This window comes from Brevibacillus choshinensis, from assembly GCF_016811915.1.
GTDB lineage: Bacteria > Bacillota > Bacilli > Brevibacillales > Brevibacillaceae > Brevibacillus > Brevibacillus choshinensis_A.
Genome location: NZ_CP069127.1, coordinates 2,145,001 through 2,202,671 on the forward strand (window position 1 = coordinate 2,145,001; position 57,671 = coordinate 2,202,671).

At 51.3% G+C, this 57,671-nt stretch carries 50 protein-coding genes, 9 tRNA genes and 1 rRNA gene (2 of these 60 only partly in view); 33 read left to right on the forward strand and 27 right to left on the reverse strand.

From position 1 onward, the window contains the following. From JNE38_RS10955 to JNE38_RS10985, 7 genes are all read left to right on the forward strand, one after another. A 23S ribosomal RNA gene (locus JNE38_RS10955) occupies positions 1-2,253 on the forward strand; it begins 675 nt to the left of the window's first position. 49 nt (positions 2,254-2,302) lie between these two features. Next, positions 2,303-2,393: transfer RNA gene (locus JNE38_RS10960), tRNA-Ser, on the forward strand. Between the two features lie 10 nt (positions 2,394-2,403). Beyond that, positions 2,404-2,480 (forward strand) — tRNA-Met (locus JNE38_RS10965). Between the two features lies 1 nt (position 2,481). Continuing rightward, positions 2,482-2,555 (forward strand) — tRNA-Trp (locus JNE38_RS10970). A gap of 23 nt (positions 2,556-2,578) precedes the next feature. Continuing rightward, positions 2,579-2,654 (forward strand) — tRNA-His (locus JNE38_RS10975). A gap of 7 nt (positions 2,655-2,661) precedes the next feature. Beyond that, a tRNA-Cys gene (locus JNE38_RS10980) sits at positions 2,662-2,735 on the forward strand. A gap of 6 nt (positions 2,736-2,741) precedes the next feature. Further along, a tRNA-Arg gene (locus JNE38_RS10985) sits at positions 2,742-2,815 on the forward strand. 123 nt (positions 2,816-2,938) lie between these two features. Here JNE38_RS10985 and JNE38_RS10990 read toward each other — a convergent pair. Then, a complete protein-coding gene (locus tag JNE38_RS10990; protein WP_203356580.1) occupies positions 2,939-3,196 on the reverse strand; it encodes a hypothetical protein in 258 nt (85 codons plus the stop codon). 352 nt (positions 3,197-3,548) lie between these two features. Between JNE38_RS10990 and JNE38_RS10995 the strand changes: the two genes are divergently transcribed. The 4 genes from JNE38_RS10995 (at position 3,549) to JNE38_RS11010 (ending at position 6,389) form a co-directional block, all read left to right on the forward strand. Beyond that, positions 3,549-3,633: transfer RNA gene (locus tag JNE38_RS10995), tRNA-Leu, on the forward strand. Between the two features lie 13 nt (positions 3,634-3,646). Next, positions 3,647-3,723: transfer RNA gene (locus JNE38_RS11000), tRNA-Glu, on the forward strand. A 264-nt stretch (positions 3,724-3,987) separates the two neighbouring features. After that, positions 3,988-5,226: a glycosyltransferase family 2 protein gene (locus JNE38_RS11005; RefSeq protein WP_203356581.1), complete on the forward strand. Its 1,239-nt coding sequence runs from the start codon at positions 3,988-3,990 to the stop codon at positions 5,224-5,226. A 191-nt stretch (positions 5,227-5,417) separates the two neighbouring features. Further along, positions 5,418-6,389, forward strand: coding sequence for a tRNA modification radical SAM protein MnmL/YtqA (locus JNE38_RS11010; protein ID WP_203356582.1), 972 nt, complete (start codon positions 5,418-5,420; stop codon positions 6,387-6,389). 60 nt (positions 6,390-6,449) lie between these two features. Here JNE38_RS11010 and JNE38_RS11015 read toward each other — a convergent pair whose 3' ends face one another. Further along, positions 6,450-7,175: a glycerophosphodiester phosphodiesterase gene (locus JNE38_RS11015; protein ID WP_203356583.1), complete on the reverse strand. Its 726-nt coding sequence runs from the start codon at positions 7,173-7,175 to the stop codon at positions 6,450-6,452. Positions 7,176-7,268: 93 nt separating this feature from the next. Next, a complete protein-coding gene (gene yjcZ / locus JNE38_RS31135) occupies positions 7,269-7,379 on the reverse strand; it encodes a sporulation protein YjcZ (RefSeq protein WP_428993699.1) in 111 nt (36 codons plus the stop codon). Positions 7,380-7,552: 173 nt separating this feature from the next. Between yjcZ and ablB the strand changes: the two genes are divergently transcribed. After that, entirely contained in the window at positions 7,553-8,398 is an 846-nt protein-coding gene (ablB, locus tag JNE38_RS11025) for a putative beta-lysine N-acetyltransferase (RefSeq protein ID WP_203356585.1), read from the forward strand. A gap of 2 nt (positions 8,399-8,400) precedes the next feature. On the opposite strand, the gene JNE38_RS11030 is transcribed toward ablB, so the two are convergent. Further along, positions 8,401-9,945, reverse strand: a complete 1,545-nt coding sequence (locus JNE38_RS11030) for a PucR family transcriptional regulator (protein ID WP_203356586.1) — start codon at positions 9,943-9,945, stop codon at positions 8,401-8,403. A 141-nt stretch (positions 9,946-10,086) separates the two neighbouring features. Between JNE38_RS11030 and JNE38_RS11035 the strand changes: the two genes are divergently transcribed. The 8 genes from JNE38_RS11035 (at position 10,087) to JNE38_RS11070 (ending at position 19,342) form a co-directional block, all read left to right on the forward strand. Then, positions 10,087-11,439 carry an aspartate aminotransferase family protein gene (locus JNE38_RS11035; protein WP_203356587.1) on the forward strand — a complete coding sequence of 451 codons (1,353 nt, stop codon included), beginning with the start codon at positions 10,087-10,089 and terminating at the stop codon, positions 11,437-11,439. Between the two features lie 46 nt (positions 11,440-11,485). Further along, positions 11,486-12,148, forward strand: coding sequence for a 3-oxoacid CoA-transferase subunit A (locus JNE38_RS11040; protein WP_203357508.1), 663 nt, complete (start codon positions 11,486-11,488; stop codon positions 12,146-12,148). Further along, positions 12,130-12,807, forward strand: coding sequence for a 3-oxoacid CoA-transferase subunit B (locus JNE38_RS11045; RefSeq protein ID WP_203356588.1), 678 nt, complete (start codon positions 12,130-12,132; stop codon positions 12,805-12,807). Before JNE38_RS11040 ends, JNE38_RS11045 begins: the two co-directional genes overlap by 19 nt. Positions 12,808-12,848: 41 nt before the next feature. Further along, entirely contained in the window at positions 12,849-14,126 is a 1,278-nt protein-coding gene (locus tag JNE38_RS11050) for a peptidase (RefSeq protein ID WP_203356589.1), read from the forward strand. Positions 14,127-14,148: 22 nt separating this feature from the next. Next, complete coding sequence (gabT, locus tag JNE38_RS11055) at positions 14,149-15,507, forward strand: 4-aminobutyrate--2-oxoglutarate transaminase (protein ID WP_203356590.1); 1,359 nt, start codon at positions 14,149-14,151, stop codon at positions 15,505-15,507. 12 nt (positions 15,508-15,519) lie between these two features. Then, a complete protein-coding gene (locus JNE38_RS11060) occupies positions 15,520-16,944 on the forward strand; it encodes an aldehyde dehydrogenase family protein (RefSeq protein WP_343071600.1) in 1,425 nt (474 codons plus the stop codon). A gap of 119 nt (positions 16,945-17,063) precedes the next feature. After that, positions 17,064-17,152 (forward strand) — tRNA-Ser (locus tag JNE38_RS11065). Between the two features lie 621 nt (positions 17,153-17,773). Continuing rightward, positions 17,774-19,342 (forward strand): acyl-CoA synthetase, encoded by a 1,569-nt coding sequence (locus JNE38_RS11070; RefSeq protein ID WP_203356592.1) that lies wholly within the window; start codon positions 17,774-17,776, stop codon positions 19,340-19,342. Positions 19,343-19,405: 63 nt separating this feature from the next. Here the strand turns inward: JNE38_RS11070 and JNE38_RS11075 are convergent, their stop codons facing one another. Further along, entirely contained in the window at positions 19,406-21,505 is a 2,100-nt protein-coding gene (locus JNE38_RS11075; protein ID WP_203356593.1) for an exo-beta-N-acetylmuramidase NamZ domain-containing protein, read from the reverse strand. A 255-nt stretch (positions 21,506-21,760) separates the two neighbouring features. Between JNE38_RS11075 and JNE38_RS11080 the strand changes: the two genes are divergently transcribed. From JNE38_RS11080 to JNE38_RS11110, 7 genes are all read left to right on the forward strand, one after another. Then, positions 21,761-22,531: a copper amine oxidase N-terminal domain-containing protein gene (locus JNE38_RS11080; protein ID WP_203356594.1), complete on the forward strand. Its 771-nt coding sequence runs from the start codon at positions 21,761-21,763 to the stop codon at positions 22,529-22,531. A 64-nt stretch (positions 22,532-22,595) separates the two neighbouring features. After that, the gene (locus JNE38_RS11085) at positions 22,596-23,219 is read left to right on the forward strand and encodes a YhcN/YlaJ family sporulation lipoprotein (protein WP_203356595.1); all 624 of its coding nucleotides are present in this window, start codon (positions 22,596-22,598) and stop codon (positions 23,217-23,219) included. A 123-nt stretch (positions 23,220-23,342) separates the two neighbouring features. Continuing rightward, positions 23,343-26,543, forward strand: coding sequence for an AfsR/SARP family transcriptional regulator (locus JNE38_RS11090; RefSeq protein ID WP_203356596.1), 3,201 nt, complete (start codon positions 23,343-23,345; stop codon positions 26,541-26,543). 146 nt (positions 26,544-26,689) lie between these two features. Further along, positions 26,690-27,265, forward strand: coding sequence for a TetR/AcrR family transcriptional regulator (locus JNE38_RS11095; protein WP_203356597.1), 576 nt, complete (start codon positions 26,690-26,692; stop codon positions 27,263-27,265). Positions 27,266-27,310: 45 nt separating this feature from the next. Next, positions 27,311-28,501 (forward strand): HlyD family secretion protein, encoded by a 1,191-nt coding sequence (locus JNE38_RS11100; RefSeq protein ID WP_203356598.1) that lies wholly within the window; start codon positions 27,311-27,313, stop codon positions 28,499-28,501. Further along, the gene (locus JNE38_RS11105) at positions 28,494-29,669 is read left to right on the forward strand and encodes an ABC transporter permease (protein WP_203356599.1); all 1,176 of its coding nucleotides are present in this window, start codon (positions 28,494-28,496) and stop codon (positions 29,667-29,669) included. Before JNE38_RS11100 ends, JNE38_RS11105 begins: the two co-directional genes overlap by 8 nt. Before the next feature lie 95 nt (positions 29,670-29,764). Next, positions 29,765-30,277 (forward strand): DUF3907 family protein, encoded by a 513-nt coding sequence (locus JNE38_RS11110; RefSeq protein WP_203356600.1) that lies wholly within the window; start codon positions 29,765-29,767, stop codon positions 30,275-30,277. A 103-nt stretch (positions 30,278-30,380) separates the two neighbouring features. Here JNE38_RS11110 and JNE38_RS11115 read toward each other — a convergent pair whose 3' ends face one another. The 7 genes from JNE38_RS11115 to JNE38_RS11145 form a co-directional block, all read right to left on the reverse strand. After that, positions 30,381-30,974: an NAD(P)H-dependent oxidoreductase gene (locus JNE38_RS11115; protein ID WP_203356601.1), complete on the reverse strand. Its 594-nt coding sequence runs from the start codon at positions 30,972-30,974 to the stop codon at positions 30,381-30,383. Between the two features lie 24 nt (positions 30,975-30,998). Beyond that, positions 30,999-32,396, reverse strand: coding sequence for a S8 family peptidase (locus JNE38_RS11120; protein WP_203356602.1), 1,398 nt, complete (start codon positions 32,394-32,396; stop codon positions 30,999-31,001). A 69-nt stretch (positions 32,397-32,465) separates the two neighbouring features. Next, the gene (locus tag JNE38_RS11125) at positions 32,466-33,110 is read right to left on the reverse strand and encodes a trimeric intracellular cation channel family protein (RefSeq protein WP_203356603.1); all 645 of its coding nucleotides are present in this window, start codon (positions 33,108-33,110) and stop codon (positions 32,466-32,468) included. Between the two features lie 19 nt (positions 33,111-33,129). After that, positions 33,130-33,903: a Cof-type HAD-IIB family hydrolase gene (locus tag JNE38_RS11130; protein WP_203356604.1), complete on the reverse strand. Its 774-nt coding sequence runs from the start codon at positions 33,901-33,903 to the stop codon at positions 33,130-33,132. A 127-nt stretch (positions 33,904-34,030) separates the two neighbouring features. Beyond that, positions 34,031-35,146: an ABC transporter ATP-binding protein gene (locus JNE38_RS11135; protein ID WP_203356605.1), complete on the reverse strand. Its 1,116-nt coding sequence runs from the start codon at positions 35,144-35,146 to the stop codon at positions 34,031-34,033. 118 nt (positions 35,147-35,264) lie between these two features. Then, on the reverse strand, positions 35,265-36,278 hold the full coding sequence (locus JNE38_RS11140; protein WP_203356606.1) for a PucR family transcriptional regulator: 1,014 nt from the start codon (positions 36,276-36,278) through the stop codon (positions 35,265-35,267). Between the two features lie 44 nt (positions 36,279-36,322). Then, on the reverse strand, positions 36,323-37,225 hold the full coding sequence (locus tag JNE38_RS11145; protein ID WP_203357509.1) for a metallophosphoesterase: 903 nt from the start codon (positions 37,223-37,225) through the stop codon (positions 36,323-36,325). A gap of 164 nt (positions 37,226-37,389) precedes the next feature. On the opposite strand from JNE38_RS11145, the gene acsA reads away from it, so the two are divergent. Next, positions 37,390-39,105 (forward strand): acetate--CoA ligase, encoded by a 1,716-nt coding sequence (acsA, locus tag JNE38_RS11150; RefSeq protein ID WP_203356607.1) that lies wholly within the window; start codon positions 37,390-37,392, stop codon positions 39,103-39,105. Positions 39,106-39,167: 62 nt separating this feature from the next. Here acsA and JNE38_RS11155 read toward each other — a convergent pair whose 3' ends face one another. The 3 genes from JNE38_RS11155 to JNE38_RS11165 all read right to left on the reverse strand — a co-directional run bounded on the left by JNE38_RS11155 (position 39,168) and on the right by JNE38_RS11165 (position 42,824). Next, positions 39,168-40,166 (reverse strand): cation diffusion facilitator family transporter, encoded by a 999-nt coding sequence (locus JNE38_RS11155; protein WP_203356608.1) that lies wholly within the window; start codon positions 40,164-40,166, stop codon positions 39,168-39,170. A gap of 23 nt (positions 40,167-40,189) precedes the next feature. Next, positions 40,190-41,251 carry a flavin-containing monooxygenase gene (locus JNE38_RS11160; RefSeq protein WP_203356609.1) on the reverse strand — a complete coding sequence of 354 codons (1,062 nt, stop codon included), beginning with the start codon at positions 41,249-41,251 and terminating at the stop codon, positions 40,190-40,192. A 211-nt stretch (positions 41,252-41,462) separates the two neighbouring features. Further along, positions 41,463-42,824, reverse strand: coding sequence for an FAD-binding oxidoreductase (locus JNE38_RS11165; RefSeq protein ID WP_203357510.1), 1,362 nt, complete (start codon positions 42,822-42,824; stop codon positions 41,463-41,465). A 149-nt stretch (positions 42,825-42,973) separates the two neighbouring features. Between JNE38_RS11165 and JNE38_RS11170 the strand changes: the two genes are divergently transcribed. Beyond that, positions 42,974-44,452, forward strand: a complete 1,479-nt coding sequence (locus JNE38_RS11170; protein ID WP_203356610.1) for a multicopper oxidase family protein — start codon at positions 42,974-42,976, stop codon at positions 44,450-44,452. Positions 44,453-45,110: 658 nt separating this feature from the next. Here the strand turns inward: JNE38_RS11170 and JNE38_RS11175 are convergent. Further along, positions 45,111-45,209 (reverse strand): YjcZ family sporulation protein, encoded by a 99-nt coding sequence (locus JNE38_RS11175; RefSeq protein WP_203356611.1) that lies wholly within the window; start codon positions 45,207-45,209, stop codon positions 45,111-45,113. Between the two features lie 355 nt (positions 45,210-45,564). On the opposite strand from JNE38_RS11175, the gene JNE38_RS31140 reads away from it, so the two are divergent. Beyond that, a complete protein-coding gene (locus JNE38_RS31140) occupies positions 45,565-45,744 on the forward strand; it encodes a hypothetical protein (protein ID WP_203356612.1) in 180 nt (59 codons plus the stop codon). Between the two features lie 321 nt (positions 45,745-46,065). Here the strand turns inward: JNE38_RS31140 and JNE38_RS11185 are convergent, their stop codons facing one another. From JNE38_RS11185 to JNE38_RS30620, 5 genes are all read right to left on the reverse strand, one after another. Beyond that, entirely contained in the window at positions 46,066-46,665 is a 600-nt protein-coding gene (locus JNE38_RS11185) for a hypothetical protein (protein WP_203356613.1), read from the reverse strand. A 641-nt stretch (positions 46,666-47,306) separates the two neighbouring features. After that, the gene (locus JNE38_RS11190) at positions 47,307-47,465 is read right to left on the reverse strand and encodes a hypothetical protein (RefSeq protein ID WP_203356614.1); all 159 of its coding nucleotides are present in this window, start codon (positions 47,463-47,465) and stop codon (positions 47,307-47,309) included. A 247-nt stretch (positions 47,466-47,712) separates the two neighbouring features. Then, positions 47,713-48,195 (reverse strand): DinB family protein, encoded by a 483-nt coding sequence (locus tag JNE38_RS11195; RefSeq protein ID WP_203356615.1) that lies wholly within the window; start codon positions 48,193-48,195, stop codon positions 47,713-47,715. Positions 48,196-48,316: 121 nt separating this feature from the next. After that, positions 48,317-48,829 carry a hypothetical protein gene (locus JNE38_RS30615; RefSeq protein ID WP_238933623.1) on the reverse strand — a complete coding sequence of 171 codons (513 nt, stop codon included), beginning with the start codon at positions 48,827-48,829 and terminating at the stop codon, positions 48,317-48,319. Positions 48,830-48,958: 129 nt separating this feature from the next. Beyond that, positions 48,959-49,627 (reverse strand): hypothetical protein, encoded by a 669-nt coding sequence (locus JNE38_RS30620; protein ID WP_238933624.1) that lies wholly within the window; start codon positions 49,625-49,627, stop codon positions 48,959-48,961. Between the two features lie 264 nt (positions 49,628-49,891). On the opposite strand from JNE38_RS30620, the gene JNE38_RS11205 reads away from it, so the two are divergent. Genes JNE38_RS11205 through JNE38_RS11215 form a run of 3 tightly spaced genes read left to right on the forward strand, consistent with a single transcriptional unit; the run spans position 49,892 to position 52,365 of the window. Continuing rightward, a complete protein-coding gene (locus JNE38_RS11205) occupies positions 49,892-50,896 on the forward strand; it encodes a permease (protein WP_428993700.1) in 1,005 nt (334 codons plus the stop codon). A gap of 12 nt (positions 50,897-50,908) precedes the next feature. Next, positions 50,909-51,901: a TIGR03943 family putative permease subunit gene (locus tag JNE38_RS11210; RefSeq protein ID WP_203356617.1), complete on the forward strand. Its 993-nt coding sequence runs from the start codon at positions 50,909-50,911 to the stop codon at positions 51,899-51,901. Positions 51,902-51,912: 11 nt separating this feature from the next. Then, positions 51,913-52,365 (forward strand): GNAT family N-acetyltransferase, encoded by a 453-nt coding sequence (locus tag JNE38_RS11215; RefSeq protein WP_203356618.1) that lies wholly within the window; start codon positions 51,913-51,915, stop codon positions 52,363-52,365. Positions 52,366-52,508: 143 nt separating this feature from the next. Here JNE38_RS11215 and JNE38_RS11220 read toward each other — a convergent pair whose 3' ends face one another. From JNE38_RS11220 to JNE38_RS11245, 6 genes are all read right to left on the reverse strand, one after another. After that, complete coding sequence (locus JNE38_RS11220; RefSeq protein ID WP_203356619.1) at positions 52,509-53,390, reverse strand: metal ABC transporter permease; 882 nt, start codon at positions 53,388-53,390, stop codon at positions 52,509-52,511. Further along, a complete protein-coding gene (locus JNE38_RS11225) occupies positions 53,387-54,739 on the reverse strand; it encodes a metal ABC transporter permease (RefSeq protein ID WP_203356620.1) in 1,353 nt (450 codons plus the stop codon). Before JNE38_RS11225 ends, JNE38_RS11220 begins: the two co-directional genes overlap by 4 nt. Before the next feature lie 3 nt (positions 54,740-54,742). Further along, positions 54,743-55,528 carry a metal ABC transporter ATP-binding protein gene (locus tag JNE38_RS11230; protein WP_275296698.1) on the reverse strand — a complete coding sequence of 262 codons (786 nt, stop codon included), beginning with the start codon at positions 55,526-55,528 and terminating at the stop codon, positions 54,743-54,745. 27 nt (positions 55,529-55,555) lie between these two features. Continuing rightward, a complete protein-coding gene (locus JNE38_RS11235; protein ID WP_428993701.1) occupies positions 55,556-56,500 on the reverse strand; it encodes a metal ABC transporter solute-binding protein, Zn/Mn family in 945 nt (314 codons plus the stop codon). A 213-nt stretch (positions 56,501-56,713) separates the two neighbouring features. After that, positions 56,714-57,367, reverse strand: a complete 654-nt coding sequence (locus tag JNE38_RS11240; protein WP_203356622.1) for a response regulator — start codon at positions 57,365-57,367, stop codon at positions 56,714-56,716. Next, a protein-coding gene (locus tag JNE38_RS11245) for a sensor histidine kinase (RefSeq protein WP_203356623.1) crosses the window boundary here: on the reverse strand, positions 57,364-57,671 show its 3' end. It continues 499 nt past the right edge of the window; only the last 308 of its 807 coding nucleotides appear in the window; its start codon lies off the right edge, out of view; it ends in the stop codon at positions 57,364-57,366. Before JNE38_RS11245 ends, JNE38_RS11240 begins: the two co-directional genes overlap by 4 nt.

The following is a 57,671-nucleotide window of genomic DNA, read 5'->3' on the forward strand; positions in this document are numbered from 1 at the left end:
GAAAGCGAGTCTGAATAGGGCGATAGTACGCTGCCGTAGACCCGAAACCGTGTGATCTAGCCATGTCCAGGGTGAAGGTAGGGTAACACCTACTGGAGGCCCGAACCCACGCACGTTGAAAAGTGCGGGGATGAGGTGTGGCTAGCGGTGAAATTCCAATCGAACTCGGAGATAGCTGGTTCTCCCCGAAATAGCTTTAGGGCTAGCCTCGGAATTTAGAGTCTTGGAGGTAGAGCACTGATTGGGCTAGGGGCCCTCATCGGGTTACCGAACTCAGTCAAACTCCGAATGCCAATGACTTATGTCCGGGAGTCAGACGGTGAGTGCTAAGATCCATCGTCAAAAGGGAAACAGCCCAGACCATCAGCTAAGGTCCCCAAGTATACGTTAAGTGGGAAACGATGTGGAGTTGCCCAGACAACCAGGATGTTGGCTTAGAAGCAGCCACCATTTAAAGAGTGCGTAATAGCTCACTGGTCGAGTGACTCTGCGCGGAAAATGTAACGGGGCTAAACGTATCACCGAAGCTATGGCAGTCCAGACGGACTGGGTAGGGGAGCGTTCCAAGCAGCAGTGAAGCCGTACTGGAAAGAGCGGTGGAGCGCTTGGAAGTGAGAATGCCGGTGTAAGTAGCGAAAAGACAAGTGAGAATCTTGTCCACCGAAAGCCTAAGGGTTCCTGGGGAAGGCTCGTCCTCCCAGGGTTAGTCGGGACCTAAGCTGAGGCCGAAAGGCGTAGGCGATGGACAACAGGTTGATATTCCTGTACCACCTCTGTTCCGCTTGAGCAATGGCGTGACGCAGGAGGATAGGGTGAGCGGCCTACTGGATGGCCGTCCAAGCAGTAAGCCTGGTGTGTAGGCAAATCCGCACACCGTAAGGGCAAGCTGTGATGGCGAGGGAAATGTAAGTACCGAAGTCCCTGATTTCACACTGCCAAGAAAAGCGTCTAGCGAGGAATAAGGTGCCCGTACCGCAAACCGACACAGGTAGGCGAGGAGAGAATCCTAAGGTGCGCGGGATAACTCTTGCTAAGGAACTCGGCAAAATGGCCCCGTAACTTCGGGAGAAGGGGCGCCCCGGTAGGGTTTATAGCCCGAGGGGGCCGCAGTGAAAAGGCCCAAGCGACTGTTTAGCAAAAACACAGGTCTCTGCGAAGCCGCAAGGCGAAGTATAGGGGCTGACGCCTGCCCGGTGCTGGAAGGTTAAGGGGATGGGTTAGCGCAAGCGAAGCTTTGAACCGAAGCCCCAGTAAACGGCGGCCGTAACTATAACGGTCCTAAGGTAGCGAAATTCCTTGTCGGGTAAGTTCCGACCCGCACGAAAGGCGTAACGACTTGGGCGCTGTCTCGGCAAGAGACCCGGTGAAATCATAATACCTGTGAAGATGCAGGTTACCCGCGACAAGACGGAAAGACCCCATGGAGCTTTACTGTAGCCTGGTATTGGAACTTTGTGCATCATGTACAGGATAGGTGGGAAGCTGAGAAGCAGGGGCGCCAGCCTCTGTGGAGCTGTCGGTGGGATACCACCCTTGATGTACGGAGTTTCTAACTCGTCGCCCTTATCGGGCGAGAGGACCATGCCAGGTGGGCAGTTTGACTGGGGCGGTCGCCTCCCAAAAGGTAACGGAGGCGCCCAAAGGTTCCCTCAGAATGGTCGGAAATCATTCGTAGAGTGTAAAGGCAGAAGGGAGCTTGACTGCGAGACCTACAAGTCGAGCAGGGACGAAAGTCGGGCTTAGTGATCCGGTGGTTCCGCATGGAAGGGCCATCGCTCAACGGATAAAAGCTACCCTGGGGATAACAGGCTTATCTCCCCCAAGAGTCCACATCGACGGGGAGGTTTGGCACCTCGATGTCGGCTCATCGCATCCTGGGGCTGAAGTAGGTCCCAAGGGTTGGGCTGTTCGCCCATTAAAGCGGTACGCGAGCTGGGTTCAGAACGTCGTGAGACAGTTCGGTCCCTATCTGTCGCGGGCGTAGGAAGTTTGAGGAGAGCTGTCCTTAGTACGAGAGGACCGGGATGGACGCACCGCTGGTGCACCAGTTGTCACGCCAGTGGCACAGCTGGGTAGCTATGTGCGGACGGGATAAGCGCTGAAAGCATCTAAGCGTGAAGCCCCCTCCAAGATGAGACTTCCCACAGCGCAAGCTGGTAAGACCCCTCATAGACGATGAGGTTGATAGGTTCGGTGTGGAAGCGTGGTAACACGTGGAGCTGACGAATACTAATCGGTCGAGGACTTATCCACACACTCTTAGCAAACATGCAGATCCAGTTTTGAAGGTGCATAGCATCGCGGAGAGTTACCCAAGAGGCCGAAGGGGACGGTTTGCTAAACCGTTAGTATGCGCAAGCGTAGCGAGGGTTCGAATCCCTCACTCTCCGCCATTTTACATATGGCGGCGTAGCTCAGCTGGTTAGAGCGTTCGGTTCATACCCGAAAGGTCGGGGGTTCGATTCCCTCCACCGCTACCAAAGGGGCATAGTTTAAAGGTAGAACGAAGGTCTCCAAAACCTTTGGTGTGGGTTCAATTCCTACTGCCCCTGCCAAAAGGTGTATGGTTTCTACGATGGCGGTCGTGGCGAAGGGGTTAACGCACCGGATTGTGGCTCCGGCACTCGTGGGTTCAAGTCCCATCGATCGCCCCATTTATGTGGGAGTATAGCCAAGTGGTAAGGCACGGGTCTGCAAAACCTTCACCCCCGGTTCAAATCCGGGTACTCCCTCCATTCTGTGTCCCAGTAGCTCAGCTGGATAGAGCAACGGCCTTCTAAGCCGTCGGTCGGGAGTTCGAATCTCTCCTGGGACGCTCTGGTTCTGTAAAGATAAATGATAGCTGAATCCATGATTTGTGGATTCAGCTTTTTTTATTGCCCAAAATACCAAAAACCTCCTTCTGTTTCTTCTTGGAAAGAGTAGGAGGTTTCAGGGATTAGTTGAAGGGATTGGAATAGTAGAGACCATGCAAATAACGCTTCTCTGAACGCTCGAAAGCAGTTTGCTTGACCTCTGCCAGCGAATGACGGATTGAATCCCAAAACTCGGGAGTAGCGTCGCTCAAATCGACCTCTTGCTGATCCCCGAGGAGGTTGCGGATCAGCTGCCAGTCGTCAGGATGCTCATAGATCTTCATCCCGCCGCCGATCAACCGGATATCGTGCAAAAGGAGCTTAATGTCATCAGGGATCATTGTGGTTCGCCTCCTGAGTATTAGATGAAGGGTCGGCCTGAGGAAATGAGGGTACTCTTACTAAATTGTCTTGCGGCATGCGAAAATATGTATGGATTTCCCGCATGCATAAAATGGCGAATAGAGCCATTTTCGCAAAGAACGAGTCCCTGGAAGAAAGAATCGTGAGACAAAAATAGTCTCATATCGACAACCATATATTAATGAAGAAATTTGTTGAAAAATCGTCAGGAATGCTCAAAAAAATGGGTGATTTGGCGCAGAAAAATCGTATTGACTTGCGATTTTGTATTGTGTATACTCAAGAACGTGATTGCGAGGGAACTGGAAAAAAGTTTGTCTCAGCGCAAATGCGGTCGTGGTGGAATTGGCAGACACACCATCTTGAGGGGGTGGCGGGGCGACCCGTGCGAGTTCGAGTCTCGCCGACCGCACCAAAAAATGGAAATCGGCCCGTTGGTGAAGCGGTTTAACACAGCAGCCTTTCACGCTGTCATACAGGGGTTCGAATCCCCTACGGGTCACCAAAATTTTTTAGTGAAAATAAAAAATAGAAGCCTTTTGTAACGAAGGCTTTTTTTTCTGCTCACTGTCGTGGGATGTCGAATAGAAAGAAAGAAAGGTGGGAAAGGTGATAGCAGTGCCTTCTTTTTCCCACTTTTGGGTCATTGCTAATGAATCGCATTTGATGTACACTCCCAATTGAGAGAAAAACAATAGAGAAATTTTGGAAAAACACTATCTAAATTCGGATCTGACCCAAATCTGATTTAGATCGAGGAGAAGAACCCATGAGTGTATTTAGAGAGATCATTGAGGGATTATTCATCGGATTTAGTTCTACGGTAGGTGTAATCAGCACGTACCAAACTCTGATCTCGTGTGCAGGGTTGTTCCGTAAAAAAGAACAAGTCACACACGAGCCAGAAAAAACGTTTGCGGTTCTCATCGCCGCACACAATGAGAGTGCGGTTATCGCACCCTTGATTGAAAACCTGAAGAAGCTGGATTATCCACGTGAGAAGTACGATATCTTTGTCATTTGTGACAACTGTACGGACAACACAGCGGAGATCAGCCGTGCTCATGGCGCTTACGCATGCGAGCGCTTTGACACGTCCAAGCGAGGAAAAGGCTTCGGGATCGAATGGATGCTTGAAAATCTTTGGGCAAGACCGCAGCAGTACGACGCAGTCGTCATGTTTGACGCCGACAATCTGGTGGAAAAGAACTTTCTGCGTGTGATGAATGACCGACTTTGCAAAGGCGCGCGCGTCATTCAAGGCTACCTTGATTCGAAAAACCCGTTTGATTCCTGGATTACTCTGTCTTATGCCGTTACATACTGGTTTACCAACCGGATGTGGCAACTGGCTCGACATAACCTGGGATTGCCGAACACACTCGGCGGAACCGGACTTTGCATCGAGAGCACCCTGCTCAAGGAAATGGGCTGGGGAGCTACCAGCTTGACAGAGGACCTGGAGTTCGCCACTCGCTGTATCGAACGTGGTATTTACCCAACATGGGCACATGACACCAAGGTTTGGGATGAAAAGCCGATTGATCTGAAATCCTCCATGCGCCAACGTCTGCGCTGGATGCAAGGTCACTACGATGTTGCAGGACGCTATATCGGCTCTGTCTTGAAAAACGGGATCACGAAAGGGCGCTTGGGCATGCTGGATGCAGCTTTCTACCTGTTCCAGCCGATGTACGTGCTGATCGTTACGTTCATGTCCCTGCTGTTCCTGGGCCGCTTCTTTGAAATCGACATGCTTATGCCTGCCGCAACCATTTTGCCAAGCTGGTTAGTATATACCTCGACGGCGATCTTCTACTTGCTGCCGTTCCTGGCTCTTTATCTGGAAAAGGTGCCTCTCAAGGGGTATTTGGGAATTCTCTTGCTCCCGTTCTTTTTCCTGACCTGGCTCCCGATCATGTTCTACGCCTTCTTCACGAAGAAGAACCAGGTGTGGAGCCACACGTCTCACACTCGTGCGATTCGGATCGAGGAGATCCAGCAATAACGGACACAACTGTAAAAACCACAGGGAAACCTGTGGTTTTCCTGTTTTTCAAAGTGGCAGCAAGCGCTTCGAATTTGGTATAATGATTGGATTGAAAGGGAATTATCCGCGCAGCCTGATGAACGCTGGATGCGGCTGCTTGTAAGAGAGTGGCGGACGACAGGGAGTACGCCACGAGGAGGAAAACAGCAATGTCGTTTGCACCAGATGCTTGCCATAACGAGACCCCGCTGCTGTGGGGCGATAAACGATATCATACATGGAATTACCACCTGCGAAACACTTTCCATGAAAAGATCTTCAAGGTACCATTGGACGGCGGATTCAGCTGCCCGAATCGGGATGGGAAGGTCGCAACCGGCGGCTGCACATTTTGCAGTGCGAGGGGTTCAGGTGATTTTGCAGGCGATCGTCGAATGGATCTGGAGCACCAATTCCACGACGTCAAGAACCGCATGCACGAAAAATGGCCGAATGCCAAATACCTTGGTTTCTTCCAAGCCTACACCAACACGTATGCACCTGTAGAAGAGCTGCGTGACATGTACGAAGTGATTCTCAAGCAAGAAGGCGTGGTAGGGCTTTCGATCGCGACTCGTCCGGACTGCTTGCCGGATGACGTGGTGGAGTACTTGGCTGAATTGAATGAGCGTACGTACCTTTGGGTGGAGCTGGGCCTGCAAACGATCCATGAGCATACCGCTCAGCTGATCAATCGCGCTCACGACTACGAGTGCTATCTGCAAGCAGTGGAAAAGCTGCGAAAGCACAACATCCGCATCTGCTCCCACATCATCTACGGATTGCCGGGGGAAACGCATGAGGAAATGATGCAAACGGCGAACGCCGTCGCGCACCTGGATGTGCAAGGCATTAAAATTCACTTGCTGCATCTGCTGCGCAAGACGCCGATGGTCAAACAATACGAAGCTGGTCTGTTGGACTTTTTGTCGCAAGAGGAATACACCAAGCTGGTCGTGGACTCTCTGGAAATCCTCCCACCTGAGATGATTGTGCATCGCATCACAGGAGACGGACCGTCTGATTTGCTGATCGGTCCGATGTGGAGCCGGAAAAAATGGGAAGTGCTCAACGGTATCAATGCTGAGCTGAAAAATCGCAACACCTGGCAAGGCAAGTTTTACGTTCCGCAAACAAGGTAACGCTAGCCATGCAGGAAAAAGGGAGCCCCGCTAAGGAGGCTCCCTTTCGCATGATGAGGGTCATGAGCGGGCGCGCAATATTTTTCTGGCACGGCCGGGGTAATTGGTAATCAACCCGTCGACGCCGTTATCCAGAGCTGCTTCGATTTCCTGCGTACTATTCACGGTCCAGCCGAGCACGGTCAGATCATGGCGGTGTGATGCGTCGATGACATCTGCGGTTAGCTGGTCAACGGGAACATGGAGCTGATCGGCCTGGTAGCGAAGCGCGACTTCCCATGGCCTGGGCATTGGCCCCACATATAGAAGTCCGGTGGTTTGGGAAGGGTCCAGCTTCTTGATGTGCAGCAAGCTGTCGAAGTTAAACGAGGAGATAATGGTACGCTCCGTCAGATGATAACGCCTGATCAGTTCGATGACACGCTCCTCGAGGTCAGGCTGATCCGACAGGAAGTTTTTCAATTCAATGATGAAGCGCAGTGGCGTATCGGAAAATGCCTGGAACACTTCGCGCAGAGTAGGTATTCTCGCTTTGGAAAAACGGGAGCCGCGATCTGCACGCAGCTGCTTCAGCTCCTGCATCGTATGCCGACGAACGAGACCGGAGCCCGTAGTCGTACGGTCCAGCGTATGATCGTGGATAACGACGAGTTTGTCATCACGAGTCAGCTGCACATCGAGCTCAATGCCATTGGCGCGGCGTCTGACGGCAGCATAGAAGGATTCCATGGTGTTTTCCGGAAAAAGGCCAGAAGCACCGCGATGGGCGTAAATGAGTGGGGCCACGTGAGCTTCCTCCCTTCACAGACGTAAGTCACATATTACATGCATATGTAAAAAGCCCCCCAATACTACCGTGGACGAGGGGCGAAGTCATCTTTACCCGATGCTGGCCAGTACGATCACGAGGAGGATAAAAAGCACCAAGATCAATACGGCATTGTTGGAACCCAAGCTCACGGGCGACACCCTCCTTCCCAGATGGAGCACTAGCTTCTATCATTCTATGAGCGCAGGGTACAAATGGCTCTCCTCGAATACCTATCTCGTGCAAATCTCTTGTATCATCTGTCCAGAGAGCCTTTGTTTTGTACAGATTGGCAGATGACGAAAAAGCTGTTTTTGCTACAATGAGTAAAACGGTAGGAAAGGGGAATGCCTGCATGATAAAGGTGGATGAAATGCTGTCGGCGGGCGATTTGATCGTCGATGAACAAAACCGGCGCGTGAAACTGCACGTATACGATCCTAGCCAAATCACGGAACTGGATCAGGTGATGAGAAAGCTTGCCCGTGAATCAGATGCGACCAAGCTGATCGTATACGGGAAAAAAGCGGATGTGGAAAAGTGGCTTGCGCTGGGGTATCGCCGGGAAGGAGTGATTGATGGCTTCTTTCACGGGGAAAATGCGCAGATGCTCTCCTCCTACTTGACGGAGGAACGCGCGACATCAGTGGCCCCAGCGCTCGCAGAAGAAATATTGGCAGTGAGTCTCAGTAAAAAGGGAAATGGGGAAGAAAAGCCATTGCCTGCAGGTTATGCCATGCGAGAGGCAGATCAGACTGATGCACAAGAGCTGGCACAGCTGTACGGCTTGGTGTTTGCGACGTATCCGACGCCAATGGATGATCCAGCGTACATCTGCAAGACGATGGACGAGGGGACTCGGTACATGGTCGTAGAGCACGAAGGAAAGATCGCTTGCGCCGCCTCTGCCGAAGTCAGTGAACGGATGGGCTCTGCCGAGATGACGGACTGCGCCACTCATCCGGATCACGCCGGAAAGGGACTCCTCCAACCGCTGTTCAGCGCGCTGGAACGCAAGATGGAGGAGTCGGGCATCTACTTCCTGTACACATTGACGAGAGCGCAATCTCCTGGCATGAACGTGACGGCGTCCAAGATGGGCTATGAGTACCGAGGGAGATTGATCAATAATTGCACGATTTTTTCCGGGTTCGAGGATATGAACATCTGGGTGAAACCACTGCGCTCCACGTGGGAGTAGGGCTACGCCTGAGAGGGATACAACTGCTTCTGGAGACGGCGGGCCATCAGGGCCAATTGCAGCTGCCAGCGCTGGTGGGCATCCTCCAGGCGGTAGCCCGTTTTTTCTTCAATCTGCGTTAATCGGTATTTCAGCGTGTGACGGTGAATATATAACGCTTGTGACGCTTGCAGCCCGTTCCCGTTTTGCTGCAAATAGACCTCCAGCGTCTCCAGCAGCTGCTGGTTGTGCTTCTTGTCGTAGCCGATCAGCGGGTCCAGCAAGGGCTTCCACAGCGCCGAGAGGGACTCCTGACTGCGATGGTACGGAAACAGGAATTGATAGCCCTGCATGTCATGATAGCGGAGCATGTCCGGCGCCGTCGCGAGCAAGGGGTAAGCCTGCAGGGCGAAAAAAGCCTCCTCGGAAGCCGCAGCCACATCTTCCAGATGCAAGCGAGGATTGCTCATGGCCAGGTGCAAAGAAAAGCTGGGGTGAAGCTGTTCCCAGCGCTGCGCGAACAGTGAAAGCAGCTGCAGAATCGATCGGTTGTCCGGAAAAACAAAGAGTAAATAGTGGGGCCTCTCCCTTAGTAAATACGACCGCTGCTGCCTGTCGCACAGTCTGCGCATCAGCATGATCGCACTCTGATGAAGCTCATAGAGGGCTGCCTCGTCTTGAACATCTACTTTCAGCGCGACGACCAGATGTCCGCCCGTCAGAGGGTATCCCAGCATGCGGCAGCGGCTTTCCAGTTCAGCTCGACTCATTTGCTTTCCATTTAACAGCTCCTCTACAAAGTCACCCTTCAGTCGCCATTCCGTAGCGGAGACCGCTCTTTCCTTTACATACTCCAATGCACACAAGGTAGAGGCATGCTGAAGGGCTACATCGTCCAGCTCCTTCCAAGTCTGTTGGGCCTTGACCAGCGTCAGCGTGCCAAAATGCTCACGATTGGCGCGTATCGGGATCGAATGGGCGCTTTTTTCCATGGAGGCATCGGCAGCAAGATCGGTGGATCCATGCTGGGTCACTTCAAAACCCAAGGCGTCAATGAGGGTGACGGCACCGCCGGTAAGCGTCGCAAGCTCTCCTGTAATGGCTGGCAGACCACCCTTGGAGAGAGCGGCTTCAATCATGCGGTTGTGAATGGCCTGCGAATAGGCGAGCGTCTCAAATTGGCGGTTGACGATCGGCTGCAAAATCGCTTTCGTGATGGTGGAAAAGTTGATTTCCGCTGGTATTTCAATCAGTGGCAGCTGCAGGTGATCTGCCATCTCGATAAAAGCGGCTGGGATCTCTCGCAAATAAAAGCCGGTATGAATGGCGACCCCGCTCAATTTTCGACTGGCTAAGGACGGGATGAAAGAAGCGAGGCGCTCTGAATTGTCAGCAAGACCAAAGCCTGTCGTAATGAGAAATTCGCCTTCCTGCAGCCTGGACGTATCCTCCAGCACTTCTACGATGGTGACCCAGCGGATGGGGTTATCCAAGCCGCCAGCCCCGGCGATCAATCTCGTCTGCACCATATCCGGCAGTTGAAGGGCCTCCCGAATCGAAATCGTCATCAGCGATCCCTCCACAAAAAGTTCTTTATACAAAATGTACAAAAGATTTTGTCACTTTTCCATGTTTTTTTGCCAGCTCGTCGGATGGCTACGGCTGCTCAGTCAGCTACGATGAAGGTAGAGAAAAGCGAGGTGGCGACAATGGAAAGAAGTTATGTAATCAAGCCTGAGCTGGGTAAGAACTATCCGGTGATCTCTCACGGAAAAGGAATTTACCTCTACGACACAGAGGGCAAACAATACATCGACGGGTGCAGCGGCGCAGTCACGGTGAGCATCGGCCATGCGGTGGACGAAGTCGTGGAAGCCATGTACGCGCAAGCCAAGGAAGTGTCCTTTGCCTACCGCTCACACTTTAGCAGTGACGCCGTAGAAAAGCTGGGTGCCAAGCTGGCAGAGTGGGCGCCTGGTTCCCTGAATTGGACGTTCTTCGTCAGCAGCGGGTCGGAAGCGACAGAGACCGCTCAAAAAATTGCGATTCAATACTGGCAGGAAAGAGGAAAGCCGACCAAGAGCCGCATCATTTCCCGCTGGATGAGCTACCACGGAATCACCATGGGAGCGCTCTCCATGTCCGGACACGTGCTGCGCCGCAAACGGTTTGTTCCGCTCTTGGAGGACTATCCGGCAATTACAGGGCCATATCCGTACCGCAAGCCGGAGGGAATGAGCCTGGAAGAGTATGGACTTGCGTGTGCCAACGAATTGGAGACGGCTATTCTCCGCGTCGGACCGGATCAAGTCGCGGCCTTCATCGCGGAGCCGGTCATCGGAGCCACTGCAGGCGCTGTCGTACCGCCAGATGGCTACTTCCAGCGCATCCGTGAAATTTGCGACAAGTACGATGTGCTCTTTATCGCCGACGAGGTCATGACGGGCATAGGGCGTACCGGAAAAGCATTCGGCGTCGATCATTGGGGCGTCGTTCCTGACATGATCACGCTGGGGAAAGGCATGAGCTCAGGATACACCCCGATGGCCGCTACCATCGTTTCGGAGGAAATCATCGAGACGATCGCGAATGGCAGCGGCCTGATCATGGCAGGACACACGTACAGTGCAAATCCGCAGTCTGCGGCCGTGTCGCTCGCTGTCCTGAACTATGTAGAAAAACACCAGTTAATCGAAAAGTCTGCTGAGCAAGGAGCCTATTTGCTGCAACGCCTCCAGGAGCTCGCAACTGAGTTGCCGCTGGTCGGTGACGCACGAGGATTAGGCATGCTGTGCGGCTTGGAATTCGTGAAGAACAAGCAAACCAAGGAACCATTCGCCCTGTCCGAAAATGTGAGCGGGAAGGTCATCGCCAAGGCATTTGAAAAAGGGCTGTTGGTCTACCCAGCAGTGGGTGGGATCGAAGGGGTCGCAGGTGACAGCGTGATTCTGGCACCGCCGCTGACGATCACGAAAGAGCAGATTGACGAGCTGATCAGCCTGCTAAAAGCAGCGATCGAAAGCGTACAGCAGGAGCTGCAAGAGAAGGCCCTGATCGGATAGAGAGGAGAGAGAGCTCGTGACCAACCGATTTGAAAAAGTGATCTCCATGGAGGAAGCGCTGACTCATTTCCACGATGGGATGACACTCATGGCGGGAGGATTCGGCGGGGTCGGCAATCCTCCTTCCCTGATCCAAGGCATCCTGGAAAAAGGAGTGCGGGATCTGACGCTGATCAGTAACGACACAGCCTTTCCACACATTGGGATCGGCAAGCTGGTGACAGAGAAGCGAGTCAAAAAAGTGATTGCTTCCCATATTGGCTCAAACCCCAACGCAGGAGCGCAAATGACGGCAGGTGAGCTGGAGGTTGAGTTTTGCCCCCAGGGAATCCTCGCGGAGCGCGTACGTGCAGGAGGAGTAGGCTTGGGCGGGATCTTGTCTGACGTCGGCATCGGGACGATCGCGGAAAAAGGCAAGCAGAAAGTCGTGCTGAACGGAAGGGAGTTCCTGCTGGAAACGCCGCTCACGGCCGAGGTGTCGATTGTCCACGCGAAGAAGGCAGATCGCTTTGGCAATCTGGTATTCGATACAAGCGCACGGAATTTTAACCCGCTGGTGGCAATGGCAGGGGATATCACCATCGTGGAAGCGGATGAAATCGTCGAAATCGGCGAGCTGTCACCGGAGGAGATCGTCACGCCCGGCGTATTCATCAACTTTATCGTGCAAAGTGAAGGGGTGAACTGGCAATGGGCATGGGAGAAGTAAAAGAAACAGAGACCTATCGAGAACGGATCGCGAGGCGAGCTGCCATGGAAGTCGAGGATGGGATGATCATCAATCTGGGGATCGGAATTCCCACGATGGTAGCCGATTTTATCCCTTCTGACGTCCGGGTCATGTTTCATGCGGAGAACGGGATCATGGGCACGGGACCAAGCCCGAAAAAAGGGGAGGAAAACCCGATGCTCTGCAATGCGGGCGGTTTTCCGGTCACGCTTGCGACAGGGGCTTCTTTCTTTGACAGTGCGACTGCCTTTGCCATCATCCGCCGCGGACTGCTGGATATGACGATTCTCGGGGTGCTTGAGGTCAGTCAGAGCGGGGATATCGCCAACTGGATCGTACCGGGCAAACGAGTGCCGGGGATGGGCGGAGCCATGGAGCTCGCGCAAAAAGCGAAAAAGGTCATGGTCGTCACCACTCATCTCGATAAGAATGGACGCTCCAAAATCGTCAGGGAATGCTCGCTGCCATTGACGGCGAAGGGGGCCGCAGATTGGATCATCACCGATATGGCTGTCATGCAGGTCATGCCAGACGGCCTCTACCTGCGGGAGGTCATGTATCCGTACTGCGTGGCGGATGTCATCGGAGCGACGGAGGCGGAGCTGAAAATGGACGGCGAGGTAGGCGTATTTCGATAAGCCGCTTCAAAACCAAATATCCACGAGTCAGGAGGAAGAGCATGGCAAACTGGCAATCTCTCATACGGGAACAGTTAGAGAAGGATCGGGAAGAAGCAGTCGCACTGCTGCAAGACTGGGTAAAAAATCCAAGCGTCCAAGGCGCAGAAGAATCCATCCAGACAAGCATCGCCAAAACATTGGATGCAATGGGAGCAAGTGTTGATTTGTGGGTGATGGAAGGCGAGGAACTTCTGAAGCATCCGTATTTTGTTTCCCCGCGGCAGGAGTTTGCAGGCAGTCCAAATGTAGTCGGGGTATGGAAAGGCTCTGGGGAAGGTCGCTCCATCATTCTGAATGGACACGTGGACGTGGTTCCGGCAGGGGACAGCGCCCAATGGAGCGATGATCCTTTCAGCGGCAAGGTGGAGGATGGCAAGCTGTACGGACGCGGCGCTACGGACATGAAAGGGGGAAACCTTTCTTCCCTTCTGGCTGTTTCGGTGCTGCAGAAACTAGGGGTAAAGCTGAAAGGCGACGTCATTTTCCAAAGTGTCGTAGAAGAAGAGAGCGGGGGAGCAGGCACGCTGGCGACGATCCTGCGTGGCTACAAGGCCGATGCAGCACTCATTCCTGAACCGACGAACATGAAGATCTTCCCGAAGCAGCAAGGGTCCATGTGGTTCCGCCTGACTGTCAAAGGACGTTCGGCCCACGGAGGGACTCGCTATGAAGGCGTGAGCGCGATCGAAAAAAGCTTGGCAGTGGTGCAGGCGATCGGCCGTCTGGAAAAGGAACGCAACGATCGCCTGGACGATCCGCTGTATGAAAAGCTGCCAATCCCAATCCCAATCAACATCGGCGTGATTGAAGGGGGAAAATGGCCGTCCTCTGTAGCGGATCTGGTCAAATTGGAAGGACGCATGGGAGTCGCACCGGGTGAACAAATGGAGGATGCCAAGGCAGAGATGGCAGCTGCCCTGAAAGCTCTGGCGGAGGTAGACCCTTGGTTCGCAGAGGCACCAGTGGAACTGGAATGGTACGGAGCGAGGTGGGTACCGGGAGCCGTAGCGGAAGATCATCCGCTGATGGAGATTCTGCAGCGCCAATTCGTGCAGGTGACAGGCGACCGTGCCGTTGTGGAGGCATCGCCGTGGGGTACGGATGGTGGGCTTTTGACCGCTTTGGCAGATACACCTGCGATTGTGGTAGGGCCTGGGGTTACGCAGGTTGCGCATTACCCGAATGAATACATTGTGCTGGACGACGTGCTGCGATGTGCCGAGATCTTTGCCCTGACGCTGATGGAATGGTGCGGAGTCGCTGATACAACGAACTAAAACGAGAAGGAGAGGGTTTTCCATGAGTCCGATCACGACCAAATTCATCCAATTGAAAACGGCAGTACCAGGTCCCAAATCACAAGAAATGCTCGCGAAAAAAGAGGCGAATGTGCCGCGCGGACCGTCCAATACCACACCAGCGTTTGTGGCCAAGGCCGAGGGGGCGCTGCTGACAGATATTGATGGCAATACGTTTATTGACTTTGCAGGTGCCATCGGATCGATTAATGCTGGGCACTGCCCGCCGGCGGTGGTGGAAGCGCTCAAAGAACAGCTGGATCAATACATACACACCTGCTTCCACGTCATGATGTATGAGCCGTATGTGAAGCTCGCTGAAAAATTGAATCAGATTACGCCGGGGGACCACGCGAAGAAGACGTTCTTCCTGAACAGCGGGGCAGAGGCTGTGGAAAATGCGGTGAAAATCGCCCGCAAATACACAGGACGCAAAGCCATCATCTCGTTCGAGCGAGGCTTCCATGGACGCACGCTGCTCGCCATGTCGCTGACGAGCAAAGTCCGCCCTTACAAATATGAGTTCGGTCCGTTTGCGCCTGACACGTACAAAATGACCTACCCTTACTACTATCGTTCTCCGTACGGTGCTTCTCCCGAGGAGACGGATGCGGAAGTGCTGCGTCGTTTCGAAGACTTCTTCCTCGCCGAAGTGGCTGCGGACAACGTGGCGGCGATCATCATGGAACCGGTCCAAGGAGAAGGCGGATTTGTAGCCCCTTCGAAAACCTTCGTGCAGGGTGTAAGGGCCATTTGCGACAAGTACGGCATTCTCCTGATCGCGGATGAAGTGCAGACCGGCTTTGGACGCACAGGCAAAATGTTTGCGATGGAGCATTACGACGTCGTGCCCGACATCATTACCATGTCCAAGTCTCTCGGAGCCGGCATGCCGATCAGTGCGGTGACAGGACGCGCCGAAATCATGGATGCTCCGAATCCGGGTGAAATCGGCGGAACGTACGGCGGCAGTCCTCTCGGTTGCGTGGCGGCGCTGAAGGTCATCGAAATGATGGAGCAGGATGGCTTCTTGGAGCGGGCGAAGACCATTGGCGACACCATTCTCAAACGATTCGAGCAGTTCAAGCAGCAATTTGCCGAGGTGGGCGATGCGCGCGGTCTAGGCGCGATGTGCGGGATCGAGCTCGTGAAGGACAAAGCAAGCAAGGAACCGAATAAAGAGCTGACAGCAAAAATCGTTCAGGCTTGCTACCAAAATGGGATCGTTGTCATGTCCGCGGGGCTTTACAGCAACGTGATCCGCATTCTATCCCCGCTGGTCATTACCGACGAGCAGCTGGAAGAGGGCTTGAACGTGCTGGAGAGTGTGTTGGCTGAGCTTTGCACACCGAATCGCTAACGGACGGAGGAGATGGCCATGAAGAAAGCATGCTTTATTGGAGGGCAGTGGGTTGAAGCCGCTGCCTATGCCCCCTTGTATTCTCCATACAGCGGTGAAGAAATTGCTCAAATCCCGCAAGCAGATCCAGAAACCGTAAAAGCGGCGATTGCCGCAGCGGAGGAAGCGACCGCTGTCATGTGGAAAATGCCTGCCTATCAGCGGGCAGCCATTCTGGAAAAAATCGCGCACATCATGGATGAGCGACTGGAGGAAGCAGCCAGGATCATCGCGTTGGAAGCGGGAAAGCCCATCAAAACTGCGCGCGGCGAGGTCATCCGCACCATTCAGACCTACAAGTTCGCAGCCGAAGAGGCAAAGCGCGTCCACGGAGAAACACTCCCGCTGGATGCGGCCATCGGTGGAGAAGGCAGACTGGCGTACACGGTCCGCGAACCGCTTGGGGTAGTCGGAGCGATTACGCCGTTTAACTTCCCGATGAACCTGGTTGCCCACAAAGTAGGGCCAGCTCTCGCAGCGGGCAACGCCGTTGTGCTGAAGCCAGCGTCACAGACCCCTCTATCGGCCTTTTTCCTGGCTGAGGTGGCAGAGCAGGCTGGAGTGCCTGCCGGTGCCTTGAACGTCGTGACAGGCAGCGGAGCGACTGTGGGAGACCTTTTGGTGAAGGATCCTCGAGTAAAGGCGTTGACCTTTACAGGAAGCCCCGCAGTGGGGATCGATATTCGCAACCGGGCAGGGCTGAAGCGCGTCACGTTGGAGCTCGGTTCCAATTCGGCAGTCATCATCGATCGGGATGTGAATCTCGACGAAGTGATTCCGCGCTGCATTTTCGGTGCATTTGCCTACTCTGGTCAGGTGTGCATTTCCGTGCAACGCATTTATGTGATAAAAGAACGCTTTGAGGAATTCGTGAGCAAGTTCGTCGCGGAGACCAAGAAGCTGCGAGGAGGAGACTCCTTGTCGGAGGATGCTGATTATTCCGCAATGATCAGCCCGCGAGAGACAGAGCGCGCAGTGTCGTGGATCGAGGAAGCCAAGCTGCACGGAGCACGTGTAGAATGCGGTGGCGAAGTGGTCGATCGCATGCTGCAGCCGACAGTGCTGACAGGAGTTCCGGCGGATGCAAAAGTATCCTGCCAGGAAGTTTTTGGTCCGGTCGTTCTCATTAACGCTGTAGAGTCCGTCCAGGAAGCGATTGAGCTGGTCAATGATTCACGCTATGGCTTGCAAGCAGGCTTATACACGAGCAATCTGGGACTCGCGCTGCAGGCTGCCGACGAGCTGCATGTCGGGGGGGTCATGATCAACGATATTCCGACCTTCCGCGTGGATCACATGCCGTATGGCGGCGTCAAGGAAAGCGGGATGGGACGTGAAGGCGTGAAATACGCCATCGAAGAGCTGACCGAGATGAAATTAGTGGTCATCAAGAAGTAAAAGAGGAAAAGTCATGAAAACTGGCTCCCAAGCAAGCAGCTGGGAGCCAGTCAATCATTTGGAAGCATCCTCTTGCATTCGAGAGACTAGCTGTGCTATAGTAGAACTTGTTGAAACGTGGAGGGATACCGAAGTGGTCATAACGGGGCGGTCTTGAAAACCGTTAGAGTGCAAGCTCACGCGGGTTCGAATCCTGCTCCCTCCGCCATACATACGAGGATGCGCGTTCCGTTCTGAGTTCTCTGCAAGAGACTTGGGCGGAACGTTTTTATTTGCCAAAAGAATGACTGAAATTGTGCAATCTCCCTCCAATTCCAACATTTACTTGTGGAACCATTAGTCGACCAGATGCATAATGGATTTGTAAGGAAATCATCTAGTACAAACATCTTGGGAACTGCGGCGAACGAATCAGTGCAGAGAGTCGTCGCTATTTTTTTTGCACAAATAAGGCACTCTTTCCTGTATATACTTGTAGGCAATAGGTCAAAAATCCTGTATCTTATAGTTATTCACGTAAGTACTTAACGTACTACCCTTGACGCTCCAGCCTTTACCGGTTGGAGTTTTTTTTTGCTTCGAGCAGTGATTATCGGGGCAGCGACAGTCAAACGACCGTTTTTTTCCTCAAAATCCAGAAGAATCAATGTCGATGAATGAGGCGTAATGATATATCCTGTACGTAAGGACTCGATTGTTTCTTGGGGCCCTGCGGCAGCTTCAAAAATGCAGACGAAGCTGCCGTCTTTTTTGTGGAAAAATATCAGAATATACACGCAATAAAGAAAACAATGTATACTAGGAGGAAACGAAGCTAGGGGGCATGCACATGATCGAGGCCAAGCGCGTAAGGAGAAATACGTTAGGGGATATTCTCAGGCGGAGTCGCGGACGTTTTCCAGAAAAGACCGCTTTGCAGTTCGAAGAAGAGGCCCTTACATACAGTCAGCTCGATCGGATCGTCAACCAGGCTGCACAGGCTTTCATCTCCAAGGGCTTGCAAAAAGGAGAGAGGGCGGCCGTACTATCCCGCAACTCAATGGACTTTGTGATTCTCAACTTCGCTTTGGCCAAAGCAGGCATCATCATGGTACCGATCAACTACATGCTGAATCAAGAGGACGTGGCTTTCATTCTGGGACATTCAGAAGTCAGTGCCGTATTTGTCTCACCCGAGTTCCAGGAGCTCGCACAGGGGGCAATCAGGCTGTCAGACATGGTCCCCAAAGTGCAGGCGCTGATCTCCAAGCCAACCGCTCAGAGTGGAGAGTGGGTCCCATTTCGGGCGTGGATCCAAGAGGCCGATGATCAGGAGCCGGATGTGGAGCTCGATGATGAAGATGTCGCTCATATCTTGTATACGAGCGGTACGGAGTCGAAGCCAAAAGGGGTCATGCTGACGCATAAGAGCATCATTTCCGAGTATGTCAGCACGATCATCGATGGCGACATGAAAGAGGATGATGTCGCGATTCATGCCCTGCCCTTGTTTCATAGCGCACAGCTGCATTGCTTTTTAGGGCCTTACATATACCTCGGCGGAAGCGGTGTCATTTTGGAGGCGGCGACACCGGCAATCATGCTGGAGACGGTAGAAACGTTCCGAGCCACCCAGCTGTTCTGCCCTCCGACGGTTTGGATCGCGCTGCTGCGTTCTCCTGAATTTGCATCGCGCAATCTCAGCTCACTCAAGAAATGCTACTACGGTGCAGCAATCATGCCCGTCGAAGTGTTGAAAGAGCTGAATACGCGTTTGCCAGAGGCCCAGTTCTACAACTTCTACGGTCAAACTGAAGTAGCGCCTCTCGCCACGGTGTTAAAGCCAGGCGAGCAAATCCGCAAAGCGGGCTCCGCCGGAAAACCGTCACTCAATGTGGAGACGAAAATCGTAGATGACGAAGGAAACGAAGTGCCTCGTGGCAGCGTGGGAGAGATCGTGCACCGGACAAGTCATGCGATGATCGGCTATTTCCGTGATCCTGAAAAATCACAGGCTGCCTTCCAGGGAGGCTGGTTCCATAGCGGTGATCTGGGGATTATGGACGACGAAGGATTCATCACCGTGGTCGATCGAAAAAAAGATATGATCAAATCTGGCGGTGAAAATGTGGCCAGCAGGGAAGTGGAGGAAACCATCTACCTTCATCCCAAAGTATCCGAGGTGGCTGTCATCGGCATTCCTCACCCGTATTGGATCGAGGCGGTCACGGCAGTCGTGGTGCCGAAAGCAGGGGAGTCATTGACGGAAGAAGAAATGCTCGCGTTTTGCAAAGACCGTCTGTCTGCCTTCAAGGCGCCGAAATATGTGGTCATTGCGGATAATCTGCCGCGAAATCCGAGCGGTAAGATATTGAAACGGGAGCTGCGTCTGCGCTACGACGTTCTCGCAAAGCAGTAATTCCATGGAATCATGAAGCCCGCTTCACGGTTGGATGACCGGGAGCGGGCTTTTTCTAATGCGCTATTTTACCGTGGATACCGTAGGGTGATCGGGTTTGATGACTTCAAAGCGATACCCTTTGGATTTGAGGAACGTAATGACCTCTGGCAGTGCCTCCGCAGTTGGAGATTTGGTGCTGGAGTCATGCATCAGGATCACGATTTCCTTTTGATTCTTCACCTGCTGCTTGATGTTGGCCAGAGCGCTTTGTGCAGTGTACTTGTTGCTTCGGGCATCCCCATTCGTCACATTCCAATCGATGAAGATGTACTTCCGTTTATTCGCCTCCGCCTTGATGGCACTCATGACGGGATGGGATGGATTGTACAGCTTGGGATCTTGATACTTGTGACTCACCGAATTGGTGCTGCCGCCAGGATATCGGAATATCACAGGCTTGATTCCGATGGCATTTTCGATCAGCTGATTTCCTTTTTCCAGATCGGCAAAGAAAGCTTCCATGCTTTTGTACACGATGCGGTAATCGTGCGAGTACGTATGGCCGCCAATCGCATGGCCTTCTGCCAGGGTGCGTTTGAGGATTGCCTCGTGGCCTGGCACATTGCGACCGACGATAAAGAAGGTTGCTTTCACTCCGTACTTTTTCAGGGTATCGAGCACGGATACGGTCACAGCTGACGGACCGTCGTCAAACGTCAGGTAGGCGACCTTATCCGTGGCCGGTTTCGGAGCAGGTGTTGCCACAGGCGGCTTTACCGCTGGCTTTGGCGCAGGCTGAGCCGGTTTGGTTGTCGGCGCATTTGTACCGGCAGCGCCAGGCTTGGGTACAGAAGGCGTCTTCCCGTTCGCACCAGGCGTGGTCGGTTTAGGCGCTGGTGGAGCCGGCTTTTCTTCCGGATTGGGCTTCTGCGGCTGTGCCTGTTGCGCGACAATGGGCTTGCTGTGAATCGGTATGAGCGGCTGGTAAGGCTCATCTGCATAGATCAGAAATGGGTTGCGCTGCTCGCGAAAGCTGGCGAGCTGCTGCTGATAGGAAGCCTCGATTTCTTGCGGTGCCTTATTTTGCTCCAACAGATTTCCGATTTTGTCTGTTCCCATCATTCGGTCAAATAAACTGATTTCCGTTTCCGTGCTTTTCGGGACCGGAAACGGATACAGCTGACGAGCGTTTGCCAAAGCGTAGATTCCCGTTTTTACTGGGTTGAACTGGTGCGGATCGGTGATTTGTACGTTCACTCCACCTGCTGTTCCTTTGGTCTCTGGCAAGAAAACGACACCCGGTAAAAGACTGGCATTCATCAGGTCTGCGTATTGGCTGGAGGAAATCCCTTCGCCGCCAATCCAGGTATAGTTGTCGTCGTGACGGAGTGGAGTTCCCGCGCTGTGGCCAGTCGCCAAATATCCGAACACGGATGTCAGGGTAGGCAGATTTGGTGAGATCGGCACCCAAGTCAGCCCCGTGTCCTGAAACAGCATCGAGCGCGTATAGCCCTGCATGGGGACAACTGTTAGGTCAGCACCAATGTTTCGATTGAAGAATTGGGCCAATTCGCCGATCGTCATGCCGTGGGCCGTCGGCAGCGTATCTGTGCCGATGGAAGAAGCATAGGCAGGCTCAAGCAGCGGGCCGTCGACGAGTTTTCCACCTAATGGATTGGGGCGATCGAGCACCAGGATTGGTTTTCCCTGTTGCTTTGCCGCAAGCATGGAGTCACGTAAGGTTGTTATGTATGAATGACTACGTGCCCCTGAATCCTGCAGATCGACAAGCAGCATATCCATGTGGGCATACATGTCGGGAGCAGGTACCCGATTGGATGCGTTCCAGGTGTAGACAGGTATGCCGTAAACCGGATGGGTGTAAGTCAGAGCTGGTTTTTCCTGTTCCCACTTGCCGTCCAAGCCATTTTCGGTAGTGAACAACGCGACGAGGCTTACCGTTCTGTCCCTTCTCAACAAATCGATCGTACTGATGCCCTGGCTATTGATACCAGTCTGGTTGGTGACGAGTCCCACTTTTTTCCCATCGATCAACGAATGAAATTGATCGAACAGTACATCGCTTCCCAACTTTATGGCAGCGGTATTGGCGGAACTTCCACCTGGGGTAATGATGCTCAAGATGAGTGCAAGGATGAGGAAAGGAATCATTTTTTTCATCGACATGGCCTCTTTCAAAGTGAAAATATCGTCGTTGTATGTCCTATTGTAACGTTTTTTTGGAATAAGATGGTTTCATTTTTGTAACAATTTGAAAATAGTTCAAAGGGAGGAGGAAATCAGGCTCAAGATAGCAGAATTCACAATAATATCCCAGTGTTTTCCTGTATTTTGGAACTGGAATTCCTTGCATCCACCCCCTTCCTATAGTAGATTTAGAACCATGTGAATCTTTATTGAAATGGAGTGGACAACATGCTTAAAAAATTGGCCTCGCTTGTACTTGCGCTTGCTCTCGTACCTGTGGCAGCTTTTTCTGCTTCCGCTGCATCCGCGCCAGCAGCCATTAAAGTGGAATACAACAAGAAGGCAATCGTATTCCCTGACCAAAAACCAGTGATTCGTGACAGTCGTACCTTGGTCCCGATTCGACCGATTGCTGAAAGCCTCGGTTTTGATGTCGACTGGAATGAAAAAACGCGAACCGTGACGATCAACAAAGGAACCAACAATGTTCGCCTGGTCGTTACTCAAAAAATTGCCAAGAAAAATGGACAAACCATCAATCTGGATGTACCAGCTCAAATCATTAATCAACGCACAATGGTACCTGTACGTTTCATCGCAGAAGCCTTGACCTATCAAGTGAACTGGGATCAAAAAACGCAAACGGTTCTTATTGCGGACGAGCAGTCCACTCAGCCAAATCCATCGACTGATAAGCCAGCTACGAGCACAGGGCAAAAGCAGCCAGATGCGAACACTGCTTCATTGATCGACCGTTCTTCCCTTTTTGCGAAAACGTTCACCATCGCGACTATCGGCCTGTATCGTGTAAGTGGCACCGTAGAGCCTGGCAGTGATGTAACCGTTACGCTGGAAGACAAAACCTTCGAAGTCGAAGTCAAATCAGACGGTACCTTTGAATTCAACAAGGACACGTATGACGGCATTCGCAACTACACGCTGAAAGCCGAAAAAGACGGGAAAGTCGATACATTCGAGGGCGAATTTGTAAGTAATTAGGGTTTCTTTTGCTGAGTAAGAACACCTCCGGCACACCACACTAAGTGCAAGGAGGTGTTTTTTGTTGAGACGAATTCAAGTGGGAATTTGCTCGGCGATGATCCTCGCCGGTTTGGTAGCAGGCTGTTCGCCAAACAAAGAACAGGGCTCGGAGGACATGAACGGAAATCAGGCCAAGTTCGAAGCACAGGGCATTAATTTTCGTAACGACAATGCAGGGATGGACAAAGGACCGGCTGCGATGATCAGTCAAAAGTACGTCCACCAAAGAGAGCCCCATCTGGTGTCCAGACTGGAGCGGCATGCAGAGAACATTCCAGGGGTAGTGGATATCAAGGTATTGGCTTACAAAGATACGCTTCTGGTCGGTGTTCTGCCAAGTGACACCCCAAAACCGGATGAACCCAATCGAAGACCTTCCATCGCCCACACGCCGGGAAAAATCGTCAGGAACGACAATGGACATACGGACGCCTTGCAGCGACGCGTGGTCGACAGGATGAGAGTACGCTTGCAGACAGAGAGTCGCTACAATGTGATGTATGTTTCGACCAATCGGGCGCTTTATGACAGGGTAGCAGATCTGCATGAGAGGATCGTTCGCGGAGAACCGGTAAGTGACGAAGCTTTCCAGGTCTTGATCAATGACATGGGCTATACAATCAAAGGCTACAACCTGATCGACTGACAAAGCTCCACCTGGATGCCCGGGTGGGCTTTTTAGCATGTAAAATGGCTGTGCAGGCAGGAAATGAAGGGCAAAATGGGGAAAGTAACGAGAGAGAAGGAGAACGGCAAGGAGTGCAAGTCCATGAATACACCACAGGTCTCGATCACAAAGATTACCCCGCCAAAGCCAAAGCCATACGTGCTAAGACGCCCGTCTTTGGCGAAAAAGCTTCGTTTGCTGCATCACGTTCCACTTTGCGTCGTGCATGCAGCTACCGGCTACGGGAAAACAATGACGGTCGCAGCCTATTTGCATGACGCCAAACTGGACACGAGCTGGTACTTCCTCACAGAAGAGGATCTGCAGCTGTCTGTTTTTTTGTACGGGTTGGTGGAAAGTGTACGCCGGGTGTATCCCGGGTTTGGGAAATCCATCGTAAGCAGCCTCGCTATGTCTACCGATGAGGAACGGGAGCCGGAGCGTCTAGCGGAGCTGTTCGTGCGAGAGTGGCACAAGCTCGATCCGGATCACGGCCACATGATTGTTTTGGACGACTATCCGCATATGGAACCGAGCAGCCAGGTAGATACCTTTGTCCGGAAACTGGCTGGAAAGCTTCCGCATCAACTCAAGCTGATCATTTTGTCCCGCTACAAATTTTGTTGGCCAGAGCTGGAGCTGTGGAAGGCGCGGGGGGAATGCCTGGCAATCACGGCAGAAGATCTGATATTTTCCAGGGAAGACACGGAAGCGCTCTTTCAGGATGAATATGATGTGTGGCTGACTGCTGAAGAATGGGAACGAATCGACCATGTCTCGCGTGGCTGGGTATTGTCCCTGCGTTTTTTAGGAGAGAAAATGTCCGCCGGCGCATCGGTAGCCGAGAGCCTGCGGGATTTGGCTCGCCTGGTTCATTTACTGGAAGCGGAAGTGTGGCTGCGACTGGATGAGCAGCTTCAATTGTTTTTGCTGAAAGCAGCGGTCCTCGAAGAATTCGAAGAGGAAGACTGCCGTCAGATTATTGGTGAAGAAGGCGTTGGCTTGCTTTCCCATGTCTACCGGCTCAATTTGTTCATCCAGGTTGATTCCCAGGGGAAGCATTCCTTTCATCCGCTGTTTCATAGGCTGCTGGCGAGCAAACTCGCATCGAATCGTGAATTGTATCTGCAAGTGAACGAAGCAGCTGCCCTCTGGTACAGACGAAAGGGAGAAGAGGGAAAAGCCTTTGAACATCTCCAATTGGCTGAAAAGTGGGATGTGCTGGGAGAATGGCTGTGTCATGCGTCCGAGCGACTGCTGACTGAGGGCAAGCTGGATATCCTGTATCACTGGATCACGCTGTTGCCGGATGCCATCAAAGAAGACAAGCACTCGCTGTGGTTTTACCAGGCAGAGGTCGAACGCTATCGCTGTCATTATATTAAAGCATTTGGATCGTACGAGCATTTTCTCACGCTGTGCCGGGGCAAACACGATTTGGCCGGGCAATGTAGAGGGCTGGAAGGAATGGCGCGTGTCCACCTCGACAGCGTTCAAGGAGTGCGGGCAGAAACGCTGTTAAAGCAAGCGATCGAGCTGCTTCCTCCCGCCGAGCAGGGGCTAGAGATGGCACCTCGCCTTTTCCGTCTGTTAGCTGAGATTTATACCAATCGCGGCGATGCGAAGCAGGCTGCTGAGTGGTACAGGCGGAGCCAGGAGCTGGAGCAAATGACAGAAGTGGAACTGGAGTCACGTCTGCTGTTTCGGACAGGACGCCTGCAGTCCTCCATCGAATTATTGGAACAAAAATCGCTGGTGGAGCGAAATAAGCATCCGAAGCTGACCCGATCCTATCGGGAAACCTCACTCTTGCTGTCCTTTGTGTATGCACTGAACGGAGAATGGGAAAAGGGATGGCAAGCGGCGGAAACGGCGATCGAGCTGGGACGGGCGGCCAATTCCCCGTTCGTGGAAGCAAACGGGTATGTGCGCAAAGCCCACGCGGCATTGATCAGCCAGCAGCTGCCTGCCGAAGAAATCCGGGTGCTCTACGAAAAAGGCTTGGTCATGATGGAGGAGCTGCAATCCACCCGTGGAAAGTCGGAGACGTTGCTCGGGCTCACACTGCTCCACGGCAGGGAAAAGTCACTGGATCTGGCCTTGCAGTACGGAAAAAGAGGCATGCAGGAGACAGAGGCAATGCGCGATGACTGGCTAAACAGCTTGGTGCGCATGGCGATCGGGATGGCGTATGCTGCCTATGGCAAAGATCAAGAGGCGCTGGACATGTTCCGAGATTGCGCCGAGCGTCTCAGCCTTTGCGGAGACAGCTACGGGGTCGCCACCTGCCAGCTCTGGCTCAGCTTTTTGGCGTATCGCAGCAAGCAGTGGGAGCTGTTCGTGCCTGCAGTGACTCAGGCGCTCTCCTTGATGCAATCAGGAGAGTACCTCTTTTTACTGCAGCGTCCGACGATGCTTACACTGCAGGACGTCCAGCAGCTGATGCCTGTCCTGATCGAGGCTGAACGGCGTCAGGTCTATTCCGATTACGTCTCGCAGCTGCTCAATGATCTAGGTCTGCAAAACGTGACGTTCCATCCGGGGTATACGCTGCGGATACAAACATTGGGACAGTTCCGCGTCTGGCTGGGAGAGCAGGAGCTGAGCGAAAAAGCGTGGCAGCGCGGAACCGCGAAGCTCTTGTTCCAGCTGCTCTTGACCAAACGGCAGCATCTCTTGGCGCGCGAGGAAATAATGAACAGGCTGTGGGCGGACAGTGATGAGGAATCTGCGATCCGCGACTTCAAAGTGGCTCTCAACGCGCTGAACAAAGCGCTGGAGCCAAATCGAGCGGCACGGGCGGAAACCTTTTTCATTCAACGCCACGGAAGCTCGTACGGCTTTAATCTGGCCTCAGGATACCATATCGATGTCGAAGAATTTGAAAGGCTGGTGACGCTCGGGATGGCACAGCCAGATCCAGCCCAAGGTGCCATCCTTCTCGAAAAAGGACTCAGCTATTACCAGGGTGACTACTTGCCGGAATGCCGTTACGATGACTGGTGTGTCGAGGAGCGGGAGCGATTGCAGGTGCTTTTCCTGCGCGGAGCGGAGCGAGTGGCAAAAATCAGGCTGGAGGACAACCGCTTGGAGGGTGTGATTCGCTGGTGCGAGGCCATTCTGCGAGTCGACGATTGCTGGGAAGAAGCGTATCGACTGCTTATGACTGCCTATTATCGGTTAAACAATCGGGCACAGGCAATTCGCTGGTACGAAAAATGTGTGGCCAAGCTGCAGGAACAACTGGGAGTAGCCCCTATGGCTGCCACGCAGGAGACATATCAAATTATCATGACACAGTGAGAGACCGCGATAGAGCGGTCTTTATTTTTTTTTGCTTGGACATCCGATTCTCATGAAAATAGCAGCGCTTGACAAAACTAGGAAGGAATCATACACTATTTTTTGTACTGACCAGTCAGTTCAAAAAGAAAAGGAGGATGGGAGTGATGGCATCGTCAAAAAAAGACCAAATTGCGCAAGGGGCACTTACCGCGTTTGCCCAATACGGATTTAGTGAAACATCGATGGACACGATCGCAGAGGTAGCGCAGGTAGCAAAGGGGACTCTCTATTACCATTTTTCCACGAAAGAAGAGCTGTTCTTGTACGTCATCGAAAAAGGCGTGAAGATGCTGATTTACCATGTAGACAGTGTCATGCAAAAAGAGGAATTGTCGCTGGAAGACCGCATGATGAGTGTGTTGGATGAGCATCTTCGCTTCTTTTCCGAAAATCAGGAACTGTGCTTCCTTCTCTTGAGCTTCTTTACGGGAGACGAACAGAGGGATCAAATGGTGGGAAGGCTTTTGACCGGCTACTTCACGACTATGGAAACCTACATGACCGATTTGCAGCAAAAAGGCCACATACGTGCAGATGCGGAGATTCGGACGGTGGCTTCTGCACTGTTTGGCATGATCGGTTTCACCGTATTGCGCAAGCAGTTTCGCAAAGAACCGCTGCAAAGCGAGGCAGGTCGGCTGACGCTGCGGAATATGCTGGCGGGCATTTTACAAAAGTAAACCAGAATAACAGAAATCCACATACACAAAAGAGGGGAAAACCAGATGAACAAGCGTGCATGGATCGGGGTAGCTGGCTTTGCTGCCGGCGTTGCAGTTTTGGGTACCGTATTATTTGGACCGGGGGTGAGCAATGTATCCGGACAGCCAGCGGGTAAGCTCTCGGGTGTAATCGAGGGAACGGAAGTCGATCTCTCTTTTAAAATGGGGGGTTCCATCGAGCAGCTCTCCCTGGTAGAGGGGGACGAAGTAAAGGCAGGACAGCTGGTTGCGACACTGAACAGCGAAGAGCTGCTGGCGAAAAAAGAACAGGCTGAGGCAGCCTATCATCTCGCGCAAGTGAAGCTGGAGCAGGCGAAGAAGGGCGTCTCCGTGACAGACAGCTCTAGCGTCGCACAAGTGGAACAGGCACAAGCGGTGGTCAGCTCTGCAGCAGCGCAGCTGGCGGCAAATAAAAACGGGGCGCGGGCGGAAGAAGTCTCCCAGCTGAAAGCGAAGGTACAGGCGACAGAGACCGCCAAGCAGATCGCAGCCACCAATCTGGAGCGGATGAAAAAGCTTTTTGCTGAAGGAGCTGTGCCTCAGGCGAAAGTCGAAGAAGCCGAAATGCAGCATCAGCAGGCAACGGCTGAAAACAAAGCGGCTGTCGAACAATTGAAAATGGCGCAATCCGGGGCGAGAAGCGAGCAAATAGACGCAGCGCAGGCACAGCTCGATCAGGCGAAAGCGGCTTACAATCAAGCGGTGGCTGCCCGTGGCCAAGTAGGTCTGAAAGAGCTGGACGTGAAATCGGCTGAGGCTGGCGTACAGCAGGCGAAAGGCGCTCTGGCGGAAATCGAGGCTTATTTGAACAATACGAAGCTGACAGCCCCTGTTGACGGGATCGTGAAATCGGTGGCTGTGCAAAAAGGCGAACTGGTCGCTCAAGGCTTTACCGTACTGACCATCCAATCGAAAGCAGACAACTATGTGAAATTTTATGTAAATGAATACGCGCTGTCTTCCGTAAAAGCGGGAGATGCCGTGAAGCTGTACGTACCTGCCCTGAAGCGCGATGTCGAGGCAAAAGTGGTAACGGTGGCACCGGCAGCAGACTTTGCGGTGAAAAAAGCTACTCAAGAATTAGGAGACCGCGATATCCGCTCCTTCCAGGTAAAAATGCTCGTTGCCGATTCGGAATTGCGTCCGGGACTGACCGTAGAGTGGAGTGTCGAAGGGGCTGGTAACGGTGAGTAAGTTCTCCCGCCTCTTCTGGACAGAGTGGCAAAATCTTTTTACCAATAAAACAATTCGTACGATCATCTTCATCGTTCCTCTGATGTACTTGACGTTGTTTGGCTTTCTCTACAGCGAGAAAAAAGTCATGCACATTCCGACTGTCATGGTCGATGCCGATCAGACGGAACTGAGCCGGGAGCTGTATCGTGCCTTTGAGGTCGATCAGACCTTCCAGATAGGCTCTATCGTAGGAACAGAAGAAGAGGCGATGAAATTGATCGACAAGGGCGAAGCAAACGTCGCCCTGATCATTCCGCCGGATCTGGAAAAGAACGTGAAGGCGGGGCGGGAGGCAGAGGTGCTGACGGTCATCGACGGCAGCAACATGATGATCTCCAATACGGCTGTCAGGGCTGCCAGCACGGTAGTCAAAACGGTCTCGGCAGGGGCGACCCTCAAGAAGCTGGAAGCCCATGGTGGCTGGGGGGAAGAGGGAAAGAACCTGTACACCGGCATCGATTACCGTTACCGAGTGCTGTACAATCCGACGTTTAGCTATATGTCCTTTATGGTGTTCGGCCTAGCAGGGACTGTCTTGCAGCAAGTCCTGTTCCTGGGAATCGCCATTTCCGTCACTCAGCAAAAAGAAGCGGGCACATGGCGTCAGACGATGGAAAACAACAGCTTTTGGGCCATAACGATCAGCAAGATCCTCCCTTATTTCTTGGCAGGAACGCTCAATATGTTCATTGGCTTTACGCTGCTCCTCAAGGTGTTCGAAATCCCTTATTACGGCAGCACCGTAAATCTCATGCTGGTGGCAAGCGCATTTAACCTTGCTGTTTTGTCAATCGGGTATGCCATCTCGTTTTTCTCCAAAGATCAGCTGCAGGCGACCCAGACAGCCATGCTCATCGCGGTCCCATCCTTCATGCTCTCGGGCTTTACCTGGCCGTTCATGTCCATGCCGGCAGCGGTGGCGGCGATCGGTAAATCTTTGCCGCTGACGTATTTTCTGCATGGTGTAAGGGAAATTTTAACCAAAGGACATGGCCTTTCAGCGGTAACTTCCGATCTGCTCGTATTAGGCTTCATGACGGTGCTGGGGCTGTTCGCGGCTTATGTTATTTTTATTTTACAGACAAGGAAAAAAATGGTAAAAACAAGTGAATCCGCTGCGGTTTAGGTAGAGATTTGGAGAAAAGAAAACCTTGTGCAATAAAGAATCTTTCCTTTATACTTACTTAAAAAAGGCAGATTCTTCAACGCAAGGGGGACATTATGTCAGCGACTCATTTGAAGCAATTGTGCGAAGAGACGTATACCAAGTTGAAAAAGGTAAGCATGGAAGTGGAACGCTACTTGAACCAGGTAACCTTGAACAGCCTAATTTCACAGTCCGGTGATCCGGAAGAGTACGAATCTTACTATCGCAGCTACCTATCAGACTTGCGCCATTTACTTGTCTACTGTGAAAATGCGTACGACAGGCTGGGGGTTTCCCTGCGCCGAGCACGATTTAATGAGGAGTTTGCCGAAGAAGTGTTGTATCAGGTATACCATACCTGCATTAATAACTTCTATTACCCCAAAGGCGAGGTCTACGACGAAGACGGGCGCTATTCCTATACCGGACAAGATGCGATCATCTTCCGCAAGAAGGTTACACCTGAGCTGCAGCAGTTAACGCTCGCTCTGTCCAAGGTATTTGAACAAATGCGTGACGATCTGCAATATTATGAGACGGATTACATTACGAAAAAACGGATGCAAAAGGAACAACCACAGCTGTAGCATAGTCAGCATGGGAATGCATGCATCACGTTGCTAGGAACATAAATAAAGAATGGATAGGGTTTCAGGTGCAAACTGAATCCCTATCCATTTTTGTTTGGTCTTAGACGCCAACAGGCTGACGGATGTGCAGCATCCGCTCTTCCACTTGTTTCAGCATGCTGATGAGCGCGCCATCCTCCACGTCTGGAACGGCAGCGAAGTTGTGGTAGGCGACGCGGTAGCCAAGCATCTGCAGGGTACCATCGACGATTTGCTTTTCAACGACGGCGTCCATTCCGGAAGTGGCCATTTCCTTTGCTGATGCACGGGTGGTGGTAAAAACAATCGCCTGCTTGTTGGTCAAGAGCCCGACCGGACCTTTCTCTTCATAGCGAAAAGCGAATCCGTGGGTGAAAACCCGATCGATATACCCTTTCAGGATCGCAGGCTGGGACCACCACCACACCGGATAGATCATGATGAGAAGCTCGGAGTCTGTGATCAGCTCCTGTTCTTCCAGAATGTCAGCAGACGCAGTCCCTTGTTCGACAAGACGCATGTCATCCGCCTGAAAGACGGGCTGAAATGGCATCTTATACAGATCGCGCAGGTTGTATTCGATGTTTTGCTTATCCAGTGATTGCGTGACACGTGCGAGTATTTCATGACAAAAGCTGCTGTTTCCTTCATGGGCAAACACGATGCAAGCTTTCATAACGACGCCTCCTACAAGATGGGGTTACTCAAATCCGAATCGCAAACGCAGAAGAAATTTATTTAACAGGCCACCGATGGTTTGTGGCGGCTGCTCCGTCTTTGCAGGCGCAGTTTTTAGTTGCTTCAGTGTTCGGCTGACATCAATCATGCCGTAGCCATAGAGCTGATCATGTCCGGGAGGGCCGAGATCGAGCGCGGATTTTCGAATGATTTCCATTACATCATGCGATTTCATATCGGGATGAACGGAACGGACAAGCGCAGCGAGAGCCGCGACATGGGGACAAGCCATGGACGTGCCGGACAATGACGCATAGTCGCTGGAAATGTACGTGCTGGGGATATCCACGCCGGGGGCTGCCACATCGACGTAATCCCCGAAGTTGGAGAAATCGGCTCGCTCCTTGTTGTGGTCAACTGCCGCGACGGAGAGAACCTCATCATAGGCAGCCGGAAAGCTGGGCTGATCCGATGCGTCGTTTCCGGAGGCGGCAACCAAGACTACATTGTTGTCGTAAGCGTATTTGCACGCTTCTTTGAGCGCGGCAGAAGACGTGTAGTTACCTACGCTGAGGTTGATGACATCAGCCCCGTTATCGGTTGCCCAGTAAATGCCCTGAGCAATGTCTACGGCTGAGCCAGAGCCATCAGCCCCAATAGCTTTGACAGGCATCAGCTTGCTCTTCCAGGTCATTCCGGCGATGCCGTTTTTATTGTTCGTCTTTGCCGCGATGATCCCCGAGACATGAGTGCCGTGCCCGTTGTCATCCTGCGGCTTGTTGCTGTCATCGAGAACGTTGTAGCCTTCGACGAGCTTCCCTTTGAATTCCGGATGGTTCATATCGACCCCGGTGTCCACGACCGCTACGATCACATCGCTGCTGCCCTCGCTCACATCCCAGCTCTGCTCCATACCGATCAGGGGGAGATTCCACTGATATTCCGTGTAGTACGGATCATTGGGTTTGCGGTTTGGCAGCAGGAGGAAGTTGGGTTCAGCATAGACGGAATCAGGATGCTCCGCAAATTTTTTCATCAGCTGCTTCGTCGTCAGGCTGCGGGATTTGATAATCATGAATTTGCCAAAATCCCGCTTGATTTTGGCGTCCAAGGAGGAGACCATTTTGTCGATCGTCTTTTGATCGGGCCTCGGGTGGAATCGTACAACCACCTCATGCTCAACATAGTGGCTCCGATCCCGGGGATTATGGTGAAGCGTCTGAATGTGGCTCTTCTTTTCCAGATCCCGCCGAATGTCCTTTACCTGTTCAATATAGTTGATTCGAGGAATGCTTGCTGTAAGTGAGGTGACTTTGGGATGGGGTTCGCGCATTTCCTGCTCTGCATTTTGATGCATGCGATAAGGAATTGCGACCAGCCCGACCAATGCGACTGCAACAACAATCGGGGCCAAACGCAAAAAAATCACTCCCTCATGTGCTTATGGATATATCCTGCACATGAAGAGAGTGATTATGAAGGTAAAAGCTTACATTCGATTATTTAACGGACGAATAGGCGAAGGGGCTGCAGTCTGCCGCAGAGAGCGGCGTGGAAGCTTCCAGCCACGATAGACAGAGACCATCCGGCAGACAATAACCGCGACGAACAAGGCATAAAGCTCAGGCACGGAGGTCGCCCATTTCATGCCGACAGCAAGTCCAGCGACCATTGCCCAGACCGCGTAGATCTCCTCTTTGAACACGAGAGGCTTGCGACCCGCCAGAACATCACGGATGATACCGCCGCCGATCCCCGTCAGTACAGCCGCTACAATCGTGGCACTGAGCGGGTAGTTCATTTGAGTGGCGTACATGGCACCCTGAATCGCGAAGGCAGACAATCCCACAGCGTCGAAAAACATGCCCCAGCGATTCCAATAGCCGATATATTTGTGGGGGAGAACAAAGACAATGAACATCGAGACGAGTGCAATGGTAAATAGTGTTCCCTGATTCCAAAACGCCGTGAGCGGAATTCCCAGCAAGATATTACGCAAGATTCCCCCGCCGAATGCGGTAGCCATTCCAAGCACAACGACACCGAGGAGATCGTATTCCTCTTCCATCGCGATCACAGCGCCACTGATGACGAATGCGACTGTTCCGATGATATTAAACCATTCCCAAGACATGCGAAAACCTACATCCTTTCTAGATCAGACCAAGTTGTAATAAACCATGATGTATGCCGTCATCATCAACATGACGGGTGATGCGGTTCGCCAGCGGCTTCAGCTCTTCATGCGCATTCCCCATTGCCACTCCCATCCCGACGTACGAAAGCATTTCCTTGTCATTCAGGCCGTCTCCAAAAGCGACTGCTTCGTCGGGGCTGAACCCGAAATGACGCAGAGCCGCCTCGATGCCGCGGGCTTTGGATCCGCCCTCCGGCAATACGTCCAGCACGTGCTCGTGCCAACGAACGTAAGAGACTTCATGAAAGCGTCCGACGTACGGATCTTGCTCCTGTGCATTGCAATAGAGGAAGGCTTGGTAAATGGGGGCTTCCTCCCAATAGCGATGACGGTGCAAAGGTGCCGGCAAGCGCAAAGAGTCAAACGATTCGATCACGTGCGGATGGTCCTCGACATTCGCGTAGCAGCTGTCTGCGCTAAGGAATACCATCGGATGCTGATTACCATCCGCCATGCTCTCCAATTTCGCCAATGTCGCCATTTCAAAGGGCGTATGGTGAATGACGTTTCCCTTGCTCACCACGTAGGAGCCGTTGAAGCTGACAAAGGTATCGATGCCGAGCTCTTGGGCGATAGGGGACAGATGGTAAGGGGAACGTCCGGTAGCGATCGCGATTTGTACGCCGTTTTGCTTCAAACGCTGGACGGCTTCTACTGTTGCGGCAGGAATGACGTGCCTGGTATTCAGCAGGGTTCCATCGATGTCAAAAAAGACAATTTTGTACGCCATTTCTCTTTTCCTCTCCACTCTTTCTCTGTAGTATCGAAGGATCAGCGCCACTTACCGCTCATCCACATTTTTGCAGGCAAAATAGAAAAAGGAATGTCGGGAAAAGACATTCCTTTTCACTTTGCTATTAGAATACAGCCAGTTCCGTCTCGCTGTCAAATACGTGACATTTGGACAAATCCATTCCTAATTTCACACTCATACGGGGCTTCAGGCCTTCTCGGGCATCTACGCGAGCGACCATTTGGGTATTGCCAATATTATGGAAGTAAACGTACAGCTCAGAGCCCATGTTTTCCACGACATCGACCTGGGCTGTTAGGAAGCTCTCAAATGGATTGGCTTCCATGAACTGGGCGTCACTGTACAGATCTTCAGGGCGGATGCCAAAAGTGACGGGTTTGCCCACGTATCCCGAATTTCGAAGCTGTTTGGCCTTGTCTTCAGGGAAGGTGACGTGAATCTGGTCGCTTTCAAATACGACTTTGCCTTCCAGCTCCTTCACGTTCCCTTTTACAAAGTTCATGGCGGGAGAGCCGATAAAGCTCGCCACAAACAGGTTCAGCGGGTGATTGTAAATCTCAGTCGGTGTCGCCACTTGCTGGATCAGCCCGTCTTTCATGACGACGATGCGGTCGCCCATCGTCATCGCCTCAGTCTGATCGTGCGTCACGTAGATGATGGTCGTGTTCAAGCGCTGGTGCAGCTTCAATATTTCGGTGCGCATCTGCACGCGCAGCTTGGCATCGAGGTTGGAGAGGGGCTCATCCATGAGGAATACTTGAGGCTCACGCACGATCGCGCGGCCGAGAGCGACACGCTGACGCTGACCCCCTGACAATGCTTTGGGCTTCCGATCAAGCAAGTGAGAAATATCCAGAATGCGGGCCGCTTCCTGAATGCGCTGTTCGATCTCTGCTTTGGCAAACTTGCGCAATTTCAGGCCGAACGCCATGTTTTCATAGACGTTCATATGGGGGTAGAGGGCATAGCTTTGGAATACCATGGCGATATCCCGGTCTTTGGGAGCGACGTCGTTCACCCGTTTGTCGCCGATGTACATGTCGCCTTCTGAGATTTCTTCCAAACCGGCGATCATCCGTAAGGTCGTCGATTTGCCGCATCCCGATGGGCCTACCAGGACCAGAAACTCACGGTCCTGTATTTCGAGATGAAAGTCGTTCACCGCCGTGACGTTGTTTCCATAATTTTTATAGATGTGGTTGAGTGTTACTTTGGCCATTTTCTTTGGCACCTCCAGGGCAAAGTGAAGGGAAGTGATCGCAAAGATGTATGGATCTCATGTTACCAAGCGCGCAAGGAGGGGACCACGGTCAAATTGCACGAATTGTTTGGTCAATTTACCGAAAGAGAAGGAGCTGCTTCAACAGGACGGCGTGGGAAAACTGTCTGGGGTCCAGACCCGTTTGCTCCGTCAGCTTGTCCAGCCGATACAAGAGGGTATTTCGATGCAAAAAAAGCTGTCGAGCCGTATCGCTGATATTCAGTTGACAGCGAAAGAGGGTCTCTAGCGTTTCAATCTGCTCCTCATTCAGGGCAGAAGCCGTAATCGATGCCTGGAGGCTTTTGGCGATTTGGCGAGCAGTGTCGGCGGGTAAAGAGATGGCCCATTGCTCCAGCGGATATTGCCAGCTGCCAGCGACCATGACACGTGGACAAAATTGCGTCAGGGCTTGGGATAAGGTCAGCAGCTGCCGAAATGATTTTTCTAACGAAAGCGGTGTAGAAATTGGCAATGCAACCGTGAGGCGAACATGCTCCATGCGTTCCGTGGCTATGAGATCATGGAGACCGGATGCCCATTCCAGATGCTCTTCGGGATCGCATTGATTTCCCAGCATGGAGAGGGGTACGAGCAGCAAATAATAGAGAGACCCTAGAGGAATAAACGTAAGAGAGGGATTCTCCCCTTTAAAAAAGTCGTGAAGCAGCGGCTGCAAGGAACTCCATTCCAGTTTGCTATCCGGCCGACAGCGTTCGATCAGAAAGACGGCTCGCTTTTCACGCCAGGCCCATAGCTGCTCCAAGCGAGAGGGAGGAGGCAGCAAATGGGAGCCTGTGGAGATGCTCAGCAGCCATGCTGAGACTTGAGACGTGAGGGGTACCTCGGATTTGGGCGGCTTCGGAGAGAAAAAAAGGGCGAGCAAGGCACGGGCGGAAGGATGCCAAGAGGCGCTCTCGATGAATACGAGGGAGACCATCTCGTTGTCTTCGGCCCTTGCTACGAGCTCCCAGCCTTTCTGCTCCTGCTCGAGAACGATCTGCTCGGCTTCTGTTTGAGAGGTCTTCATGTACACAATCGGCAGGTCGGTTTCCCGCCGAATGCGATCAGTGTGATTCATCCATTGTTCCATGTCAATGCCTCCGTCACACACCTGAGAAATACTTCCATTATACATTAGTCAAGCGCGAGTGTGGCAGATGCTTCCTGCAGGGAGGTGGATATTCCTGCTTGCCCGTGCTTCAGAAAGGCGGTGCCGGCAAGCGTGTGCAGCGTCATCTCCGGCCGTGAGCGCAGACGGACATTCAGGCCGGTCTGTCCCAAGCCTTCGCTGATGTAAAACGGACGGCCGTCAACCCGATGCAGGCCTTTGACCATGTTCAGCTTGGGCAGCTTCCCCATTTTTGCGAGATGGAAAGGCCGTGGCCAGTGAATCTGTCCACCGTGAAAATGACCGGATAGCAGGTAATCGTACGGAAAGTCTTTCATGTGCAGCACGACATTGGGATCGTGAGTGAGCACCAGGCGTGCGCCTGTGTCAGGCACGTTTTGAAAGGCCTTTTTCAACTGGCTGTGCCCCGTGGAGAAGTTGTCTACCCCGATAATGTGCCATTCCTGGCCGGCGTGGAAAATAGTCTCGTGCTGATTGATGAGTACTCGGCAGCCGATTCGCACAAGCTCTGTTTTCAGCAAAGCGAGCTTGGACGGCGACAACACGTAATCGTGATTGCCCAAGACCACGTACGTACCGAGAGCCGGCTTCAGAGACATGATCGTTTCCACGTATTGAACCGCCTTCGGAATATTTTTGTGGCGATCCAAAAGATCACCGGTAATCGCAATCAGATCAGGGGAGCAGTCAGAGAAATCATTGACGATTTTGGAAGCTTGCACAGACAGATTTTCCATATGCAAATCAGACAGGTGCAAGATCGAGAGCGGCTCGATATGAGCAGGATCTGGCAGTCGGCGTGAGGGCTGTAACGGAATGGATACATAATTGGTATGAACATCAAATGTATTGCGGTAAGCGCGAATGAAAAGCAAGGCAATCGCAATTGCAAGGATCAGCCATAACATTTCCATGTGCCATCTCCTTCTTTGATGTGAGTACTGCCCATTATACTAGATTTAATCCTGCTCCGAATAAGTAGGTTATTGGCAGGAGGAATTTCCGAAAAGGTGCAGAAATATTATGAAAGTTGAATGAAAAAGAATCCATTGGAGTCTAGGAGAGTGAAAGTATGAACGTGGAAAAAATTCCGGCGACGGATGGTCGGTTCAACCTGAACAATTACGACGAAGTCTACGCTAACTTTGATTGGGCTGAAGTGGAGAAACAGTTTACCTGGCATGAAACGGGCAAGGTAAATGTGGCATATGAAGCAATTGACCGTCACGTACTGACGGATCGAAAAGATAAAACCGCATTGATATACAGCGATTTGACTCGTGATGAGAGCTATACGTATGCACAGCTGAGCGAGCTGTCCAACAAGTTCGGGAATATCTTGCGCGGATTGGGAATCGCCAAGGGAGACCGCGTTTTCGTCTTCATGCCTCGTACCCCAGAGCTTTATGTAAGCGTTTTAGGGACACTGAAGGTAGGGGCCATCGTAGGACCTCTGTTTGAGGCATTCATGGAAGCTGCGGTACGCGACCGTCTGGAAAACAGCGAAGCGGTGGCCATCGTGACGACCCCAGCCCTGCTGCCGCGCATTCCCGTCTCTGAATTGCCAGCACTCAAGCACGTGATCGTCGTGGGAGCGAAAGAGGAATTGCCAGAAGGTCAGATCAGCTTTGAAGCGGCGATGGCGGAAGCCTCCTCTGACTTTGAAATCGAGTGGGTGGACCGCGAAGACGGCATGATTCTTCACTATACTTCCGGCTCGACAGGCAAACCAAAAGGCGTCCTGCACGTACACAACGCTATGATTCAGCACTACCAGACAGGAAAATGGGTGCTGGACCTGCAAGACGACGACATCTACTGGTGCACGGCCGACCCAGGTTGGGTGACGGGCACTGCTTACGGAATCTTTGCTCCTTGGCTGAATGGGGTTACAAACGTAGTGCGAGGTGGCCGTTTTACGCCTGAATCGTGGTACGAAACCGTCGAAAAATATAAAGTGAGCGTCTGGTACAGTGCCCCGACATCTTTCCGCATGCTGATGGGAGCAGGGGATGAGCTCGTCAAGAAATACGACTTCTCGAATCTGCGCCACATCCTGAGCGTAGGGGAACCGCTCAATCCAGAGGTCGTTTACTGGGGAATGCGTGTCTTCCAGCATCGCATTCACGATACGTGGTGGATGACGGAGACCGGTGGACAGTTGATTTGTAACTACAAGAGCATGGACATCAAGCCTGGCTCCATGGGCAAACCGATTCCGGGCGTCTATGCTTCCATCATTGATGACCAAGGCAACGAGCTGCCGCCTAACCGCATGGGGAACCTGGCGGTAAAAGTGGGCTGGCCTGCCATGATGAGACAGATCTGGAACAATCCTGCGAAGTATCAAGAATACTTCCACATTCCAGGCTGGTACGTATCTGGTGACTCTGCCTACAAGGATGAAGAAGGCTACTTCTGGTTCCAGGGTCGTATCGATGATGTCATCAATACGTCTGGGGAGCGCGTCGGTCCGTTTGAGGTGGAAAGCAAGCTGGTCGAGCATCCTGCAGTAGCAGAGGCGGGTGTCATCGGCAAGCCGGATCCTGTTCGGGGAGAAATCATCAAAGCCTTTATCGCCTTGCGCGCTGGCTATGAGCCGACTGACGAACTGATGGAAGAGATCCGGAAATTCGTCAAGGAAGGCTTGGCTGCACATGCTGCTCCGCGTGAGATTGAATTCCGTGACAAGCTGCCGAAGACACGCTCCGGCAAAATCATGCGCCGCGTCTTGAAGGCGTGGGAGCTGGGCTTACCGACAGGCGACCTGTCTACGATGGAAGATTAATTACTGAAACGCACAAAAACCATCTCCGCACGCAATGGGAGATGGTTTTTGTACGTTTCTGGCTAGTGCTCGTGATCATGGCAAGGCTGGTCATGGGAATGATCGTGACTGTGACCGGACTTCGTTTCAGTTCCTTCCTGACAGTGGAGGCTGTCGTGCTGAACAGTTGAATTTTCGATCTGAATCGTCGCATGGGTGATGCCAAACTCCTGCTCCAAAAGCGCAAGAGCCTTGGTGAGAATCGGGTAGCTGGGCAAGTGATCCTCCACGATGAGATGGCAGGTTAAGGATTCAAATCCGGAAGTAACCGTCCATACGTGCAGATCGTGCACAGCGGTCACCCCACTTAGCTGTTTCAGCTTTTCAGAAATGAGAGTGGTATCCAGTCGACTGGGTGCTCCCTCCAGCAAGATATGGACCGATTCCTTTGTCACCCGCCAAGCACTGAGCATGATGAGGATGGCCACGATGACGCTGATCAGCGGGTCGGCGATGTACCAGCCAAAGGCCCACATCAAAATTCCCCCGAGAATGGCTCCGATAGACCCCAGCATGTCGCCAAGTACGTGGAGGTAGGCACTGCGGACATTCATATTTTCCTTGTAATCGCCGCGCATGAGGACAAAGGCGGCAGCGATGTTTGCCAACAGTCCGATCGTGGCAATCACGATCATGGTTCCGCTTGCGACCTTTGGCGGATTCAGCAGTCGCTCGTACGCCTCCCACAGAATAATCAGGGAGATGACGACGAGTGTCACCCCGTTGATGAGCGCAGCCAATATTTCAAAGCGATGCATGCCAAAGGTTTTTTGGGCAGACGGAGGACGAGAGGCGAAATGCAGGGCAATCAGGCTTAGCAAAAGAGCGGAAGCATCGCTCAGCATATGTCCGGCATCGGATAGCAACGCCAAGCTGTTGGTGAGAAAGCCCCCAATGATTTCTACGATCAAAAACAAGGTGATGATCAAAAGAGAAGTGAACAGGGCGCGTTTGCTTGCACCTCTGCCGTGATGGTGGTGACCATGTCCGTGGTCATGATCATGGTGATGATGGTGACCCATACCGATTCCTCCCAAACCAATAATTACCTTCGAAGAAAAGAACTGAGATGTGTTGCGAGATGGCGGGCGTCCTGTCCGACTCCTCCCATGAGTGCCGACTGACGGCTGGATTGCCAGGGGAGACCGAGAAAAAAGAGTCCGTGAGCAGGAGAAATCCCTCTGTTATGAACAGGGCGACCATGGTCGTCCAACGCACCTGGGATCTGGAGCCACTCATAATGAGGACGGTAACCGGTTGCCCAGATGATATTGGACACTTCAGCTGTTGTACGGTCTGCGAAGGTCACAATGCGCCCGGATATGGAAACGGTCCGTGGAGCGAGTCTGAGTTTGCCTGAACGCTGCAGTGCCCGCATCTCCTTCCGAAACCCGAAAATAGGGTCGGGCATGGAACGGTAAAGCTTTCCGAACCAGGAAGAGGAGGGAGCTGACAGTATTCCCAAAGTCCGCATGTAGGTAAAAATAGTTTTGCCCAAAATGGTTAACGGCAGAAAGGTTCGTGACTCCCCCATGGACAAGAGAACGGGATGCTTCTCTGCAAGCTCTACCGCAATCTGGACACCGGAATTCCCTCCACCGACGACGAGGACGGTTCCAGAGTCAAGGGATTCGGCGTTCCGATAGGTGGCCGTATGCTGCTGAATGACTTCCTTCCCCGCATTCTTATGTATCTCTGGCCAAAAAGGCTCTTGAAAAGGACCCGTTGCCACGACTACCGCACGCGCGTTGATAACCTGATGCTCGGTGTGCACGCGAAAACCCTCGGAGGAAGCCCTTTCTACGCGTAGCACCTGAACGTCGAGCAGGATCGGTAAGCGAAAATTTCTAGCATACTCTTCCAAATAGTGGGCCACTTCATCCTTATATGGCAGTCCGTTTCGGTCTCCGGGAAAAGGAAAGCCAGGCAAGTCATTGAACGCTCGGGGGGTAAAAAGGACAAGAGAGTCATAGCGTTCACGCCAGCTCGTGCCCACTCGCTTCTGTTTCTCCAGGATGATGAAGCGTAGCCCTTGTTGCTGTAGGTAGTACCCGATGGATAAGCCAGCCTGCCCTCCACCGACGACCACAACGTCGTAGTCAAACATGCGCGTTTCCTACTTTCTTCGTCGTATTAACTAAATCATACCAGATTCAATATAATATTCAAGTAATCATTTGAATGTTTTTGAAAAAGGAGTCTTTGTTCATTAGAACCAATGGTACAGAGATCAGTACTATCAGCCAATGATTATGAAGGGGAAAAAACCACAAAGTTTAAGAAGTGGTTTTTTCCCCATTACGTCCTCAGGATCTACACTATCGATTTTTTGCAGGTGGAATACTTTGTTGGAAATGAAATACGTTCAAAGGATCGTATTTCCGTTTTATTTTTGTTAGTCGGTTGAAATTGTTCCGGTAATATGCCCTTGGCCAATTCTTGAATTCCAGATCAGGAAAATTCACGTAGTCTCCGATTAAAAAAGGAGTCATGGCTCTACGAAAGCTTTCTACCCACGTAATGTTCCGCTTCTGTTCCTGGTTCAATCTCCACCTTGCTGATAGTTCAAAAATCACTTTGGCGTGACGGTGAACATAGGCTGTAGCAGTGGGGGAGACACGAGCGACAGCTCCTCCCAAGCTTTGGCACTCCACGTTGGCATGTTTATTGGGTGGATTTGCCAGAAACCGCTTGATCGTTCGAATTCCTTCCTTAGGCACCGCACGATAAGCGTATCCACCGGTAACTTTAAATTTAGGAAGCAAACCGATATCAATTTGAGCAAAAAATTTGGTAGCCTCTATAAAAGGAACCGTTTTCACGCGTACTTTCAATGGAGTACTTGCACGAAGAAGCGGTTGGATCATCCTGCGCAGTTCACTTGCCGACCCGAGAAATTGACCCGTGGATTCCACGGTCCCAACCTGTTTGGAAAACATTTGAATGGTGGAAGTAAGCCTGTTATCTACAGATAGTGCCCATTTCTGCCAAACGTTGAATACTTTCTCAAGATCCTTCCACTTCCAAGTGATACTGTAGATGGCTACCGTTGAGATAGGGTGTACCTTAAAGGTAAAAGATGTAGCAACCCCAAAATTGCCTCCTCCGCCTCCACGACAGGCCCAAAACAAATCTGCGTGTTCACGGGCATTGCACCGGATGATTTTCGCACCAAAGCGACCATGGGGAACAACCATTTCAACTTCTTTCAGGTTATCCAGTGTTAACCCGTATTTTCGGGATAACAGCCCAATTCCACCCCCTAAGGTCAATCCAGCAATCCCGACATCAGGAGCTGTACCCGCTGGGATCGTTACACGCTTTTGCCATAGTGTTCGATAAACTCTTTGCAATTGGTTTCCCGTCTGAATTTTGGCCAACTTCTGTTTTGAATCGATCCGGATGCGGTTCATCTGACTAACATCAATCACGATCGCACCATTCATCACAGAAAATCCTTCATAGCTATGCCGTCCGCTTCTCACACGAATGGGAACTCGATTTTCCCTCGCCCATTTAACTGCATTCACTACGTCTTGTGTTCTTTTGCAAAAAACAATCACACGAGGGAATTTGGAAATTCGTTTGTTGAATTCCATTCGAGCCTGGTTGTAATCAGGATCACCGGGCACAACGATACGCCCTGTCAATCGGGTCAAACCCTGTTTTTTATTTATCATCACATTCACCCGCACCATCCTATGTATCGTCACTTTCCTATGGAACGGCGTCTGTCTAGTCATTATTTGTGCTGTTTTGATCTCGACCGCGTTATCAAGATATGAATCTACCTTTGTTTTCACTGTTTATGAGTGAAAGGAGTGAAAAAATGGAATTGAATAAATTTATCGATCAACTACCTATTCCCCTGGTAATCAAACCGAGAAAAAACTCCCAAAATAACCCTTATGTTGTACGCATGGTCCAAACACGACATCGATTTCACAAAAATTTGCCAAAAACAAAAGTGTGGGCGTATGAGGGGAAAGTGCCTGGTCCCACGATAGAAGTCGAAAAAGACCAACCTATATACGTGAAATGGGAAAATAAATTACCTAAAAAACATTTTTTGCCCGTCGATACCACAATTCATGGGGCTATGGATTCCCCTGAGGTTCGAACCGTTGTACATTTACACGGCAGTTCTAGCAGACCAGCAAGTGATGGACACCCTGAGGCATGGTTTACCAGAAATTTCAGGCAAACAGGAGCAGAATTTGTAACAAAGACCTATGAATACTCCAATCGTGAAAGAGCGACTGCTCTTTGGTACCATGACCATACCCTCGGTATCACCCGGTTAAATGTGTATGCAGGTCTCGCAGGTCTTTATTTGATACGCGATGAAGAAGAGAAGGCGCTTCCACTTCCGAAGGGGGAATACGAACTGCCGCTCATCGTTCAGGATAAGTCATTTAATACCGATGGTTCTCTGTTTTATCCATCCCAGCCCAGCAATCCTCCACCAGATTTGCCATTTCCATCGATTGTTGACGGTTTCTTTGGAGATGTAATGGTGGTGAATGGGAAAGCTTGGCCTTTTTTTGAAGTGGAGCCTCGCAAATACAGATTCCGTATACTTAACGCGTCCAACTCTCGCGCATACCTGTTTCAATTCAGTAATTCTCAGTCCTTTTTCTTAATCGGAACAGATGGTGGGCTTCTTGAACGGCCGATTGAGGTACAAAGTCTGCAAGTTAGTTCTGCTGAGCGGATTGACATCATAGTGGATTTCTCTAAACAGCCGGGCGAAACCATCATCTTACAAAACCGGTTTGAATTAGGTAACCCTATAGGAGATGTGATGGCGTTCAGAGTGACAAAGCCGTTAAAAGAAAATGACCACAGTCAAGTTCCGCCAATTTTAAGTAAGATTGATCCTATACCACTCACAGAGGTCAAAAAGGTAAGACATTTGACCCTAACGGAGACACAGGATAAATATGGACGTCCTATGCTTTTGTTAGATGGAAAAGAGTGGGATGCTCCTGTGACAGAAACACCATTGCTTGATTCGGTTGAAATATGGGAACTGGAAAATAAAACGGAAAGTGGCCATCCCATTCATCTCCACTTAGTGAATTTTCTCGTCCTCGACCGCCGTGATAGTAATGGAAAACTCAAGGAACGTCTCCCGACTGATTTTGGCTTAAAAGATACGGTGACAGTCAACGCGCTAGAAACGGTTCGAATCATCATGCGATTTGAACCATATGCCGGAAAATACGTATGGCATTGTCATAAATTAGAGCATGAAGACCATGACATGATGCGACCATTAACAATAAGAAAACCTGATGATCAATAATCAATTTCCCGGATGAGAATCTTGTCCTTCAATCAAAAAGCAAGTAGGCAGACAGTTTGCTGAGGTTGTTCCAATATTATTCTATGTTCACTGATATGATCAGGAACATAGAATTGCCCGAGTGCTAATTTCTGAAAATGAAAGTACAACGGTATCCCAGCGCGGATACCGTTGTAAATTCCTTAAGTTAGGTCCTACGTGTAAAGACGATCGCATTCCGATGCTTTATCACAATACGGAATCCGTTCCTCAACAAACAACGGCGAACAGGACCCACACCTCTACCGACTTCGACCCTACACGGTGACGCAGTACCGATGATACGAACTGCTTCTATTGTACGTACTTGTCGACCATCCACTTTACTTCGGGTGAACTCGATCACTACAATGTCAGTTGCCCTTCGAGACATTTCAAACACCTCACTTCTCTCTATCTGATACAGTGAATGCAAAAGGGGGGAACTTGGCAACTGATAAGAGCCGAAAGAAATGGAATTGTACTTGTGAGCTGACATGGTTTTTTTTATTACGGGTATGGATCAAATGAAGAATGAATCCAGATGCTCTGAGTAAGCATATTTGCATTACTCATGCAAACATATGTATCTTTGTATTAAGTAAGGGCAGCTAATTAGCTGCCCTTCACCATTGAAGAGTTAATCGCAACTGCATGCAACGATTGTTAACAGAACAAAAAGAACCAAGATCAATGCGAAGTTATCACCAAAAATTCCACCAGCGCCCACAGTTATCACCCCTAAGTGAAATTGAGGTAAGACCTCGAATTCAAGCTATGCAAGAGTATCAAACATTGTAAGGGCGTAAACACAGTAAGTAGGAAATTGGGTTGGGATGTACAAAGGAAGGTAATCCCACCTAACTCCCTGTAAGGTTCGTTACGAAATAGCATTTGAGAGATGATCCATAAAAGTAAATGGGATACTGCCATGTTGGCTTGACTAACGATGGTAAGAGGAGGTAGAGTCGGGAGCCTTTTGCTTTCTGCTGCGGCCCACGTGGAATCAGAATCAGGGGTACCGCCGACAAAGTGCGTCGCTAGCGGTACCCTAAATGGCGATTTCCGTTATCTTGTAAGGGAAGGGATGTATTGTGCATGAAACTACCCTTACTTCTTTGGGTGGGAGGCGATGCGTTCGGCAAGCGATTGCCTCTGCCATTGAGAAGGATTCGATCATCGCAGGCGTGTACAACAACGGAGGGAACCGAGCGAACTCTTCTTTGTCTGCAAAAGTATTCGGATATAATCATGACCAAAAAGAGTTCAGCTAAAAGGGGGCGGCGTTGATTTGAAAATCACGACGATGGAATACGGAGCTTATCTCGATACGCTCGCGAACGGGAAGCACGAAATGTAAATCGGTGGCTGGGGCAATGCAACAGGTGATGCTGATTACAACCAATTTAACGTGTTTCACAGCAGTGCAATAGGAGCGATCGGCAATTATTCACTCTATGGCAATCCGGAGACTGACAAATTGATTGAAGAGGGACGAAGGTCTTTGGATGAATCTCGTCGGATTTTTCATGTTCAATGAATTGAAAATGAAGTAATACCAGCATACCCTTTAACAGAGAACGGCCACAATTCATTTAATCAGTCATTTTTTTAAGCTCAAAAATAGTTGCCTCTGATAACAAGATAAGCCTATCGTTATTAACAACAAAAAAACTTACACTTACAGGTATGCTGCGTTTTGTAGAAGGGTCACTTATCTCTATTGCTTTTACTACATCATTTATATGTAAGTCTGGGATATCTATTTTATATGATCTATAAAAAGAGTCAGAGTTATAGCATGTGTCTGTAATCTCATATAATGGATCTTTTAGTTCATATTGATATTTCTTGTAGTTTTTTAGTCCTTTTGATGAAAAAAAGTCTTTCTTGATTATAATTTCATCTCCAATAAATTTTTGCCCTGTTGGATATTCAGAAGCATCATTATATGAATTTGCAAATCCTAAAAGCTTCTCCACTTTCCAAGTTCCATAGAAAGTTTTTTCGGTTTCACTATCCAAATTTTTACTTTCTGAATCACAATATTCGGATGTGTTTTTTGGAATGATAGACTCATCCGTTGCAGGTTTAGGATCACTAGAAGTATTTGGATTTGGTGTCATTTCAACATTTCCACAAGCCGATACTAGCATCAACATCATCATAAGACAAACCAATACTATTTTTTTCATATTCCACACTCTTTTTTATTTTTTTGCCCTTTCCGGCCCATGGAACACGATAGCAATATCTTTTAAACATTCTTTGATAATCGTTTGATCACTATCGGCTCACTACGTAGGTTGGTGATGTCGCTTCATTAAAAACAGGAGTTGCTGTTTTTTGATTTATTTTAACACATTTTAACAGATAAAGATTATATTCTCGGGATGCTATTCAACCGAGCCAAACGAAATCACGCCGATCGCTTTCAACAGTCGGGAAAGGCGATCAATGACAAGTTGCGCCTTTATTTCCGCATCGGTCGAGCTCGTCACTTGATACGTCTGAATCGAATCACTACCAAGTCAGTTCCCGACCTACTAATCACTTCGCATCTCTCTGCTTGGTATAGAGAATGCGGATGGGGGAAACTTGGCAACTGATACGAGCCTATAGCAAAAGCAAATGTGCTAATTGATGCGCAAATTCATTCAATAAAGGCTTATTCAAATAACGACGTAGTTTAAAGGACAAGGATGGATGTCGAATTTTTGATAAGTAACGGTTTTCACAACGGTTAAGGAGAGTCATTGAAAATAAGAAGACCACAGATTTTTCATCTATGGTCAGGTTAGTCACTATTTTTCGAAAGCAAATGGTAATCAACGATTTAATCCCGCATTGCCCCCGCCTCTCGAGAGGTCATAGCACCTCGTCCTTCGCTTATATCCTTTTGAATTTCTTGTTTTACTTTTTGAGCATCCGTTCCGGCAAATTCCGGTTCCATAATAGATCCGAGATTCTCATTAGCTTGTTGTTCCTGTTGCATACGAGTCCTCCTCCATTTCCTTTGTAACAATCTAAATGGTTTACCAAAAACACTCGTTGTATCCAGAGGAACTGAGCGGAAGTTTGCATGCTAGCGAAAGGATGTACCTTTCATTGGATTCAGTTGAAAAAGAAATCTATTCACCCAGTACGCTTTTTTAAGCGACCATAATCAAAAGAGGTAAAGATGGTCTATTCCAAACTGAAATATCCAAATGGATGGAACACGATACGAGGTACAAAAATGATCATGTTTCGACTTGCTCAATTTTTAATCCAAAAATTTGAGGTGGCTCAATCTTGTTCATTTGTAAATAGGCAGAGATTTGCCCACGATGATGGATTTCATGTTCCGGAATAGCCATCAGAATTCTCCACGCACTCACTTCATGACCATGCATGGTTTTAATCTTTTTGGTCAACGTATCGTTGCCAACTTGTAATAGACCCTCTGTTAGTTTCAGCTGACATGCCTCCAAATATTTTGAAATATCCTCAATGGAGGCGCCTTTCCCCGTATCATGTCCAGCATATGTCCACGAACCATGTTCAAATATACCAAGAAACATCAAGCGAGAAGATGCGATATGCCGCAATAAATCACCCGTAGAGAATTTATCTTCCGAAGGCTTCCATTCTAAGAGCTCATTGGGTAGTGCTTTCACATAGTGCATCGTTCGCTTATGAACGCCATCCAAATACTGCACATATTCCTTCATATCAAGAATCATGTTATCGCTCTCCCTTTTTTAATTTTATTCCTTATATTCGTGAACATGAGAATCAACAACCAAAAAGAAAAGCCGCTGCAGTATTCGCAACGGCTTTTGATGCTCGAATGACTGGCTGCTGCTAGCTCGCAGAACGGGAGTAAATGCGATGCGGAGTGAGATCACCGCGATATCGTACATAGAGAGGTCCCCAGGAAGGATTGGCGTCGTGCATGCTCTTCAGCAAGGTTTTCATCCCTGTGAAGGCAGCGGAGGTATCCATCTCTCCTGAAACGGCTGCTTGGACGGCTGCTGCCACGACATGCGCAGCATACATACCCGAAACAATGCCGTCTTGCACGGTCAGGGAACCTGTAAAATGGGAGCGAATTTCCTGAACGATTCGTTCATCCTCGTTGTGCCAGTTTTGAATTTGCCCGAGGGCATGACCTTCCAGACTGAGCAGGCGTGCTTCCATAATTGTGCGAGCGACAATGGCAGCAGATTTTTGAGCGGTTTCTGCATCCAAAGAGGCTCTGCCTATTGTGATGCCTTTAAGATCACGCCTGGTTTCCTCGAGAAGTGCCTGTGCCCAGTCGGATGCGTTGTCAAAATGCAGCAGACGAGCAGTCTCAGCAGCAAGATAACCGCGCAAGATGTCTGCTGGATGTGGGTCATTCTGTGGCCCTGTATTCCGCAGTGTTGCTTGTCCGGTGTACGCCTTATTAAGGCCGCGGAAATATCCAATCAGTCCAATCCCATCGAAGTTCCTATTCCGAAGTTCCTATTCTCTAGAAAGTATAGGAACTTCTCGCGATAAGGGCGAATTCTGCAGATGTTCTCCAAGCAAACCGGTGTCGGCGTGGAGAATGTCGTGTCCAGCCGTTTCGTGACCTAATGCAGACCACGCGAGCAGACCCAGGCGGGCGTTTGCCGGGGGCAAATTGACAATGCCCGTCTTGATGCCAAAATGGGCAGCGGCTTCAGCTGTCCACGTATAAGGTCCGAATTGCGGGCGTCCCCATTTGACCAGAGGAGCAATCAAGCTTTCATCAGGCGGTTTGATGCCACTCCTGTCTTCCTCGCTTAAAAAACCGTCGTACAAATCGCTGACTACTTCCTGAAAGGCATCCGTGGCATCGCGTTCATACGCTTCGCCGTTTTGCAGAATGGCCTGTGCGATATCGCAAAACAGACCGGCTTCTCGCTCTTTTTGAGGATCTCGACGGAGCATCTGCGCAAATCCTGACTCAGACAACTTGTCCATCGCTTGAAGAAAAGGGTGATACACATGCTCCCGATAGAGCGGAGGGAGAGTTTCGGCAACCTCTTGCAAGCGTCCATACAATGATTGGTATTCGGTCGGATCTGGTGGACCAGTGTACTCGTCCAGGGCAGCGAGGGTTACGTCTTCCATGCAGGCGGGTAGATCGCGAAAATCAGGATGGTTCATGCGTGACGCCTCCAATCGTCTAGAGAATGTGGGCTCTCGACACGAGTTACGTCAAACAAAGCGCGGCTATTTGGGGACCCACCTCCTTTCCAGTTGGACGGGGATGGTTGGTGGTTATTCCATTATAAAACGTAGAAATTGGAAAAAAAAGTACGAAGAGGTAGGCGGTTAGTAGGATTTCTTCCGCAAATATGTTGTCAGATTGTCCCAAAACGCATATAATTCGAAATGATTCTTATTTATGAAGGGGAAGGAGAACCGGAATTGCTTGTGAAGGTACGCCAATTTCTCTTGGAAATCATCGGTGCACTATTGTTGGGAGCAGCAGCAGCCTGGTTGACTGCGAGCGGCAGCGCCAGTTGGTTCTCTGGTTTTCAGTTTCAATGGTCTGGGCGCTGGTTGGATATGAAGACGTTTTTTCTCAGTATCGTGCTGGAAGCCATACCCTTTGTGCTCCTTGGAGTGTTCTTTTCCGCCTTCATTCAGACATTCGTGACGGAAGAACAAGTGAGGCGCTGGACCCCTAAGAATCCTCTCATCGCGATCCCCTTTGGCGCTTTTCTGGGATTTTTGTTTCCCGTTTGCGAATGTGCCATCATCCCGGTCGTTCGCAGGTTGATTCAAAAAGGAATGCCACTTCACGTGGGTGTCGTATTTCTGCTGGCGGGTCCGATCGTCAATCCGGTCGTTTTGTCTTCTACATATCTTGCATTCGCGAGACAGCCAGATCTGGCTTTTCATCGGGGGGCAGCTGCTTTGGTCATTGCCGTCATCGTTGGTGTGCTCACCCTATTGTTTATTCGGAAAAACCCGCTTCTTCTGGGGATGGAGTCGCAGATTCGCCATGAAGAGGCCCATGCAAAGGCGCTCCGAGGCAAGCTTTCCATGACGTTTTCCCACGCGATCGATGAATTTTTTGATATGGGGAAATTTTTGCTGGCAGGGGCGTTGATCAGCGCCTTGCTGCAAGTGTACGTCAGCAGGGAGACGCTAGCCGAAATTGGCCAGACACCTGTTACGTCCCATTTGGTCATGATGGGAATGGCCTATCTTTTCTCCTTGTGTTCGGAGGCGGATGCTTTTATTGCAGCATCCTTTTCCCATTCGTTTCATGCGAGCTCACTCCTTGCTTTTCTCGTCTTTGGGCCCATGCTGGATCTGAAAACAACATTGATGCTGCTGGGTACCTTTCGCTTCGGATTTGTGGTCAAACTGGTGGCTTCCGTCACGGTGCTTGTTCTGGCAGTGACGTTGCTTTGGCCGGTCTAAGGGGGAATGGTGATGAATCAGTCGAGTGCGAAGCGGCACTATCTCGTGCGAAGTTTGATCCTTCTGGGGTTTACCGGGCTATTGGCACAGCTCATTTTGACTCACCGGCTGGGCCTATATCTGGCACCTCGACTGCACATGCTCAGCTATGTCACGCTCGGTATTCTCTTCATGCTGACGCTGATCAGCTTGCGGCAGGTTTTTTCGGGAGCGACTGCTTACGATTGCGACTGTGAGGATGCGCATAAGATTCCTCGCTCTCTGTGGCGCTCTGTGCTGCTGTACGGGATTTTCCTTCTGCCGCTTTCGATGGGATTCTTGATGCCGGATCAAATACTCGGAAGTGATGTGGCAGATAAACGGGGGATTACGCTGCTCAGTAATGACGTCAGGAAATTGGCAGAGGTTACGGGAGCGGCCAATACCCCAGCGTCGGGTGAATCCGGTACGGCGGGGAATGCGTCTTCACACGTAGGGGAGACAAATGCCCCAGCCTCTCCACAGAAAAAACAAGAAGCAGCCGCAACTTTGCCAGCCCTGTCGGATGCTCAGATACGCCAGAAGTTTTCGGATGGAGGACTAGGCGATTTTTACACGGATATGGCTGTGTCGCTGTACAAGCAACCGGTCATTTCTCTCAATGACAAAGTGTTTTTGGACGGACTCACCACCATGGAGCTGTACGCGAAGGAGTTTGCGGGAAAGGAAATCGAAACCCTCGGTTTTGTCTATCGTCAGCCTGACTTTACGAAAGAGCAGTTCGTCGTTGCGCGTTTTTCTGTTTCGTGCTGCACCGCTGATGCCAATGTATTTGGCATCTTGGTGGAAAACAAGCAGGGGAGCAAATGGGCAAAAGACAGCTGGGTCAAAGTACGAGGCAAGCTGGAAGCGCGGAGCGTCGACGGCTATGACATGCTTGTTCTAAAAGCCGACGGGATTGAAACGGTCAAAGCCCCCAAGGATCCTTATGTCTATTACAATTACGATACACCTGCGGGTAATTAGGAGGAAGTGGAATGATTCAAGTGTTCTCAACTAGCAGCATGGAGGCAGCAAAGCAAATGTGGCAGCTGCAGCAGGCCGCCTACCGTGTGGAAGCCGAGTTGATCGGGTGGGCGGAGCTGCCCCCCTTGCGTGAAACGGTAGAGGAGCTGATGGGGAGTGATGAGATCTACATCGCTTACCTGGAGGAGGGGGAGCTGGCAGGAGCCCTTTCCTATAAAAAAATCAACAGCCAGCTCGATATCCACAAAATGATCGTAAACCCCAGCCACTTTCGGAGAGGAATTGCGAGGCAATTGTTGAACCACCTCGAAAACAGCCACACGGATGTGAACACCATCATCGTTTCAACCGGTGCACGAAATGAGCCTGCCGTCCAGCTGTACCTGCGCCAGGGATACGAATGGACAGACTCCAAAGAAGTGGCCCCGGGACTAGAACTCGCCTTTTTTCAAAAACGGTTGTAAGCTGCACGAGGAGCTCATCCGGTCATGGCTTCATACGGGAAAGAACTCTGCTCCAGCGCATCAAGGACTCTGCTCCTCGAGTGGGGGCGTGGGAGCGAAAAAGCTGACGCTCGCCTTTTTGCTTCGCGTCAGCTTTTACACATTCAGGCTCCGCCCAACTGAACTTTTTTCCGTGCCACCATTTTGCTGATCAGGCCGTGACGGGGGGAGAAGAGGAACGCGAGGAGAAACAAGAAGCCTGCGACAGCCGTCATGGCTCCGGCGATCGAGCTGTCCAGCCACGAAGCGAGAAAGTACCCCATGACAGCGGAGAGGACTCCTGCTCCCATGCTGATGAAGAGCATGGCATGCAGGCGATCGGTGAGCAAATATGCAGTGGCGCTGGGGACGACCAGCATCGCGACGACCAGGATGGCACCCACGCTCTCAAAGGCAGCGACAGTCGTCAAGGAAACGAGGGTCATCAGAAGATAGTGGAAGAGCATGACCGGAATCCCGATTGCCGCTGCGAGTGCCGGATCAAAGCTGCATAGCTTGAACTGTTTGAAAAACAAGCCGATGACTACGAGGCTGAACAGGAATACGCCTCCTACCCCCCAAAGAGCGCGCGGCCCCATATCCACTCCGCCAAGCTGCCAGGTATCCCACGGAACATACGCAATCTCTCCATACAAGACGCAATCCAGATCGAGATCCACCTGCTGTGTGTAAAGCGAGACCAGAACGACACCGACTGAGAAGAGGGCCGTAAAAGTGACCCCGATGGCTGCGTCGGACTTTACGCCGCTTTGGTTTAGCATCTGGACGATAAACACGGTTATCAATCCGATGATGGCAGCACCGATGAGCATCGGCAATATTTCGCGGCTCCCGCTAAAGAGAAAGGCGAGCACTATTCCCGGCAGGATCGCGTGGCTGATCGCATCTCCCAACATCGCCATTCGGCGCAAAATGAGGAAGCAGCCGAGAAAGCCGCATGATGCTGCGACGAGGGAACCGGTCAGGATAATGAGAAAGGTGTTCACAGCGATAACCCTCCTTGGTTCGAAGGCTGCAGAAGATGCGAGACGCCGTGTTGATCCGCAAGCATCGGAGTCAGGTCATAGGCGCGCAATTGTGCAAGCATCACCGACAGTGTCGAGTCGGATAATTGAGGGGCGAGCTCCTCCTGATTGACGTCTATCTCCAGGTCCTGGTATTGATTTTGATTCATGTGGTACAGATCCCATAGGCGCTGATTCAGGACAAGCCGATGGGCTTCTGTCAGTCCTTCTGGAGTAAACGTCCAGAGCATCTCCGATTTCGTACGGGAGCGTTCGGTTACATAGCGCCTCTTTTCCAGAGCGTACATGGCCTTGCGAACAGCTGCCGTGCGCTTTCCGCTTTTTTGTGCCAGGTGTTCCGCACTGAAGCCAGGATAAAAGCTGGTGGGGCTTCTTTTCGTTTGTTCTTCCAATTTTTCATACAAGGCCTGCATGACGTCTTCGCACAAGACCTTTTTGCGCATGCGCAGGAAACGAGCCAGCCGAGCCAATACGCCGCGGCGGGGGGAGAAGAGCAGCGAGAACAGGAAAAAAGCGGTAGCAGAGAGTACGATGGTCGGCCCCGTCGGAAGGTTCTCCTGCTGGGTACTGATCAGTGTGCCGAGTACGCCGCTCAGGGCTCCAAAAAGGCCGGAGAGGATCACCATCGTGCAAAGCTTATCCGTCCAGTATCGTGCAGTGACGGCTGGCGCGATCAGCATGGCCGCGACGAGAACGACGCCGACAGCCTGCAGACCGATAACGACAGACATCAGCAGCATGAGCATCAGGATGCCGTCAAGCAGACCCATAGGAAATCCCAATCCACGCCCAAAACCAGGGTCAAAGGAAAGGAGAGTAAACTCCTTGAACAACAAGGTCGTGGTAACAATCAGGACAGCAGCAACTGCCATGATGGTGATCACGTCATGGAAGACGAGGGAAGCAGCCTGCCCGAACAGGAATTTATCCAGGCCGCTCTGATTACCGCTGGCACTGTGCTGAATGTACGTCAACAATACGATCCCGATTCCGAAAAAAACAGACAAGGTCAGAGCGAGGGAGGTGTCCTCCTTGATCCTCGTATGCCGGGAGATTGCGGTGATGCAGTACGTGGCCAACAGTCCTGCGATACCCGCACCGATCAGAAACAGCCCGATTGATTTGGAGCCGGTCAATAAGTAGACCAGGCATACCCCAGGTAAAGCAGCGTGGGCGAGAGCATCCCCGACGAGAGAACGCCCTCTCAAAAAGGCAAAGCAACCGAGAACGCCGCTGCTTACTCCGAGCAGAACGCACCCCATGAGCACCCATTGCGTATTGGGATCTTGCAAGGCAAGCAAAATATGCATGGCTTACGTCTCCTCCTTTGAGGATGGCGAGCCGGTAAGCAGCACTTGATTGCCCATGACGTGAAGTCTGCCGCCGTAGGTCTTCTGCAGATTGTCGGGAGTGAAAGCTTCCTCCGTTGGGCCGGCAGCGATGACACGGCGATTGAGCAGAATCGCCCAGTCAAAATACTCTTCAACCGTTTGCAAATCGTGATGGACGACCAGCACGGTTTTTTTCTGCTGCTTCAGCTCGCCAAGCAGGTGAATGATCGCCTTTTCGGTGGCCGCGTCGACGCCGGCGAACGGCTCATCCATGAAGTATAGCTGAGCTTCCTGCGCCAGGGCACGGGCCAAAAAGACACGCTGCTGCTGACCGCCGGATAGCTGGCTGATCTGCCGGTTTGCGTAGTCCGCCATCCCTACCTTCGAGAGGCATTCCATGGCAAATTCGCGATCGGTTTTGCCTGGGCGCCGAAACCAGCCCAAGCGACCGTAGCGTCCCATCAATACGACATCCAGTGCATCTGTCGGGAAGTCCCAATCCACCGACTCGCGCTGTGGCACATAGCCGACGAGCTTGCGCTGCTGCTTGTACGGACGGCCGTAGATTTCCGTTTCGCCTGAGGCTACGGGAATCAGGCCCTGGACGGCTTTGATAAAGGTAGACTTTCCCGCGCCATTCGGGCCGATGATCCCGATGAGCTTGCCCTCTGGAACTTCTACATGAACGCTTCTCAGAACGGGTTTTTTCTGATAGGCGACGGTCAAATCCCTGACCCGAAGCGGTGGAGCTTGTGTAGCGGTGAACATCCGCATCAATCCTTTCTGTCATGCACGTTATTTCAGGGCTTTCACGATCGTGTCAATGTTGTGCTTCACCATACCGACGTAGGTGCCTTCAGGTGTGCCGGGTGTTCCCATTGCATCGGAGAACAGCTCTCCGCCGATGGTTACCGTATGATTTTTCGCAGCCGCTCCTTGAACGACCGCCTCGATCGAGCGTTTCGGTACAGAGGACTCGACGAATACGGCTTTGATTTGACGCGAAACCAAGGTGTCGACCAGCTGCTGAACATCCTTGAGTCCGTACTCGGAAGCAGTGCTGATCCCTTGCAGGCCCAGTACTTCGACATCGTATGCGTGGCCGAAGTATTGGAAGGCATCGTGAGCGGTTACCAGGACGCGTTGTTCTTTCGGGATGCTTGCGAGCTTCCCACGGGCGTATTCATCCAGTTCGCTCAGCTCTGCGAGGTATTTTTCTGCATTCGCTGTGTAGGCTGCTTGGTTCTGGGGGTCGATGGCCATCATGTCGTCGCGTACCTGTTCTACGGCCTTCATCCATAAGGAGACGTCGAACCAGACGTGGGGGTCAGGATTTTGGGGAGAAGCAGGGTCTGCCAGCAAATCTTCTTTGGTCAACTTGGCAGTCACAGGCTTGACGGGTTTGCTTTTGCCGATTTTCTCGAAGATTTCGACCATTTTGCCTTCGAGATGCTGACCGGAGTAAAAGATGATGTCGGCACCATCAATCCGCTTGATATCGCCTTCGGATGCCTTGTACAGGTGTGGGTCTACGCCAGCACCCATCAGCTGTGTGACCTCGACGTGTTCTCCACCGACGTTCTTGACGATGTCGGCGACCATGCCAGTTGTCGCTGTGATATTCCAGATTCCGTCCTTTGTCTGTGGGGCAGAAGTACTCGAGCAGCCTGCAGAGAGCAGAGAAACCGTCATGACAGCTCCAAGAAGCCCGTTTCTCAGACGAGTAAAATATGTAGTCATCAAGTTTGTCTCCCTTCAATTGTTTTTTACATGTGCATAAATGTTTCCTAAGGGCAACTTTAACACATAAACATTCCTTTATGCAACAGTATTCCCTTGAGTTAAAAAAGTTGCCTGTATGCAACTCGCGGAATCACGAGTCCTGCGAGATTGTGAGTCAGCATATGCAAAAAAGGCAGGTGAACGTGTCACCTGCCCAGGTTTTCTCATTCCTCATTTTTTCATGATCAGATGATGCCTTACCGCGTAGGCTGCCAGCTGCACACGATTGGTCAGCTGCAGCTTGTCCAAGATGTTTTTCAAGTGATTTTTCACGGTATTTTCGGCGATGATGAGGGCCTCGCTGATTTCGCGATTGGTTTTGCCCGCACCGACGTACATGACGATTTCACGTTCACGAGGGGTGAGGACCTCTGGAACCATTCCCGCAGGTTCCTCCTCATCCTGCCGAAACCGATGGATCAGCCTGTTTGCCATTTCACGAGTCTGTTCGCTGTCTTCGCCAAGCAATGCGTGCAAGTAATTGATCCAATCGTCCGGCTCGAGATTTTTCAGCAGGTAGCCTTGCGCGCCAAACTGGATCGCCGTAATCAGATCGCCGACGTCATCTGAGACGCTCAAGATGACGACTTTAATATGCGGGTACGCTTTTTTCACTTCGCGGGTCGCTTCGAGGCCGCTCCATTTGGGCATGTTGATATCCATGAGGACGAGATCGGGCTGCAATTCGCCGCATAGCAAAAACGCTTGCTCGCCGTTTTCAGCTTCTCCCACCACATCAAAAGAGGGATCAGGATCGAGGAGACTGCGAATGGCGGATCGTGCCATCGGATGATCATCAGCAATCAAAACGCGGTATCCGTTCATTTGGGTGTACCTCCAGTTTGGGAAGTCAAGGTTATGGTCGTGCCGCCTGATTCGCGTGTACGTATCTCGATCGTGGCTTGCAATTGCTTTGCTCGATCTTTCATCATCGACAGACCGTATTTTTTGGACTCCTCGGATGAAGCGGGCATTCCGACTCCGTCATCTTCAATCGCTAGTGTCCAGCTCCCCGGATCATTAGTGGTGAGCTGCAGCCAGGAGTGCTTGGCTTGGGAGTGCTTACGAATATTGGCAAACGCCTCCTGGATGATCCCGAACAGCTGCACTTCTTGCGCGGGAGTAAAAA

Bases quoted from the DNA above. Each gene is read 5' to 3' on its own strand.
- JNE38_RS10990 (WP_203356580.1), bottom strand. From the start codon at position 3,196: ATGATCCCTGATGACATTAAGCTCCTTTTGCACGATATCCGGTTGATC.
- JNE38_RS11005 (WP_203356581.1), top strand. From the start codon at position 3,988: ATGAGTGTATTTAGAGAGATCATTGAGGGATTATTCATCGGATTTAGT.
- JNE38_RS11010 (WP_203356582.1), top strand. From the start codon at position 5,418: ATGTCGTTTGCACCAGATGCTTGCCATAACGAGACCCCGCTGCTGTGG.
- ablB (WP_203356585.1), top strand. From the start codon at position 7,553: ATGATAAAGGTGGATGAAATGCTGTCGGCGGGCGATTTGATCGTCGAT.
- JNE38_RS11030 (WP_203356586.1), bottom strand. From the start codon at position 9,945: ATGACGATTTCGATTCGGGAGGCCCTTCAACTGCCGGATATGGTGCAG.
- JNE38_RS11035 (WP_203356587.1), top strand. From the start codon at position 10,087: ATGGAAAGAAGTTATGTAATCAAGCCTGAGCTGGGTAAGAACTATCCG.
- JNE38_RS11040 (WP_203357508.1), top strand. From the start codon at position 11,486: ATGGAGGAAGCGCTGACTCATTTCCACGATGGGATGACACTCATGGCG.
- JNE38_RS11045 (WP_203356588.1), top strand. From the start codon at position 12,130: ATGGGCATGGGAGAAGTAAAAGAAACAGAGACCTATCGAGAACGGATC.
- JNE38_RS11050 (WP_203356589.1), top strand. From the start codon at position 12,849: ATGGCAAACTGGCAATCTCTCATACGGGAACAGTTAGAGAAGGATCGG.
- gabT (WP_203356590.1), top strand. From the start codon at position 14,149: ATGAGTCCGATCACGACCAAATTCATCCAATTGAAAACGGCAGTACCA.
- JNE38_RS11060 (WP_343071600.1), top strand. From the start codon at position 15,520: ATGGCCATGAAGAAAGCATGCTTTATTGGAGGGCAGTGGGTTGAAGCC.
- JNE38_RS11070 (WP_203356592.1), top strand. From the start codon at position 17,774: ATGATCGAGGCCAAGCGCGTAAGGAGAAATACGTTAGGGGATATTCTC.
- JNE38_RS11075 (WP_203356593.1), bottom strand. From the start codon at position 21,505: ATGAAAAAAATGATTCCTTTCCTCATCCTTGCACTCATCTTGAGCATC.
- JNE38_RS11080 (WP_203356594.1), top strand. From the start codon at position 21,761: ATGCTTAAAAAATTGGCCTCGCTTGTACTTGCGCTTGCTCTCGTACCT.
- JNE38_RS11090 (WP_203356596.1), top strand. From the start codon at position 23,343: ATGAATACACCACAGGTCTCGATCACAAAGATTACCCCGCCAAAGCCA.
- JNE38_RS11095 (WP_203356597.1), top strand. From the start codon at position 26,690: ATGGCATCGTCAAAAAAAGACCAAATTGCGCAAGGGGCACTTACCGCG.
- JNE38_RS11100 (WP_203356598.1), top strand. From the start codon at position 27,311: ATGAACAAGCGTGCATGGATCGGGGTAGCTGGCTTTGCTGCCGGCGTT.
- JNE38_RS11110 (WP_203356600.1), top strand. From the start codon at position 29,765: ATGTCAGCGACTCATTTGAAGCAATTGTGCGAAGAGACGTATACCAAG.
- JNE38_RS11115 (WP_203356601.1), bottom strand. From the start codon at position 30,974: ATGAAAGCTTGCATCGTGTTTGCCCATGAAGGAAACAGCAGCTTTTGT.
- JNE38_RS11125 (WP_203356603.1), bottom strand. From the start codon at position 33,110: ATGTCTTGGGAATGGTTTAATATCATCGGAACAGTCGCATTCGTCATC.
- JNE38_RS11130 (WP_203356604.1), bottom strand. From the start codon at position 33,903: ATGGCGTACAAAATTGTCTTTTTTGACATCGATGGAACCCTGCTGAAT.
- JNE38_RS11135 (WP_203356605.1), bottom strand. From the start codon at position 35,146: ATGGCCAAAGTAACACTCAACCACATCTATAAAAATTATGGAAACAAC.
- JNE38_RS11140 (WP_203356606.1), bottom strand. From the start codon at position 36,278: ATGGAACAATGGATGAATCACACTGATCGCATTCGGCGGGAAACCGAC.
- JNE38_RS11145 (WP_203357509.1), bottom strand. From the start codon at position 37,225: ATGTTATGGCTGATCCTTGCAATTGCGATTGCCTTGCTTTTCATTCGC.
- acsA (WP_203356607.1), top strand. From the start codon at position 37,390: ATGAACGTGGAAAAAATTCCGGCGACGGATGGTCGGTTCAACCTGAAC.
- JNE38_RS11155 (WP_203356608.1), bottom strand. From the start codon at position 40,166: ATGGGTCACCATCATCACCATGATCATGACCACGGACATGGTCACCAC.
- JNE38_RS11160 (WP_203356609.1), bottom strand. From the start codon at position 41,251: ATGTTTGACTACGACGTTGTGGTCGTCGGTGGAGGGCAGGCTGGCTTA.
- JNE38_RS11165 (WP_203357510.1), bottom strand. From the start codon at position 42,824: ATGATAAATAAAAAACAGGGTTTGACCCGATTGACAGGGCGTATCGTT.
- JNE38_RS11170 (WP_203356610.1), top strand. From the start codon at position 42,974: ATGGAATTGAATAAATTTATCGATCAACTACCTATTCCCCTGGTAATC.
- JNE38_RS11185 (WP_203356613.1), bottom strand. From the start codon at position 46,665: ATGAAAAAAATAGTATTGGTTTGTCTTATGATGATGTTGATGCTAGTA.
- JNE38_RS11190 (WP_203356614.1), bottom strand. From the start codon at position 47,465: ATGCAACAGGAACAACAAGCTAATGAGAATCTCGGATCTATTATGGAA.
- JNE38_RS11195 (WP_203356615.1), bottom strand. From the start codon at position 48,195: ATGATTCTTGATATGAAGGAATATGTGCAGTATTTGGATGGCGTTCAT.
- JNE38_RS30620 (WP_238933624.1), bottom strand. From the start codon at position 49,627: ATGAACCATCCTGATTTTCGCGATCTACCCGCCTGCATGGAAGACGTA.
- JNE38_RS11210 (WP_203356617.1), top strand. From the start codon at position 50,909: ATGAATCAGTCGAGTGCGAAGCGGCACTATCTCGTGCGAAGTTTGATC.
- JNE38_RS11215 (WP_203356618.1), top strand. From the start codon at position 51,913: ATGATTCAAGTGTTCTCAACTAGCAGCATGGAGGCAGCAAAGCAAATG.
- JNE38_RS11225 (WP_203356620.1), bottom strand. From the start codon at position 54,739: ATGCATATTTTGCTTGCCTTGCAAGATCCCAATACGCAATGGGTGCTC.
- JNE38_RS11230 (WP_275296698.1), bottom strand. From the start codon at position 55,528: ATGTTCACCGCTACACAAGCTCCACCGCTTCGGGTCAGGGATTTGACC.
- JNE38_RS11235 (WP_428993701.1), bottom strand. From the start codon at position 56,500: ATGACTACATATTTTACTCGTCTGAGAAACGGGCTTCTTGGAGCTGTC.
- JNE38_RS11240 (WP_203356622.1), bottom strand. From the start codon at position 57,367: ATGAACGGATACCGCGTTTTGATTGCTGATGATCATCCGATGGCACGA.